41 protein-coding genes and 1 tRNA gene (1 of these 42 only partly in view) are annotated in these 57,671 nt (G+C 68.2%); 15 read left to right on the top strand and 27 right to left on the bottom strand.

All coding sequences use genetic code 11. The features are described from left to right. Nucleotides 1–1,077, bottom strand: the 5' portion of a protein-coding gene (locus NBG84_RS11350) for a 3-hydroxyacyl-CoA dehydrogenase (protein ID WP_250919362.1). Its footprint begins 450 nt before the window's first position; 1,077 of the gene's 1,527 nt are visible here — the first part of the coding sequence; its start codon is at nucleotides 1,075–1,077; its stop codon lies off the left edge, out of view. Between the two features lie 464 nt (nucleotides 1,078–1,541). Between NBG84_RS11350 and paaN the strand changes: the two genes are divergently transcribed. Further along, nucleotides 1,542–3,218 carry a phenylacetic acid degradation protein PaaN gene (gene paaN, locus NBG84_RS11345; RefSeq protein WP_250919227.1) on the top strand — a complete coding sequence of 559 codons (1,677 nt, stop codon included), beginning with the start codon at nucleotides 1,542–1,544 and terminating at the stop codon, nucleotides 3,216–3,218. 265 nt (nucleotides 3,219–3,483) lie between these two features. On the opposite strand, the gene NBG84_RS11340 is transcribed toward paaN, so the two are convergent. From NBG84_RS11340 to NBG84_RS11330, 3 genes are all read right to left on the bottom strand, one after another. Then, complete coding sequence (locus NBG84_RS11340) at nucleotides 3,484–4,248, bottom strand: TrmH family RNA methyltransferase (protein WP_250919226.1); 765 nt, start codon at nucleotides 4,246–4,248, stop codon at nucleotides 3,484–3,486. Between the two features lie 87 nt (nucleotides 4,249–4,335). Then, nucleotides 4,336–5,607, bottom strand: coding sequence for an HTTM domain-containing protein (locus NBG84_RS11335; RefSeq protein WP_250919225.1), 1,272 nt, complete (start codon nucleotides 5,605–5,607; stop codon nucleotides 4,336–4,338). After that, entirely contained in the window at nucleotides 5,604–6,431 is an 828-nt protein-coding gene (locus NBG84_RS11330; RefSeq protein WP_250919224.1) for a DUF5819 family protein, read from the bottom strand. The genes NBG84_RS11335 and NBG84_RS11330 overlap by 4 nt, the downstream gene beginning before the upstream one ends. A 679-nt stretch (nucleotides 6,432–7,110) precedes the next feature. On the opposite strand from NBG84_RS11330, the gene paaA reads away from it, so the two are divergent. Genes paaA through NBG84_RS11305 form a run of 5 tightly spaced genes read left to right on the top strand, consistent with a single transcriptional unit; the run spans nucleotide 7,111 to nucleotide 10,686 of the window. Beyond that, complete coding sequence (gene paaA / locus NBG84_RS11325; RefSeq protein WP_250919223.1) at nucleotides 7,111–8,142, top strand: 1,2-phenylacetyl-CoA epoxidase subunit PaaA; 1,032 nt, start codon at nucleotides 7,111–7,113, stop codon at nucleotides 8,140–8,142. After that, nucleotides 8,139–8,429 (top strand): 1,2-phenylacetyl-CoA epoxidase subunit PaaB, encoded by a 291-nt coding sequence (paaB, locus tag NBG84_RS11320; protein WP_250919222.1) that lies wholly within the window; start codon nucleotides 8,139–8,141, stop codon nucleotides 8,427–8,429. Before paaA ends, paaB begins: the two co-directional genes overlap by 4 nt. Continuing rightward, nucleotides 8,426–9,142, top strand: coding sequence for a 1,2-phenylacetyl-CoA epoxidase subunit PaaC (gene paaC / locus NBG84_RS11315; protein WP_250919221.1), 717 nt, complete (start codon nucleotides 8,426–8,428; stop codon nucleotides 9,140–9,142). The genes paaB and paaC overlap by 4 nt, the downstream gene beginning before the upstream one ends. After that, nucleotides 9,136–9,630: a 1,2-phenylacetyl-CoA epoxidase subunit PaaD gene (paaD, locus tag NBG84_RS11310; protein WP_250919220.1), complete on the top strand. Its 495-nt coding sequence runs from the start codon at nucleotides 9,136–9,138 to the stop codon at nucleotides 9,628–9,630. The genes paaC and paaD overlap by 7 nt, the downstream gene beginning before the upstream one ends. Further along, a complete protein-coding gene (locus tag NBG84_RS11305) occupies nucleotides 9,631–10,686 on the top strand; it encodes a 2Fe-2S iron-sulfur cluster-binding protein (RefSeq protein WP_250919219.1) in 1,056 nt (351 codons plus the stop codon). Nucleotides 10,687–11,251: 565 nt separating this feature from the next. Here the strand turns inward: NBG84_RS11305 and NBG84_RS11300 are convergent. The 6 genes from NBG84_RS11300 to NBG84_RS11275 all read right to left on the bottom strand — a co-directional run bounded on the left by NBG84_RS11300 (nucleotide 11,252) and on the right by NBG84_RS11275 (nucleotide 18,725). Then, nucleotides 11,252–11,596: a rhodanese-like domain-containing protein gene (locus NBG84_RS11300; RefSeq protein WP_250919218.1), complete on the bottom strand. Its 345-nt coding sequence runs from the start codon at nucleotides 11,594–11,596 to the stop codon at nucleotides 11,252–11,254. 82 nt (nucleotides 11,597–11,678) lie between these two features. Beyond that, the gene (locus NBG84_RS11295; RefSeq protein ID WP_250919217.1) at nucleotides 11,679–12,512 is read right to left on the bottom strand and encodes a hypothetical protein; all 834 of its coding nucleotides are present in this window, start codon (nucleotides 12,510–12,512) and stop codon (nucleotides 11,679–11,681) included. 847 nt (nucleotides 12,513–13,359) lie between these two features. After that, entirely contained in the window at nucleotides 13,360–14,877 is a 1,518-nt protein-coding gene (locus NBG84_RS11290; RefSeq protein WP_250919216.1) for a DUF2252 domain-containing protein, read from the bottom strand. A gap of 746 nt (nucleotides 14,878–15,623) precedes the next feature. After that, nucleotides 15,624–16,289 carry a response regulator transcription factor gene (locus NBG84_RS11285; protein ID WP_250919215.1) on the bottom strand — a complete coding sequence of 222 codons (666 nt, stop codon included), beginning with the start codon at nucleotides 16,287–16,289 and terminating at the stop codon, nucleotides 15,624–15,626. 142 nt (nucleotides 16,290–16,431) lie between these two features. After that, nucleotides 16,432–18,180 (bottom strand): sensor histidine kinase, encoded by a 1,749-nt coding sequence (locus NBG84_RS11280; RefSeq protein WP_308312042.1) that lies wholly within the window; start codon nucleotides 18,178–18,180, stop codon nucleotides 16,432–16,434. A gap of 458 nt (nucleotides 18,181–18,638) precedes the next feature. Then, nucleotides 18,639–18,725, bottom strand: a tRNA-Leu gene (locus NBG84_RS11275). A gap of 982 nt (nucleotides 18,726–19,707) precedes the next feature. Between NBG84_RS11275 and NBG84_RS11270 the strand changes: the two genes are divergently transcribed. The 6 genes from NBG84_RS11270 (at nucleotide 19,708) to pknB (ending at nucleotide 28,238) form a co-directional block, all read left to right on the top strand. Beyond that, nucleotides 19,708–20,550, top strand: a complete 843-nt coding sequence (locus NBG84_RS11270) for an FHA domain-containing protein (protein ID WP_250919214.1) — start codon at nucleotides 19,708–19,710, stop codon at nucleotides 20,548–20,550. A 10-nt stretch (nucleotides 20,551–20,560) separates the two neighbouring features. Continuing rightward, entirely contained in the window at nucleotides 20,561–21,073 is a 513-nt protein-coding gene (locus NBG84_RS11265) for an FHA domain-containing protein FhaB/FipA (RefSeq protein ID WP_250919213.1), read from the top strand. Between the two features lie 136 nt (nucleotides 21,074–21,209). Beyond that, nucleotides 21,210–22,736: a PP2C family protein-serine/threonine phosphatase gene (locus NBG84_RS11260; RefSeq protein ID WP_250919212.1), complete on the top strand. Its 1,527-nt coding sequence runs from the start codon at nucleotides 21,210–21,212 to the stop codon at nucleotides 22,734–22,736. Nucleotides 22,737–22,762: 26 nt separating this feature from the next. Continuing rightward, entirely contained in the window at nucleotides 22,763–24,172 is a 1,410-nt protein-coding gene (locus NBG84_RS11255; protein WP_250919211.1) for an FtsW/RodA/SpoVE family cell cycle protein, read from the top strand. Continuing rightward, a complete protein-coding gene (locus NBG84_RS11250) occupies nucleotides 24,169–25,623 on the top strand; it encodes a peptidoglycan D,D-transpeptidase FtsI family protein (RefSeq protein WP_250919210.1) in 1,455 nt (484 codons plus the stop codon). The genes NBG84_RS11255 and NBG84_RS11250 overlap by 4 nt, the downstream gene beginning before the upstream one ends. 611 nt (nucleotides 25,624–26,234) lie before the next feature. Then, nucleotides 26,235–28,238 carry a Stk1 family PASTA domain-containing Ser/Thr kinase gene (pknB, locus tag NBG84_RS11245; RefSeq protein WP_250919209.1) on the top strand — a complete coding sequence of 668 codons (2,004 nt, stop codon included), beginning with the start codon at nucleotides 26,235–26,237 and terminating at the stop codon, nucleotides 28,236–28,238. Between the two features lie 325 nt (nucleotides 28,239–28,563). Here pknB and NBG84_RS11240 read toward each other — a convergent pair whose 3' ends face one another. From NBG84_RS11240 to NBG84_RS11220, 5 genes are all read right to left on the bottom strand, one after another. After that, the gene (locus NBG84_RS11240; protein ID WP_250919208.1) at nucleotides 28,564–29,244 is read right to left on the bottom strand and encodes a class E sortase; all 681 of its coding nucleotides are present in this window, start codon (nucleotides 29,242–29,244) and stop codon (nucleotides 28,564–28,566) included. Nucleotides 29,245–29,284: 40 nt separating this feature from the next. After that, the gene (locus NBG84_RS11235; protein ID WP_285366635.1) at nucleotides 29,285–30,727 is read right to left on the bottom strand and encodes a class E sortase; all 1,443 of its coding nucleotides are present in this window, start codon (nucleotides 30,725–30,727) and stop codon (nucleotides 29,285–29,287) included. 32 nt (nucleotides 30,728–30,759) lie between these two features. Then, nucleotides 30,760–31,398, bottom strand: coding sequence for an aminodeoxychorismate/anthranilate synthase component II (locus tag NBG84_RS11230; protein ID WP_250919206.1), 639 nt, complete (start codon nucleotides 31,396–31,398; stop codon nucleotides 30,760–30,762). After that, entirely contained in the window at nucleotides 31,395–31,616 is a 222-nt protein-coding gene (locus NBG84_RS11225) for a hypothetical protein (protein WP_250919360.1), read from the bottom strand. The genes NBG84_RS11230 and NBG84_RS11225 overlap by 4 nt, the downstream gene beginning before the upstream one ends. Nucleotides 31,617–31,967: 351 nt before the next feature. Next, nucleotides 31,968–32,768, bottom strand: coding sequence for a DUF881 domain-containing protein (locus tag NBG84_RS11220; protein WP_425608615.1), 801 nt, complete (start codon nucleotides 32,766–32,768; stop codon nucleotides 31,968–31,970). A gap of 141 nt (nucleotides 32,769–32,909) precedes the next feature. Between NBG84_RS11220 and crgA the strand changes: the two genes are divergently transcribed. After that, the gene (crgA, locus tag NBG84_RS11215; protein ID WP_250919205.1) at nucleotides 32,910–33,167 is read left to right on the top strand and encodes a cell division protein CrgA; all 258 of its coding nucleotides are present in this window, start codon (nucleotides 32,910–32,912) and stop codon (nucleotides 33,165–33,167) included. Between the two features lie 501 nt (nucleotides 33,168–33,668). Here crgA and NBG84_RS11210 read toward each other — a convergent pair. Then, nucleotides 33,669–34,565, bottom strand: a complete 897-nt coding sequence (locus NBG84_RS11210; protein ID WP_250919204.1) for a rhomboid family intramembrane serine protease — start codon at nucleotides 34,563–34,565, stop codon at nucleotides 33,669–33,671. Between the two features lie 173 nt (nucleotides 34,566–34,738). Then, nucleotides 34,739–35,269, bottom strand: coding sequence for a peptidylprolyl isomerase (locus NBG84_RS11205; RefSeq protein ID WP_250919203.1), 531 nt, complete (start codon nucleotides 35,267–35,269; stop codon nucleotides 34,739–34,741). A 368-nt stretch (nucleotides 35,270–35,637) separates the two neighbouring features. Here NBG84_RS11205 and NBG84_RS11200 point away from each other — a divergent pair, with 368 nt between their 5' ends. Continuing rightward, nucleotides 35,638–36,327, top strand: a complete 690-nt coding sequence (locus NBG84_RS11200; protein WP_250919202.1) for a DUF5324 family protein — start codon at nucleotides 35,638–35,640, stop codon at nucleotides 36,325–36,327. Nucleotides 36,328–36,370: 43 nt separating this feature from the next. Here NBG84_RS11200 and NBG84_RS11195 read toward each other — a convergent pair whose 3' ends face one another. Next, on the bottom strand, nucleotides 36,371–37,333 hold the full coding sequence (locus NBG84_RS11195) for a DUF6344 domain-containing protein (RefSeq protein ID WP_250919201.1): 963 nt from the start codon (nucleotides 37,331–37,333) through the stop codon (nucleotides 36,371–36,373). Nucleotides 37,334–38,498: 1,165 nt separating this feature from the next. On the opposite strand from NBG84_RS11195, the gene NBG84_RS11190 reads away from it, so the two are divergent. Then, complete coding sequence (locus NBG84_RS11190) at nucleotides 38,499–40,388, top strand: protein-arginine deiminase domain-containing protein (RefSeq protein WP_250919200.1); 1,890 nt, start codon at nucleotides 38,499–38,501, stop codon at nucleotides 40,386–40,388. A 246-nt stretch (nucleotides 40,389–40,634) separates the two neighbouring features. Here the strand turns inward: NBG84_RS11190 and NBG84_RS11185 are convergent, their stop codons facing one another. The 9 genes from NBG84_RS11185 to NBG84_RS11145 form a co-directional block, all read right to left on the bottom strand. Further along, the gene (locus tag NBG84_RS11185) at nucleotides 40,635–41,618 is read right to left on the bottom strand and encodes an ABC transporter substrate-binding protein (protein WP_250919199.1); all 984 of its coding nucleotides are present in this window, start codon (nucleotides 41,616–41,618) and stop codon (nucleotides 40,635–40,637) included. Between the two features lie 123 nt (nucleotides 41,619–41,741). Continuing rightward, nucleotides 41,742–42,641, bottom strand: coding sequence for an ABC transporter ATP-binding protein (locus NBG84_RS11180; RefSeq protein WP_250919198.1), 900 nt, complete (start codon nucleotides 42,639–42,641; stop codon nucleotides 41,742–41,744). A gap of 3 nt (nucleotides 42,642–42,644) precedes the next feature. Beyond that, nucleotides 42,645–43,805, bottom strand: a complete 1,161-nt coding sequence (locus NBG84_RS11175) for a FecCD family ABC transporter permease (RefSeq protein WP_250919197.1) — start codon at nucleotides 43,803–43,805, stop codon at nucleotides 42,645–42,647. Then, the gene (locus NBG84_RS11170; protein ID WP_250919196.1) at nucleotides 43,802–44,878 is read right to left on the bottom strand and encodes a FecCD family ABC transporter permease; all 1,077 of its coding nucleotides are present in this window, start codon (nucleotides 44,876–44,878) and stop codon (nucleotides 43,802–43,804) included. Before NBG84_RS11170 ends, NBG84_RS11175 begins: the two co-directional genes overlap by 4 nt. Nucleotides 44,879–45,165: 287 nt before the next feature. After that, on the bottom strand, nucleotides 45,166–48,249 hold the full coding sequence (locus NBG84_RS11165) for a hypothetical protein (protein WP_250919195.1): 3,084 nt from the start codon (nucleotides 48,247–48,249) through the stop codon (nucleotides 45,166–45,168). After that, the gene (locus NBG84_RS11160; protein ID WP_250919194.1) at nucleotides 48,246–49,346 is read right to left on the bottom strand and encodes a hypothetical protein; all 1,101 of its coding nucleotides are present in this window, start codon (nucleotides 49,344–49,346) and stop codon (nucleotides 48,246–48,248) included. The genes NBG84_RS11165 and NBG84_RS11160 overlap by 4 nt, the downstream gene beginning before the upstream one ends. Next, a complete protein-coding gene (locus tag NBG84_RS11155; protein WP_250919193.1) occupies nucleotides 49,343–50,629 on the bottom strand; it encodes a protein kinase family protein in 1,287 nt (428 codons plus the stop codon). Before NBG84_RS11155 ends, NBG84_RS11160 begins: the two co-directional genes overlap by 4 nt. Continuing rightward, the gene (locus NBG84_RS11150; protein ID WP_250919192.1) at nucleotides 50,623–53,280 is read right to left on the bottom strand and encodes a hypothetical protein; all 2,658 of its coding nucleotides are present in this window, start codon (nucleotides 53,278–53,280) and stop codon (nucleotides 50,623–50,625) included. Before NBG84_RS11150 ends, NBG84_RS11155 begins: the two co-directional genes overlap by 7 nt. After that, nucleotides 53,277–57,593, bottom strand: coding sequence for a tubulin-like doman-containing protein (locus tag NBG84_RS11145; RefSeq protein WP_250919191.1), 4,317 nt, complete (start codon nucleotides 57,591–57,593; stop codon nucleotides 53,277–53,279). The genes NBG84_RS11150 and NBG84_RS11145 overlap by 4 nt, the downstream gene beginning before the upstream one ends. Between the last annotated feature and the right edge of the window lie 78 nt (nucleotides 57,594–57,671).

The raw sequence follows: 57,671 nt of genomic DNA, 5'->3' as shown, positions 1-57,671 counted from the left end.
GGCCGCGCGGTAGTCCAAGGCCAGATCGAAGTGCACGAGATCGGTGTACTCACCGGACGTCCAGCCGTTGGTCAGGGCCAGCCGGCCGCCCCCGGGCAGCACCAACTGGCTGCGTTCGTCCTCCGGTGCCGTGCGAAGGGTGATCTCAGACTCGGCGATCAGATCCAGGAGGGCCGCAGCCGCTCCCAGCCCGCCCTCGGCTATGACGTACGCGGGGGGCTCGGCGGGGGCGGCCGTATGGGGCTGGGGCGCGAGCGCGCCCTCCCCGTAGTCGTACCAACCGCGGCACGACTTACGGCCCAGAAGGCCGGCATCGACGAGCCGCCGCTGCGCCAGCGAGGGCGTGAACTTCGCGCTCCGGAAGTACGCGTCCCATACGGAGTGGGTGACCGCCGCGTTGACGTCGTGACCAATGAGATCCGTGAGCTCGAAGGGGCCCATCCGGAAGCCGCCCGCTTCGCGCAGTACGGCATCGATGGTGGCGGGATCGGCGACGCCTTCCTCATGGAGCGCGAAGCCCTCCGCGTAGAAGGGGCGCGCAATCCTGTTGACGATGAAGCCGGGGAGATCGGCGCAGCTCACCGGTGTCTTTCCCCAGGCCGCGACGGTGGCCAGCGCAGCGGCGGCCGACCTTCTGTCCGTGGCGAAGCCGCTGACGACCTCCACCAGGGGCAGCAGCGGTGCGGGGTTGAAGAAGTGGAGTCCCACGAAGCGTCCGGGGTTCCGGAGCGCGCCGGCGATGGCCGTGACGGAGAGCGATGAGGTGTTCGTGGCCAGCAGGCAGTCGTCGGCGACCACTTCCTCCAGCGCCCGGAACAGCTCCTGTTTGACGCTGAGTTCCTCGACCACCGCTTCGATCACCAGGCCGGCTTCGGAGAGCTCGACGAGATCGGTGGCCGGGCTCAGCCGAGCCAGGGCGGCATCGCGCTCGGTGGACGCCAGCCGACCCTTGGCGACCAGCCGATCAAGGCGCGCACCGATCGCCACGGCTGCTTCACCGGCCCGGTCGGGTGCGGTGTCATAGAGCCGTACGGGATGCCCTGCGGTGAGGGCGATCTGCGCGATGCCCTGGCCCATGGTCCCGGTGCCCACGACTGCGACGGTACGGCCGGGGTGCAGGGCGGTGCCTGGCGCGGCTCCGGCCTCTTCCGGACCGGGAAGGGGCGAGCCGCCCACCGGCCCCGCCGCGGACGGGGTTGCTTCGGCACCGGTTACGGGCGGGTGGCTGTCAGTGCCTGTTACGGGCGGGTGAGCGTCGATCTGTCCTCCTGGGGAAGTGGCCGCCGTGCTGGACGCGGCAGCCATCGCCATCCCACCGGGCACCGCCTGGGCTACGGCAGCGCTCGCCGCGGGCGGGCCGGGCACTCCACCGTCAGGGGCGTGCCCGTCAGGCTGGACGCTCTGCTCGATGGCGGTCATGGGAGTGATCCTCCCGGATGAGTTATCCACAGGTTTGGCAGGCCCCCTTGTCCCGACCGATCGTTCGGTTACTCTAACTCTGTCCTTCCGTTCCTGCCCAGCTCACGAGGAGTTGGTCCGTTATGCAACTGACCGAGACCCGACTGACCGAGAGCCACCGGGCCACGCTCGACCAGGCCCTCGAAGCAATCCGCACCCGCGCCTACTGGTCCCCGCACCCCGAGCACCCCAAGGCTTACGGGGAGAGCGCACCGGCGGAGGGGCTCGCGGCCTTCGAGGCGCTGCGCCGTACCCGCTTTGACCTGGACCAGCCGGGCACCGACGACTGGACGGGCGCCGAGGTCTCTCCCTACGGGCCTGAGCTGGCCATTGAGTACCCCCACCCCGATGTGGAGGTGCTGCTCCCGGCGATGCGCGCCGCCATGCCTGCCTGGCGGGCGGCCAGCCCGGAGATCCGGGCCCTGCTCTGTCTGGAGATCCTCTCCCGTATCAGCGCCCGGACCCATGAGTTCGCGCACGCGGTGATGCACACCAGCGGGCAGGCTTTCATGATGGCGTTCCAGGCAGGCGGACCCCATGCGCAGGACCGCGGCTTGGAAGCGGTGGCGTACGCCTTCGCGGAGCAGACCCGCACCCCTGATGCCATGGACTGGTCCAAGCCGCAGGGCAAGAGGGACCCCCTGGAACTGCGCAAGACCTTCACCGCGGCCGGGCGGGGCATCGCCCTACTGATCGGCTGCAACACCTTCCCCACGTGGAATGGCTATCCCGGGCTGTTCGCCTCCCTCGCCACCGGCAATCCAGTGCTGGTCAAGCCGCATCCGCGCGCGGTTCTCCCGCTCGCCCTGACCGTGCGGGTGGCCCGAGAGGTGCTCGCCGAGGCCGGGTTCGACCCGAACCTGGTCTGCCTCGCCGCCGAGCGGCCCGGAGAGGGCATCGCCAAGTCGCTGGCGACCCGCCCCGAAATCAAGATCATTGACTACACCGGCTCCAGCGCCTTCGGTGACTGGCTGGAGTCCAATGCCCGCCAGGCACAGGTCTATACGGAGAAGGCGGGGGTCAACACCGTCCTCATCGACTCCACGGACAACTACCAGGGGATGCTGTCCAATCTGGCCTTTTCGCTCTCCCTCTACAGCGGCCAGATGTGCACCACCCCGCAGAACCTCCTGATCCCCCGGGAGGGAATCGCCACGGATGTCGGGCCGAAGTCGTACGACGAGGTGGTGGGCGATCTCGCTGCCGCGGTAGGCGGTCTCCTCGGTGATGACTCCCGGGCGAATGCCCTGCTGGGCGCGCTGGTCAACGACGATGTGCGACGACGTCTGGAAGGCGCTGCCGAGTTGGGCGAGGTCGCGCTGGCCTCCCGCGAGATCACCCACCCGGAGTTCCCCGACGCCGTGGTGCGCACACCGGTGATGGTGAAGCTCGACGGCAGCAAGCCCGAGGCCGAGGCCGTCTATCTCTCCGAGTGCTTTGGGCCGGTGTCCTTCGCCGTGGCGGTGGACTCGACCGCCGATGGGGTGGAGCTGCTGCGTCGCACCATCCGTGACCAGGGTGCGATGACGGTGGGCGCCTACACCACCTCTCCGGAGGTGGAGCGTGCCATTGAGGATGTCTGCCTGGAGGAGTCGGCTCAGCTCTCGCTGAATCTGACCGGCGGGGTGTATGTGAACCAGACCGCCGCTTTCTCGGACTTCCATGGCTCAGGCGGCAATCCGGCGGCGAACGCGGCACTGTGCGACGGCGCATTCGTGGCCAACCGGTTCCGTGTGGTGGAGGTCCGCCGCCAAGCCTGACCATCGGGGCACTGGGCCGTTGTGTCGCTGCGCAACGGCCCAGTCGCTGAATACCACCGGCGCATCCGCGGTCGTCCCAGCGGAGTTCCGTCTCTTGGAGGCCCGAGGGGGCGCCATCGGGCCGACGGCTGTGACGCGGGCAACCATCGGGGGCCACGGTGGTGAACGGGCGTACCCGGTCCGATCGCAGTGGACTGCCGCCATCCCGGTCCAATGCACCACTTGCGGCAGGGCGAGGTCGGCGACTCCGAACAGGCCTTCTGGGTCAGTGTCCTGAAGTCTCGCTGTTGCCCCAGTGGAACAGCGCCATGGCCACACTGGTAGCCAGGTTGTAGCTGGAGACCTGGGGCCGCATGGGCAGTGCCAGAAGTCTGGTCGCCCGGTCACGAAGCTCGGGAGAGACGCCATGGCGTTCCGAACCGAACGCAATCAGCGCGTCATCGGGAATCGGCACGGATCGGATGTCATCGCCTTCGGGGTCGAGCACATAGAGCGGCCCTGGCGGCAGCTCGTCGAGGGGGAGTTGTTCCACGGCGGTGGCGTAGTGGAGTCCCGCACCCGCCCGTACGGCGTTGGGGTGCCAAGGGTCCATGTCCCCGGTGGTGACCACCCCTGTGGCACCGAAACCGGCGGCGAGACGCACGACGGCACCGACGTTCCCCAGGTTGCGGGGATTGTCGAGGACGATGACCGGTGCGGTACGGGGGAGGCGTCTGAGGCTCTCCACATTGGCGTCGCGTCCCGGCCTGTTCGCCAAGGCAGCAATCCGGGTGGGATGGACCCGGGGCACGAGTTCACGCAGCGCGTCCGCGGGCACCTCCAGCACCAGATCCCTGAGCCGATCGGTCACATCACCGGCCAGATCCCGCGCAAGCGCTAGGACGGCGTCCTTGTCGCTGGCGACCGCAATGCGTGGCTCGGCGCCAAAGCGAAGGGCGTGCTTCAGCGCATGGAACCCATCGAGCAGCACCGCATCCGGTCTGGCCTCCTGCCAGCGCCGTACCGCATCCCTGGTCTGGTCGTCGCTCATCGCCCCAGGTTACGGGGGCCGGTGCGGCCGTTCCTTCGATGCCCCGCGCCCCATGGCGACCGGCGTCCGAGGGCAGCAGGCAGCCACTCATCCCACCAGGGTGGGCGGGTGCTCTTGGGGCTCCTTCTGTTGTTGGGGCGGTCGCTTGCCGAACCGCGAGCTCAGCCGATACCGCCCGTGAGCCGCCCTCGCGCCGAGCCAGACCAGGAAGGCGGTGGGCAAGAAGACCGCGTCGGCGGCGATCATCGCCAACGAGAAGAACGGCAGCCCGAGCAGGACGGCGATGGCTGCGTGCTCCAGCATCATCACCGCCAGCAGAACGTTCTTCACCCGTCGGTTGAAGAGGGTGAAGGGGAACGCCACCTGCACGATGACCGTGCCATAGGTCAGCACCATCACCATCACGCCCCCGGAAGCCAGCAGATCGGAGAGTGCGGGCCATGGGGTGAAGTAGTCGAGCTTGAGCGGGTAGTAGAGCGCCGTACCGTCCTGCCAGCGGGATCCCTGGATCTTGTACCAGCCGGCGGTGGCGTAGATCAGACAGACCTCCGCCATGACCACCAGAAGTGCGGCGTTGTGGAGAAGGTTGGCAATGGCGTCCAGCAGAATGCGCGGCTCGCCGTTCCGCCCGTAGCGACCGACCAGCCACCACATGGCTTGTGCCGCCCATATCGCCCAGAGCAACAGCAGAACATGCCATCCGGTCTGGTTCAGCATGCTCCCGATCAGCAGAAGGAAGCCGAGGACCGACCAGAGCAGGGGCCCGGCGCTGCTGGACGTCGACGCCCCAAGGGGGGCCTTCGCCGCACGATCCGCCTGTTGCTCGGCCGTCCGTTGTTCAGTCGCCTGTTGCTCGGCCGTCTGTCGTGCGGCCTTCTGTCGTGCGGCCGTCTGTCGTGCGTCCAGGGACCAGACCTGGCCGCAGCGGGTGAAAACGAGATAGATAGCAATGAGATGGATGGCATTGTCCCCACCGTCTCCGATGAAGATGGAGCGATTCTGCAGCGAGAGGACCCCGACCATGAAGAGCACGGACATGGTGCGGGTTCGCCAGCCGAGCAGAAACAGGGCGCTGGCGAGCACCGAGGCTCCGTAGACGAATTCAAACCACAGTCTGGTGTCCGACCACATAAGTACCGTGAAGGCATCGTTCACCGAGAGGAGCTGACGCCCCATGTCCCAGCTCCACGGCCCCTCGGGGCCATACATCTCATGGCGGTTGGGCAGCTCACGGAGAAGGAAGAGCAACCAGGTGGCCGCGAATCCGATGCGTACGACGGCGCTCTGGTAGGGCCCCAGAGCGGTCGATGACACCTTCTGTACGGCGGCGGCGATCCGGCCGCCGGGGGTGCCGTTCATCCGCCCGCCTCCGTACGTTCGGTGCGGCCGTCCCGGGCCTTGGCCCTGCTCAAGCGATCCTCCGCGGTGATCGTCCACCACGGCAACTCGCGATACACAGGGCGGGTGTCGGTCTGTTCCTCGCTCCACTCCGGGGCGTCGACCAGGACGGTGGAGGATCTGAAGCGGATGCGTTCCACGGACCCGCCGGGGTCACGGGCATCGAACCGCAGCATCGCGATGCGTCTCAGATAGCTCTCGGAGAGCTGGCCTCGTAGCCCCGTCGCACGATTCTGGTCGTCGTGGGAGTTGACGTAGAGGTCCCAGGCACGGCGCAGCTCATTCTGTTGAACATGGCTGGGCAGCAGATTCCCGCGAATCGCGTCCCTGTCCTGAGCGGTCAGATCGATCCAGTCGGTGACCTTCCGCTCCCCCTCGGCCGTTCTGACCTCGGCTTTCACCTGAACCGCTACGTTCTGCTGCAGCGGATTGGGCGCAAAGAGCTTCCAGTTCTGCTCAAACTCCGGGTAGATCCAGGCGTCCACGGCCTTCCCGTACTGCTTGGTCACCGTGTTGGAGGGGGCGACATGGAGAAACACCATGGCCACATGGGTGGAGGCGAGTAGGGCGACCAAAGCGAGGGCGGCACCGAGGACTGCCTGGTACGGGCGCGAAAGCCCGGCGATGCCTCGTTCACCGGTCTCCGAGACGGGGGCGGTCTCGGCCCGTTGGCCGGGGATATGGATGACTGCTGGGTCCGGAAGCGGCGAACTGGGCCAGGGAGGGCGCCCGGTGGCGGGAACGGAGCCGGATATGGAGGTGTCCTGAGGAGGGGGTGGCGCCATCGCCACCGAGGCGAGGGGAACGGAGGGGGCATCGCCGCTGCGCTCGGACGTTCCCGCGCCCCCCGCACCGGAACCCTCTGCGGCTCCACCCCAGCCACCGGCGCCACCCGCCGTTTCTGAGGTGCTTTCGGAGTCTCTGGTGCCACGCGTTTCTTTGGTGGTACCTCTGGTGTCTTTGGTGGTACCTCTGGTGCCACCTGCCTCTTTGGCATCCCCGGTCCGCCCGGCGCCTTCGGCTCCTCTGCTGCCGCTGGATATCCGCGCCGCAGACACAGCCGCCAACGGAGCACCGTGAACGTCCGCACCGGGCGGACCGCCGAACCGCTCTGGCTCCCCGACCGATTTCCCCACTGTTCCCGCGGGGGCTCGGTCCGTGCCGTCAGGGCAGGGGCCCGGCATCGGTCCGGATGTGGTGCCGACCGTGTCGGCAGGGCCCACCGAATTACGTTTGTGCTGTTCAGGAGGCTCCTGGGCGGCCTCATCACGGCGATCGGTCAGCTGCTCGGGCCCTTGATCATCGGCGCCGTCAGCGCCATCTGCGCCCTCGCTGTCGTACGAGTTCATCCCGCCCCGATCCCGCGTCGGCCCACCCTCGGTTATCCACAGGGTTGACACCCTAAGGGGCAGCGACTCACCATTGAAGTCAATGAACCGAACGATCGGTCGGTAGGGGGTTCGGATGACCGCAGTGACCACGGATGCGGCTGACGGCTATGAGGCGGTTTTTGACGCGGCCGTCGCCGCCGACGAGCGCATTGAGCCGCGGGACTGGATGCCCGATGCCTATCGGGCGACGCTGATCCGCCAGATGGCGCAGCACGCCCACTCCGAGATCATCGGCATGCAGCCCGAGGCCAACTGGATCACCCGGGCACCCTCACTACGGCGCAAGGCGATCCTCATCGCCAAGGTCCAGGATGAGGCGGGCCACGGGCTGTATCTGTACAGCGCCGCCGAGACCCTGGGCGTCAGCCGGGACGAGCTGCTCGACAAGCTCCACTCCGGCCGTCAGCGCTATTCGTCGATCTTCAACTATCCGACGCTCACCTGGGCTGATGTCGGGGCGATCGGATGGCTGGTCGACGGCGCGGCGATCACCAACCAGGTGCCGCTCTGCCGCTGCTCCTACGGCCCCTACGCCCGCGCCATGGTCCGCGTCTGCAAGGAGGAGTCCTTTCACCAACGCCAGGGGTACGAGCTGCTGCTCGCCCTCTCCCGGGGCACCCCCGCCCAGCATGAGATGGCCCAGGACGCGGTGAACCGCTGGTGGTGGCCATCGCTCATGATGTTCGGCCCCCCAGACGACGAGTCCGCCCATTCGGCGCAATCCATGGCCTGGAAGATCAAGCGCCATTCAAACGACGAGCTGCGCCAGCGCTTCGTGGACATATGTGTGCCCCAGGCCGAGGCCCTTGGACTGGCCCTGCCCGACCCCGATCTGCGGTGGAACGAGCAGCGAGGTCACCATGACTTCGGCGCGATCGACTGGTCGGAGTTCCAGGCCGTCCTCAAAGGGAACGGGCCGTGCAACGAACAGCGGCTCGCCCAGCGCCGGCAGGCGCACGAGGAGGGTGCCTGGGTCCGCGAGGCTGCCACGGCCTACGCGGAAAAGCACCGGCACCAACCCGCCGCGCCCGATCACCCGGAGGCGGCCCAGGACCAGCGGAGCCATGTGGATCGGCCCACCGAGCTCCAGGAGGCGACGGCATGAGCAGTTCGACCGACTGGCCGATGTGGGAAGTATTCGTCCGCTCCCGCCGAGGGCTCTCCCACACCCACGCGGGCAGTCTGCACGCACCGGATGCGGAAATGGCCCTGCGCAATGCCCGCGACCTCTACACCCGGCGCAACGAGGGCGTATCCCTCTGGGTGGTGCCCTCCACCGCGATAACCGCCTCCTCTCCGGACGAGAAGGACCCGTTCTTCGAATCGGCCGCCGACAAGCCGTACCGCCACCCGACCTTCTATGAGATCCCGGACGGGGTGAAGCACCTGTGACCACCACGGCGAACGCCGCGGCACTCGCCCTCGGCGATGACGCGCTGGTGCTCTCGCACCGGCTGGGGGAGTGGGCCGGGCACGCACCCGTCCTGGAAGAGGACGTGGCACTGGCGAACATCGCGCTCGACCTGCTCGGACAGGCCAGGGTGCTGCTGTCCCTCGTCGGAGATGAGGACGAACTCGCCTATCTCCGTGAGGAGCGCGCCTTTCGCAATCTCCAACTCGTCGAGCAACCGAACGGCGACTTCGCGCACACCATCGCGCGCCAGCTCTACTTCTCCGTATGGCAGCGGCTGCTCTATGGGCAACTAGCCTCTGCTGAGGGTGCATTGACGGGTATAGCGGCGAAAGCCGTCAAGGAGGTGGAATACCACCAGGACCACGCCGAGCAGTGGACGCTACGCCTCGGCGACGGAACGACGGAGAGCCATCAGCGGATGCAGCGTGCGGTCGATGCTCTGTGGCGGTTCACCGGTGAGCTCTTTCAGCCCGTCGAAGGCCTGGACATCGACTGGCAGGCCCTGGAAGCGGCCTGGTTGACGTCCCTGACGGCGACACTGGAGCGGGCGACCCTGACCGTGCCGGTGGGGCCACGGGCGGGCGGTTGGGCCGCGGGAGCGGGACGGCAGGGACTGCACACCGAGTCTTTCGGTCGCATGCTCGCCGAGATGCAGCATCTCCACCGCAGCCATCCGGGGGCGTCATGGTGACCGACACCCGGCTGGAAGCCGAACTACGCGCTCTGGCGGGCTCGGTGCCCGACCCCGAGCTTCCGGTGGTGACGCTCGAAGAGCTGGGGGTGCTCCGCGGAGTCCAGGTCACCGGACCCGGCAGGGTCGTCGTCGAACTGACCCCCACCTACACCGGCTGCCCGGCGATCGAGGCGATGACCTCGGACATCGAGCAGGTGCTCCATGAGCACGGCGTGGCCGAGGTGTCCGTGGTCCGTGTTCTCTCCCCGGCCTGGTCAACCGACGACATCAGCGCCGAAGGACGGCGCAAGCTGGCCGAGTTCGGCATAGCACCGCCACGGCACCGTTCTCCGGGCGAGCCGGTCCCGCTCACCCTGTCCGTACGCTGCCCGCGCTGCGGATCGACCGACACCGAATTGCTCAGCCGGTTCTCCTCCACCGCCTGCAAGGCGCTGCGACGCTGTGTGAGTTGCCGAGAGCCCTTCGACCACTTCAAGGAGTTGTAGATGTTCCATCCGCTCCGCGTAAGTGCGATCGAACCGCTCACGGATGACTCAGTGGCGGTGACCTTCGAGGTCCCACCCGAGCTCTCCGAGACCTTCCGCCACACCCCGGGCCAACATCTCGCACTGCGCCGCGAGATCCAGGGCGAAGAGATCCGTCGTACCTATTCGATCTGCTCCCCGGCGCCCGCGGCAGGCGCTGCGCCTGCACTACGCGTGGGCATCCGGATGGTGGACGGCGGCGAGTTCTCCACCTACGCCCTCAAGGAGTTGACGGTCGGCGACACCGTGGAGGTCATGCCGCCGATGGGTCGCTTCCGCCTGGCTCCGCGGCCCGGATACTTCGCGGCCGTCGTCGGTGGCAGTGGGATCACTCCGGTGCTCTCCATGGCGGCGACCGTGCTGGCCAGGGAACCCCAGGCCAAGTTCTGTCTGATCCGCAGCGATCGCACGGTCGCTTCAACGATGTTCCTCGATGAGGTAGCAGACCTCAAGGATCGCTTCGCGCAACGCTTCCAGTTGGTCACGACCCTTTCGCGCGAGGAGCAGCAGTCAGGGCTGCCATCCGGGCGGCTGGATCAAGACCGGCTCGCTTCGCTCCTGCCGGCTCTGCTTCCCGTGGCTGATGTGGACGGTTGGTTCCTGTGCGGACCGTTCGGGCTGGTCATGAGTGCTGAACGGGCCTTGCGCGGGCTCGGTGTCGAACGCGGCCGTATCCATCAGGAGATCTTCCATGTGGACGACGGTTCTTCCCCTGCCCCGGTGTCAGCCATGGCGCCGGCGCATGCCTCGCTGACGGCGACTCTCGACGGCCGATCGGGCACCTGGCCGGTGAAAGAGGGGGACTCACTGCTGGAAACGGTGCTGCGCAGCCGGTCAGATGCGCCCTATGCCTGCAAGGGCGGGGTCTGCGGCACCTGTAGGGCGTTTCTGGTCTCGGGCGAGGTACGGATGGACCGCAACTTCGCCCTGGAGCCGGAGGAGACGGAAGCCGGCTATGTGCTGGCCTGTCAGTCGCATCCAGCAACCCCAGAGGTAGAACTCGACTTCGACCGCTGACGCCCCCACCGCCTAGCGCCCAGCGCTCGGCATTCGTCAACCCGCACCGGCACCCGCTCCATCGCCGCTGCCGCCCTGGGGCACCGTGGCAGATTCATTCGCCAAGGCCACTAGCGGTACGGCCCCGCAAGGGGCCGGCCGGCTGATCCAGCCTGCCCTGCGGTCGACATCCGCTCCCTCTCGGCCGGGTTCAGCCACCAGTTTCCGGACCGGCGGCTTCCGGACCCTCGGGCGAGACGATCTTGCCGTGGTAGGCGTGCTCATGTCGGGGGCGTCCCGGGTAGCACCTCGCACCGGGCTGAGCAGGCACGATGGGCAAGGGGTCGGACTCGCGGAGAGCCTTCGAGCGGGCCCGCCTCGCCCGTTCGCAGTGGCTCCGTCTCCACCGGGATCAGCGGACCGCCTGAGAGACGGCGGGGCAGGTTCGGCCGGTGTTTCAGACAACTGCCCAGCCGACACCAGAACGCGGAAGTCACCGAGGTCGATCGTCCGCCGTACGGAAAGTGGATCAGCGGAAACCTGGACCATCGGAATCATGGTGCTGACAGTTCAACGGCTCAGAGGCTCAGAGGACGAACGCCTCAGCGTTGTTGTCAGCAACCATCGGGCGACCCGCGCCCTCCCAAGCGAGCATTCCACCGTCGATGTTCACCGCGTCAATCCCCTGCTGCACGAGGTACTGGGTGACCTGTGCGGAACGACCCCCGACCCGGCACATCACATAGGCGCGGCGACCATCCGCAACTGCCTCGGTCACCTCACCGAAGCGGGCTACGAAGTCGCTCATCGGCAGATGAAGTGCCCCGTCTACATGTCCGGCCGCCCACTCGTCGGCCTCCCGGACATCCAGCACCAGGCCGTCGGACGGCACCGCCGCGGCATCCACCGAGGGGAGCGGGGCGAAATTCATGGTCAAGCCTTCTCTCGTCAGGTACACAGCGGGATGTGCGCGCTGCACGGGCCGCCAACCAGATGGCAACCCCGCAAGAAAACTACTGCACCAACCGGGACAGTTCCTTCTCCCGCTCGGCGACCTGCGCGAGCAACTGCTCGGCGATCTCCTCCAGCAGCCGGTCGGGGTCATCGGGAGCCAATCGGAGCATTCCACCGATCGCGCCCTCCTCCAGCTCCTTGGCGACAGCGGTAAGGAGTTCTTTACGTCGGGACAGCCACTCCAGCCGGGCGTACAGTTCCTCGGCCTCGCTGGGCTGCTCCTCAGCGGGGACGGGTCCGGCGTCCCACTCTTCGGACAGCGCCCGCAACGCCTCGGCGTCGCCCAACGCGTAGGCAGCGTTGACTCGGGTGATGAACTCCTCCCTGCGCTCCCTCTCCGATTCGTCCTGTGCCAGATCCGGGTGGGCCTTACGGGCCAGCTCGCGGTAGCGCTTGCGCGCCTCTTCACTCGGCCGTACCCGCTTCGGCGCCTGTACGGGCTGGTCATTGAGCATCGCCGCCGCCTCGGGCGGCAGGCCGTCGGAATCCATCCAGCCGTGGAAGAGCTCCTCCACCCCGGGCATCGGCATCACCCTGGCCCGGGCTTCCCGAGCCTTGTGCAGGTCTTCCGGGTCACCTGTGCGAGCGGCCTGGGCCTCGGCGATCAGCGCGTCCAGCTCATCCAGCCGCGTGTACATCGGGCCCAGTCTCTGGTGGTGCAGCCGAGAGAAGTTCTCGATCTCCACCCGGAACGTCTCCAGCGCGATCTCAAACTCGATCAGCGCCTGTTCTGCTGCGCGCACCGCCTTCTCCAGCCGATCCTCCGGCCGGGGTTGTGGGTCCTGCACTTCGTCGTTCCGGGACGTCTGCCCCCCGGAGGCATCCTGGGTCACCCACCCAGCCTATGGCCTCCCGTTTCGGATCTTGCAGGGTTGTGCCCTTTGGCCCTTGGCCAGAGGGCGTGTACCCGCACGTTCCTCCGGTCGCGGGGAGGTGTCTTCTGTCGTCAACGGCACCAGGGGAAGGGCACCCGTGCCCACCCGCAGGGAGAAGAATCAACTCAAGCGGGTCCTTGCGGCTCTCCACGATCGCCACACACCCCGTCCGCTCCACCGCCCGGCCCTACTGCGCCTGCGACTCCAGGAATCACCGGTCCGAGAATCACTGGTCTGAGAATCACCGGTTCCAAGAAGCGCCACTCCATGAATCACCCAGTCCGAGATTCGGGAATCGCCGGTCCAAGCTCGACACCCTGCCCCGGCCTTGCTCCGCCCCTCATCGAGAATTCCCGTTCGCGATGCTCCGGGACCGGCAGGGCACCACCACTCCCGCGTGCTCCCAGAGGACCTCAGCCACCGGGGCGCCCCTTCCCAGGACTCCGTACACGCGTCGCGTATACGCCTCGTGGGGACCACAAAGCGCCGGCCGGCGCACCGCTTGGCCCCGCTGCTAGGCCTGGGCCTTCATCCACCCGCCGTGGAGGAGCAGCCACCGATCACCAGCCAGGGCCCGGCGGCTCAGCTCCTCAGCACTCACACCAACCGTGGTGCCGTGCTGGAGACATCACTCCGCCGTGGAGTGCGCATTCCACGGCGACCTCCTCGCGCAGATCGTGAAGTGACAGGGCGACCCCTGGAAACCGTCTGCCGGTCGCGGCCCCTTCAGCGAGCGAAGATCGAGGATGACGCTGTCACGGGCCCGGTGTCAGCGTCCGCCGCCCCTTCAGCCCCGCCAGCCCTGTCAGACCCCCAGTTCGGCGGCTATTCGGCCGCTCTTGATGGCCGTGAGCAGGTCCGCGTGATCCGCTTCTGTGCGGTCCGCGTAGACCACCGCGAAACGGGCCAGCGCCTCGTCCAGCTCCTCACTCTTGCCGCAGTAGCCGGCGATCAGCCGCGGGTCCGCACAGTGCGCGTGTGCCCGAGCCAGGAGTGCCCCTGTCATTCGCCCGTAGTCATCGAGCTGCGCGGGTGTGAGTGCCGCAGGGTCGACGCTTCCCTTGCGGTTCCTGAACTGCCGTACCTGGAAGGGACGCCCGTCGACCGTTGTCCAGCCGAGCAGATTGTCGCTGACGACCTGCATCCGCTTCTGACCGCAGACGACCCTGCGGCCCTCGTGGTCCACCTCAGGCACCGGGAAGCCGGCCTCAGCGAGGTACGGAAGCAGCACTGAGGGCCGGGCCTCCTTCACCTGGAGCACCAGCGCATCCCCTAGGTGGTCCAGCAGCAGCACCACATAGGAGCGGGTGCCGACACTGCCGGTACCGACCACTCGAAATGCCACATCGTGAATCTCATAGCGGGCGAGCAACGGGAGGCGGTCCTCAGAGAGCGTGCTCAGATAGCCCTCCAAGGAGGACGCCACGGCCGCTGCTTCGGCATCGGAGACCCGGCGCAGCACCGGGGGCGCGTCCACAAAGCGTCGAGCCTCACCCGCGCGGTCGGTGACCACTTCGGTCGCCTTGGCCGCGAACCGCGCACTGGTGTTGTTGCGGGCCTTCTCCGAGACTCGCTCCAGGGTCCCCAGCAGATCGCGCGCGTCCGCGTGGGAGACGAGCTCCTCGTCCGCGATCGCGTTCCAGGCGTCCAGAGCGGGGAGCTTCGCCAGCAGTCGCATGGTGCGCCGATAGGCGCCCATGGCGTCGTATGCCGCCGCGCGGCATACGGACTCATCCGCTCCCGCGACCCGGCCGGCGAGCACCAGAGAGGTGGCGAGCCGCTTGATGTCCCACTCCCAGGGGCCTATGGCCGTCTCGTCGAAGTCGTTGAGATCGATGACCAGACCGCCCCGCGCGTCCCCGTAGAGTCCGAAGTTCGCGGCATGGGCGTCACCACAGAGCTGGGCGGCAACGCCGGTGACAGGCGTACCGAGCAGATCGTGGGCCATTAGTCCGGCCGCGCCACGGAGAAACGCGAAGGGAGAGGCGGCCATCCTCCCCACCCGTATCGGCGTGAGCTCGGGGACCCGCCCCTGGCTGGACTCCTCCACGGCTTGCACCGCATCGGGTCGACCCACCGCAAGCACCAATGAGTCATGTGACGCCCTCGGAACCCGGCTCCGCAGCGCCTTGCCCTCCTGCTTCGGCGAGAGCGGAGCCGCCTCCACAGCTGCCCCGTCCTCGGCCGGCACCACGCCCGTGCGCCGCAGGAAGCCCGGAACCACAGGAATGCGCCCATCGCCCACCACGGCCACACCATCCGCTGCGGTCGCACCCTCGGTGGAGTCCGTCCGCTTCCCAGCCGCGGCCTTAGCACTGCTCATATCGCGCGATCCCCCTATGTCGTCACACCTTCAACATCAACCGAACTGACCGTACCCCCGCCCCCCAACCGACGTCTCCCCCTGTGGATAACCCTTGACAGGTCCCTTTCACCCGGACGGTGGCCAGGCCATGGCGATCGAAACTCCGCACCCGGAGGCACGGCTCCACCTCTGGAATACCGACCCGCATCCGTGCCAGGAGCCGCCCAGGGGGCTGTGGTCTGGTGGCTCCCCAAGCTGCCGTACTCGGCTTCGGCGGCAAGGGCATCGTGATCGCGCGGGAGGGCCCATCAAGGATGGAAGGTCCACTCAGCGTTTCACGTGAAACAAGACAACGCCTCCGCGCCTGCCATGCCTGCCATGCCTGCCATGCCTGCCACCACACAACAACGCACCGCAGTGAGCGGACCTCCGGCCGCGTACCTCGACCCAGGGAATTGGTGGTGGTCGCCCCTGCCAGCCCAGCGACCCCACACCCACGGCCCCTGCCAGCCCAGACCTCGCCGCGCACATGGCCGCACCAACCCGAAGCCCACCCCAGCGGCCCACCCCATCCACCACTCCCACGGCCCCCACACCACCCGGACCGCACCACCCGGACCGCACAGCGCAGGACAGCGCGGCCCCAGCCGGAGGGCGCAGCGCTGATGAAGCGAGCATGGGGCTGATGAAGCGAGCATGGGTCAGGGGCGGAGTTCGGACCCGATCAAGTCCGCCGGCTCAGTCATCTCGACCATCACAGCGGATCAGTTGCCGAGCCCCGCGTCCCGTGCCAGCAGAGCCGCCTGAACCCGGTTGTCGCACTCCAGCTTCGCCAGAATCCGACTCACATAGGTCTTCACGGTGGCTTCGCTCATATGGAGCCGCTTCCCCGCTTCCGCGTTGGAGAGTCCCTCCCCCAGCAGCAAGAGCACATCCCGCTCCCGAACGCTCAGCCCGGCCACCCGCGCGCGAGCCTGCTCGTTGCGGGCCGCGGCCCGTCCCGAGGCCAGTTGGTCCACCACATGCCGGGTCGCTCCCGGGGAGAGATAGGCGTCTCCCGCCGCGGCAGCCCGTACCGCTCCGATCAGCTCGGCGGGTGCGGTGTCCTTCAGCAGGAACCCCGCGCCACCGGACTCCAGGGCCCGCAGTACGTTCTCCCGCTCGCCGAACGTCGTGAGGATGATGACGCGAGTCGCCGGAACCGCCCGCCGGAGTTCGCCCATGGCGGTGAGGCCGTCCATCACCGGCATCTGGATGTCGAGAAGCACCACATCGGCGTTGTGTGATCGCGCGAGGTCCACCGCCTCCCGCCCGTTCGACGCCTCGGCGACGACCTCGATCTCACGGTCCGAGGTGAGGATCATCCGGATTCCAGCTCGGATGAGCGGTTCATCGTCGGCGATGACCACCCGAATCGGCGCCCCCGTCATATCCCACCCTCACACTCTCCACCGCTACGGCGCTCATGCCCCGCAAGACCGAACCGGCTGATCCAGAGCCCCCGCGCCGCAGTGCGCTGGAGAGCCCCGCTGACTCCAGTAGGGCCACCGGGGCTCCACGGTAGACCGTCGCCTACCCGCCGATGTCATACGCCTTCTTCTCGATCAGCTTGCCGTCCTTGAAGCAGAACCGGAAAACCGGCTCCGATTCAATGCTGCCGCCTACCTCCGAAGACCTCAGCACCAGACAGCGGGAACCTTCAGGCTCCCTGGGCCCCTTGCCTGCGAGCCCCAGGGTGGCGACGGTGTCACCGCTCGGCAGCTGGTCACGCACTGCTTCCTCGTCGTCCCCGAGCTTGGCCTGCTCATACTCGGAGGGGTTGATCATTCCCTCGTTCATCGTGTTCGCCAGGAAGAACACCCCCACCGCGGCGGCGATCACCAAAAGCAGCAGCGCCACCAGGGATATCCCGCACCCCAGTCCGATCCCGCCGGCCCGGCCCCGACTGAGCACCGTTCCGTCCCGGCCGCTCATCAACGGAGCCTTTGTCTGAACACTCCAGTCCATGACCGGGAACCCGTCCCCGCCGACGGGCTTCGGTGCCTGCTGGTGGAAGTCGTCCTCCACCGCGACGAAAGGCGTGGCTTCCACCACCCCGTACGGCAGCACCCCCGCGACCCGAAAACCCCCGCCGTCGACCGACCCCGCGTGCACCATCCCGCCGACCAGCCGGGCCCGCTCCCGCAGTCCGGTCAGCCCCTGACCGCCGCTGACCGCATCGCCGACGCCCTTGGTCGCGGCCGTGCTGACGATCTCCACCACAAGCGAGTCCGGCTCGTATCTGAGCTCAACCGTGATGGGGGCGCCGGACGCGTGCTTGAAGGCGTTGGTCAGGGACTCCTGAACGATGCGGTACGCCGCGTGGTCGGCCGCGGCGGCAAGGGGCCGAGGGGTGCCCCTGCTCCGTAGCGTCACGGTGTTCCCGGCAGCTCGCGCCGCTTCCACCAGCCCCTCGATCCCTGCGGTGCCCCGTGCGGCACGGCTCGGATCGTCCACCAGGGCGGTTGGAGCCTCGACGCCGTCCCGCAGAATCCCTACGACCTCACGCAGCTCATGCATGGCGGCCACCGAGGCCGTCCGCAGCACCCCGACGCCTTCGCGCTGTCGGGCGGTCAGCTCTGGATCCACCTCCAGGGCCCCCGCGTGCACGGAGATCAACGCCAGCTGATGCCCCAGGCTGTCGTGCATGTCCTGGGCAATTCGCTGCCGCTCCAGCAGCCGCGCCTGACCCGCCACCATCTGGCGCTCCCACAGCAGCTGCGCGTTGCGTTCCTGCAAGGCGTGCAGCAGGGTCCGCCGCTGGCTCCAATAGCGGCTGGCCAGCCCGGGCACGACCGCGGCTGCGAAGAAGTAGAGCGTGGTCAGGAGCGCCAGCGTCAGGGGCATCTGCTCCTTCCAGGCATCCAGCACAGAGATGCTGACGAACAGGACGTAGGCGATCGTGAAGGCCGCAAGTGCCCTTCCCGCACCCACGATCCGACGCCCGGCCGACCAGGCCACCAGCACCAGCAGCGGGGAGAAGCCGGCCACCAGGCCGGCAGTCGCACCCGTGACGATCAGTACGAGGGTGGGCAGTCGGCGCCGCAGCAGCGTGAGCGCGGCAGCCCCGGCGGCGGTGACAGCGACAAGCAGCGCCTTGGTCCCCACCAGGTCCTTGATCCCGGCCGTGACCAGGGCGACCACCAGCGCCAGCACCAACTCAGCGGCAGTGCGCCGGCGCGTTACCGCCAGGGCGCCTCGCCGGGAAGCCTGTAGATCGGGCGCGACAAGCCAGATCCAGCCCGCTCTCAGCGCCACCAAAACCCTCCCGAAGACAGTCACCTCGGCACCATAGACACCAGGGCCGGTGCTTCTCGGCCGACTTTCGTCCCCTTCCGGATAGACGAACGTCGCCCGCTCCCGCTGCTCTTGGACACGCCCTTGGCTACCGAGGCCCAGAACGCGTCCAGCACGGCACTACCTGGTTCTGATCTTGGTCTGGTCAGTTCTGTCCGGCGCTCCACCCCAGCGGTCCCCCAGGGTCCCCCACCGCAGTGCCCGCACAAGCGCGATCGGCCCTTGAGTGGGCGGAGCCCTCACCCCGGAGAACGAGCGGCAACAAGAGACCCATCGGTGACATCAGCCACTTCCAGGGCTCCGCACATACAGCCCGCCCGGCAACCGAGCGGACGCGAGGAAGGGCAGCGCCACAAGCCTGCCGAATCAACCGCCGCAAACAACGAGAAACGGGCCTCACCAGGACTTTCGTCACTGTTGAAGACCCGTTCATCGGTTCTTACTGGTGCGCGAGGGGGGAGTTGAACCCCCACGCCCTTTCGGGCACTGGAACCTGAATCCAGCGCGTCTGCCTATTCCGCCACCCGCGCATTGGGTGCTGTCGTTTGGATCTTCACCGGCCTGGTGTGTCCCCTGGCGACATCGAGAAGATTAGCACGCTGGACCGGGTGGATTCACATCCGTTTGTTTGGCCTTTCCGACCGGGGAACACGCACAGACAGGCCGGAGAACACGCAAGGTCAGGGCGGGACAGCACAGACAGCTCCCCAGGGCAACCCCATGCGGCAGGGGAGTGCGCACCATGGGCGAGCGGTCGCAGAGAGCACCAGAAAGCAGGGGAGACAAGCGGAGGAAGCGGGCACAAGACGAGCAGGGGCCTGTCAGCCCGGGCCCGATCCGCAGACGGCGACGAGAGGCAGGGACATACAGCGGACAGCAGTGACCCCACACGACACATCAAGACCGTGCGCCACCCGCAACTCAAAGGTTCTGCGGGCCAGACCTCGCCCCTCGCCTCCATCCACGCAACCGCAGCGTCCCGGTTCACACAAGCACGGCACAACCACGGCACAAAGAGGGAACAAGCTGCCGGGAGCAGACGGGGTACGGAGCGGGAGAAGGGGCGCCGACAGGACCGGAGAAGCCGGAGGGGTCCATGAACCGGAAGGCCGACGGACCGGGCGCGAGGAGGGAACGAACCGGGCCCGGGCCGATATCCAGAGCAGCCGGCAGCAGTTGACGGCTCGGCGGCGAGAGCCTCTCCGTCGGCTCTGACCAGGCCTTCGACGAGCGAGAAGACAGATGAGGGCGGCGGGTCAGCAGGAAACGTATCGAGTGTCAGACCGGGGAGCGACCATGGGAGGGAGCAAGCAGTACCGACGCCGGCGGAGGTCGGCCCCCGCTCCTCCTCGCCGCACCCGGGGTGCGGGACACTGTCATAGAGCCGCCTCTACGATCCGTGTGAGAGGTGACACTCATCGACGGTGCAGACAAGGGGAACCAGCCGATTTCCCGACGCGTGGATACGATCAGTAAGCAGTATCAGGACGGCAGCAATGGAGGAGGTGCCCGATGGGAGTCCTGAAGCGTTTTGAGCAGCGACTCGAAGGCATGGTCAACGGCACCTTCGCCAAGGTGTTCAAGTCCGAGGTTCAGCCTGTCGAGATCGCCGGCGCCCTCCAGCGCGAGTGCGACAACAACGCGACGATCTGGAACCGTGAGCGGACTGTCGTCCCCAATGACTTCATCGTCGAGCTCAGCACGCCTGACTTCGACCGGCTGAGCCCGTACTCCGGCCAGCTCGGCGACGAGCTCGCGGGCCTGGTGCGCGACTACGCCAAGCAGCAGCGCTACACCTTCATGGGCCCCATCAAGGTCCACCTGGAGAAGGCCGAAGACCTCGACACCGGTCTCTACCGCGTGCGCAGCCGTACCCTCGCGTCGAGCACTTCCCAGACACCCGGACCCGGCCCGGAGCCGGATGGCCACGGCTATCCGCCCCGTGCCGTCGGCAGTGCGCCCAGCGGAGCGCCTCCGATGCCGGACTCACCGCCTCCGGGAGGCCGTCCCAGCCCTACGCCGATCGGAGACCGTCGCCCGCCGAGTGGTCCCGGTCTGGCACCGGCAGGTGGTCAGACAAGGCGGTGGATCGAGATCAACGGCACTCGCCACCAGATCTCGCGCTCCACGCTCGTACTGGGTCGTAGCACCGACGCCGATGTGCGGATCGACGACCCTGGCGTATCGCGCCGTCACTGCGAGATCCGGACCGGAACGCCCCCGACGATTCAGGATCTCGGGTCCACCAACGGCATCGTGGTAGACGGACAGCACACTACGCGCGCTACGCTCCGCGACGGCTCGCGGATCGTCGTGGGCAGCACCACAATCGTTTACCGGCAAGCCGAAGGGTGAAGCGGGGGCAATGTCAGAGCTGACCCTTACGGTCATGCGGCTAGGTTTTCTAGCTGTTCTGTGGCTGTTTGTAATTGTGGCCGTCCAGGTCATTCGTAGCGACCTGTTCGGCACGCGGGTCACCCAGCGCGGTTCACGCCGCAATGCGGACGCGCGCCCTCAACAGGCGCGCCAAACCGCCGCGCCGCCGCAGCAGCGGCAGCAGCCGAGTAGTCGGCAGCGGCGCGGGGCACCGACCAAGCTGGTTGTATCCGAGGGCACCCTCACTGGCACTACGGTGGCGCTCCAGGGTCAGACGATCTCCCTGGGACGGGCCCACGATTCAACGATCGTGCTGGACGACGACTATGCGTCCAGCAGGCATGCCAGGATCTACCCGGACCGTGACGGCCAATGGATCGTCGAGGATCTTGGTTCCACCAATGGCACCTACCTCGATCGGACCCGGCTCACCACTCCGACGCCGATTCCGCTGGGCGCGCCGATCCGCATCGGCAAGACCGTCATCGAGCTGCGGAAGTAGTAGGACATATGACAGCGCGCGAGCGGAGCGAGCGAGCCGCCGCGGTCCCGAAAGCGGACCAGGACCGGCTCCCGACCGGAGGGTGGGCAGTGTGGCGCGAGACCGGCTGTACCCCGAGCCGACGGGCGAGGTGCGCATGAGTCTGTCTCTGCGCTTCGCCGCCGGATCGCACAAGGGCATGATCCGGGAGGGCAACGAGGACTCCGGCTACGCCGGTCCCCGGTTGCTGGCGATCGCCGATGGCATGGGCGGTCAGGCCGCGGGCGAGGTTGCCTCGTCGGAGGTGATCTCCACCCTTGTCACGCTCGACGACGATGTCCCGGGCTCCGACCTTCTGACCTCGCTGGGCATGGCCGTTCAGCGAGCCAATGACCAGCTGCGGCTGATGGTCGAGGAAGACCCCCAACTCGAAGGCATGGGCACCACGCTGACGGCCCTGCTGTGGACGGGCCAGCGGCTGGGTCTCGTCCATGTCGGCGACTCCCGCGCCTATTTGCTGCGCGATGGGTTGCTGACCCAGATCACCCAGGACCACACCTGGGTGCAGCGGCTGGTCGACGAGGGCCGGATCACCGAGGAAGAGGCCACCACCCATCCGCAGCGCTCGCTGCTGATGCGCGCCCTGGGCAGTGGCGATCATGTGGAGCCCGATCTCTCGATCCGCGAGGTTCGTGCGGGTGACCGCTATCTGATCTGCTCCGACGGCCTGTCAGGCGTGGTCTCCCACCAGACGATGGAGGAGACCCTCGCCAGCTACCAGGGCCCGCAGGAGACGATCCAGAACCTGATTCAGCTCGCTCTGCGCGGCGGTGGCCCCGACAACATCACCTGCATCGTCGCGGACGTCCTCGACACCGACTCCAACGACACCCTGGCCGGTCAGCTCAGTGACACCCCGGTGGTCGTCGGAGCGGTCGCCGAAGTCCAGCTCCAGCTGAACGACGGTGGAGCGATGCAGACCCCGGCCGGTCGTGCGGCAGGTCTGGGACGTCCCGTACCGCCGCAGCAGAACGGCGGGTTCGGGCCGCCCGGCAGCGGTGACGGGGGATACGGCGGCAGGCCGCCGGAAGGCTCCTATGACGCCTACACCGATGACGACTTCGACAAGCCTCACCGCGGGCGCTCCTGGTTGAAGAGATCGTTCTTCATCACGCTGGCGCTGGCGGTGGTCGGCGGTGGTCTGTACGGCGGTTACCGCTGGACGCAGACCCAGTATTACGTCGGCACCAAGAACGAGCATGTGGCGCTGTACCAGGGCATCAGTCAGGATCTGGCCTGGGTTTCGCTCTCCAAGGTGAAGAAGAACCACCCCGAGATCGAACTCAAGTACCTCCCGCCCTATCAGCGCAAGCAGGTCGAGGCCACGATCACCCAGAAGAGTCTCGGCAAGGCGCGCAGCAAGATCGGTGAACTCGCCGCACAGGCCTCCGCTTGCAAGAAGGAGGAGCAGCGCCGCGACGCGGCCGAGCGGGTGAGCGCGGCACCGCCCGGTGAGGGTGAGGCAGGCGGCGCCGCCGGTATCCCCGCCGCTGCGCAGAACGCCGAGCAGAACGCCGACCAGACGACCATCAGTAAGCCGTCCACGGCCTCTCCGTCTCCCTCGCCGGGCCCCACCCTGTCGGAGGACGAGCAGAAGCTGGCCTCGAACTGCGGGAAGCAGTAACTCAGCCGTAGGGGGCCCTCTCCACCATGAGCGTTGTGACCAATACCACCACGATCGGCGCGATCGACGCACCGAGTCGCCGCAACACCGAGTTGATGCTGCTCGGCTTCGCGGTCGCCGTCCCGGTGCTCGCGTACATCAATGTGGGGCTCGCCCTCGACGGCAAGCTGCCCACCGGCGTCCTCGGCTATGGACTGGGGCTCGGCCTGCTGGCAGCCGTGGCGCACCTGGTGGTACGGAAGTTCGCGAAGTACGCCGACCCGCTACTGCTGCCGCTCGCCGTGCTGCTCAACGGCCTGGGCCTGGTGATGATCTGGCGGCTGGACCAGTCACCGCGATTGATCCAGCGCGCGGAGCGGGCGTTTGGCGCCTTCACGCCCGACGCTCCGAAGCAGATGCTGTACTCCGCGATCGGCATCGCGCTGTTCGTGGGCGTACTGCTGCTGCTGAAGGATCACCGCATCCTTCAGCGCTACACCTATATCTCCATGGCCCTGGCGCTGATTCTGCTGATGCTGCCCATGTTCTTCCCCGCCCGCAACGGCGCGAAGATCTGGATCAGCCTCGGTCCCATCAACATCCAGCCCGGCGAGTTCGCGAAGATCATCATCGCGATCTTCTTCTCCGGCTATCTGATGGTGAAGCGCGATGCGCTGGCGCTCGCCAGTCGTCGGGTGATGGGTCTCTACCTACCCCGTGGTCGTGATCTGGGTCCGATCCTCGTGGTCTGGGCGATGTCCATCCTGATCCTGGTCTTCGAGACGGACCTCGGCACGTCGCTGCTGTTCTTCGGCCTCTTCGTGATCATGCTGTACGTCGCCACCGAGCGAACCAGCTGGATCGTCTTCGGCCTGCTGATGTCAGCGGCCGGCGCGGTCGGTGTCGCCACCTTTGAGCGACATGTTCAGCAACGAGTCGACTTCTGGCTGAATCCATTCGCCGATGAGACCTGGGCACAGAGCGAGCAGATCGGACAGGCGCTGATGTCCTTCGGTGCCGGCGGCACCCTGGGCACGGGCCTTGGACAGGGCAACTCCGACCTGATCATGTTCGCCGCCAACTCCGACTTCATCCTCTCCAGCTTCGGCGAGGAGCTCGGCCTGGCCGGGATGATGGCGTTCTTGATGATCTACGGATTGATCGTGGAGCGGGGGGTGCGTACGGCGCTCGCCGCCCGCGACCCCTTCGGCAAGCTGCTGGCGATCGGACTCTCCGGAGCCTTCGCCATCCAGGTCTTCGTGGTTGCCGGTGGTGTGATGGGGCTGATCCCGCTGACCGGTATGACGATGCCGTTCGTCGCGGCCGGTGGTTCATCGGTGATCGCCAACTGGGCACTGATCGCCATTCTGATCCGTATCAGCGATACCGCCCGGCGCCCCGCACCCGCTCCCGCCCCGTCCCCCGATGCCGAGATGACCCAGGTGGTCCGACCGTGAACAAACCCCTGCGCCGGATCGCCATCTTCTGTGGACTGCTGATCCTCGCCCTGCTCGTACGCACCAACTGGCTCCAGTTCGTCGAGGCGGAGGAACTCAACACCCACGACCGCAACCGCCGGGTCCTCATCGAGCGGTACGCCAGCGAGCGCGGCAACATCATCGTCGACGGCAAGCCCATCACCGGCTCCGCGAAGACCGATGACACCGACTTCGCGTTCAAGCGGACCTATGTCAACGGCCCCATGTGGGCCCCGGTGACCGGGTACGCCTCGCAGGCTTTCGGAGCCAACCAGATCGAGAACCTTGAGGACGGCATCCTCACCGGAAACTCGGATCAGCTCTTCTTCGACCGCACCATGGGCATGTTCACGGGTGACAAGAAGAAGGGCGGCAATGTCGTCACCACCCTCAGCGGAGCCGCTCAGCAGGCCGCCTTCAAGGGCCTCGGTTCCAAGAAGGGCGCGGTAGCGGCCATCGAGCCGAAGACCGGGAAGATTCTCGCGCTCGCCTCCACTCCGTCGTACGACCCCTCGTCCTTCGCCGGCTACGGCGCGTCGGACGAGAAGATGTGGAACGCGCTGGAGAAGGACAAGGACAAGCCGAAGCTCAACCGGGCACTGCGAGAGGTCTACCCGCCCGGCTCGACGTTCAAGGTGGTCACCGCCGCCGCCGCGCTGGAGCACGGCGTGGTCAAGGACATCGACGCGGATACGGACACCCCCGAGCCGTGGAAGATCCCGCTCTCCACCCAGCCGATGAAGAACCATGCCTCAGGCTGCGAGAACGCCAGCCTCAACCAGGCCATGAAGGTCTCCTGCAACTCGGTCTTCGCCAAGCTCGGCGATGAGGTGTCGCGGGACAAGATGGTGGAGACGGCCGGCAAGTTCGGCTTCAACACCGAGCAGTTCATCCCGGTGCGCACATCGGTGGCCGCCTATGACAAGACGATGGACCGTGGCGGGAACGCGCTGTCCTCCATCGGCCAGTACAACACCACCGCCACCCCGCTCCAGATGGCCATGGTCACCGCGGCGATCGCCAATGACGGCAAGCTGATGAAGCCGTACATGATCGACCAGCTGGAGGCGCCGAACCTCGATGTGATCGAGAAGACCGAGCCGCAGGAGATGAGCCGTCCCGTCTCCCAGGAGAACGCACAGCTGCTCCAGAAGATGATGGAGAACGTCGTCGACAACGGCACCGGCGGCAACGCCAAGATCAGCGGGGTCAAGGTCGGCGGCAAGACCGGTACGGCCGAGAACGGCTTCAACAACAAGGGCACGCCCTACGCCTGGTTCATCTCGTACGCCAAGACGGGCGACGGCTCCCCGGTGGCGGTCGCGGTCGTCGTCGAGGACAGCGAGGCGCGCGGCGGCGACATCTCCGGTGGCGGTCTGGCGGCGCCGATCGCCAAGGCGGTCATGAAGGCGGTCCTGGACAAGAAATGAGCATGAGCGGTTCAGGGGTGCCGGCGAAATCGACCGCCGACCGAGGCCCATCGGACGGCGACCGGGCTCCACGGCACCCCTGACTCCACGGCACCCCTGACACCATGGCGCCCCGCCGCACTCGCGTTCCCGCCGACCGATCCGCCCTCCCTCAGCGTCGGACTCGTGATCCAGCGTCGGACCCACCAGTGGTCCCGAGGACCGCGAGAAGCCATATCCCGCTGACTGTTCCGTGTGGTACGTCACAGCCCCAGCCCGTCCGCGGGGTCATTTCGACCCGCGCTGGAGGGCAGCGTTCCGGGTGGGTGTCGGCCGACGGTTCTCAGACGTTCCCCCTCTGTCGCGTCATCGTGCGGCGCGGATGGGGAAAGGCGGTCCGTCATCATTATTCCTGGCAGTCCGCCTGATAAAGCCGCTTTCGATTACCGAGGCCGACATGGTCCCGGGGTGCACCCGGTATCCGGAGGTCGGCGCTGGTAAGGCGCCCGCAGAGGGATTCGGAACTCGTATACCGGTCGGATATCGGCTGCCCTTGAGGGCCGGGTTGCGTCCGACGCGACGGGTACCGTATGCCAGGCAGCCACAACTGGTTCAGGGAGAGGTTCACCGCTATGGAAGAGCCGCGTCGCCTCGGCGGCCGGTACGAGCTGGGCTCGGTGCTCGGCCGTGGTGGCATGGCCGAGGTCTACCTCGCCCACGACACCCGGCTCGGCCGCACCGTCGCTGTGAAGACGCTGCGGGCGGACCTCGCCCGCGATCCGTCTTTCCAGGCCCGGTTCCGCCGCGAGGCCCAGTCGGCCGCCTCGCTCAACCACCCGGCGATCGTCGCGGTCTATGACACCGGCGAGGACTACGTCGACGGGGTCTCCATCCCCTACATCGTGATGGAGTACGTCGACGGTTCCACACTCAGGGAGCTGCTGCACTCCGGACGCAAACTGCTGCCCGAGCGCACGCTGGAGATGACGATCGGCATCCTCCAGGCGCTGGAGTACTCCCACCGCAACAACATCGTGCACCGGGACATCAAACCGGCGAACGTCATGCTGACGCGCACCGGTCAGGTCAAGGTGATGGACTTCGGCATCGCGCGCGCCATGGGCGACGCCGGGATGACGATGACCCAGACATCGGCCGTGATCGGCACCGCGCAGTACCTGTCCCCCGAGCAGGCCAAGGGCGAGCAGGTCGACGCCCGCTCCGACCTCTACTCCACCGGCTGCCTGCTCTATGAGCTGCTGACCGTGCGACCGCCGTTCATCGGCGACTCACCGGTGGCGGTGGCGTATCAGCATGTACGCGAAGAGCCGCAGACACCCAGTTCCTTTGACGCCGAGATCACGCCCGAAATGGACGCGATCGTACTGAAGGCACTGGTCAAGGACCCGGACTACCGCTATCAGTCAGCCGACGAGATGCGTGCGGACATCGAGGCGTGCCTCGATGGCCAACCGGTCGCGGCCACGGCTTCCATCGGCGCGGTGGGCTACGCCGCCTACGGCGCGGACGCCCAGGCCACCACGGCCATGCGCCAGGCGGACCCGGCCGCCCAGACCTCGATGCTTCCGCCGATGAATCCGGACGGCGGAGGCTACGACGGCTATGACGATCGCCGGGGCGATCGTCGCCGGCAGCAGAAGAAGTCCAACACCTCGACGATCCTTCTGGTCGTGGCGGGCATCCTGGTGCTGATCGGCGCGGTGCTGATCGGTCGGTCCCTCTTCGACGACGAGAAGAAGTCAACGGACATCTCAGTCCCGATCCTGGTCGGGAAGACGGTGGAGGAAGCACAGGGGCTGGCGACCAACGCGCGCGTCGAGATCGCCCAATCCGGTTCGCAGCGCTGCGACCAGCCCAAGGACACCATTTGCAGCCAGACCCCGGCCAGCGGGCGGATGCAGCAGGGCGAGACCGTCCAGTACGTGCTGTCGGAGGGCGCACCCAAGATCGAGGTGCCCGATGTCACCGAGAAGTCGCAGGAGAGTGCCGAAGAGGCACTCGCCCGCAAGGGCTTCGAGGTCGATGTGAAGCGGGTCGAGTCGTCGGACAAGCCGCCGGGCACGGTCATCAAGCAGGACCCCGAGGCCAACAGCATGGCCGAGCAGAAGTCGACGGTCACCATCACGATCGCCAAGCGCGAGCAGGTGAACGTACCCCCGCTGGTCGGAAACCAGCTGGCGAGCGCGCGGCAGCAGCTCACCACGTTGAAGTTCCAGATCCGTGAGGAGTTCGTGGACTCCGACAAGCCCAAGGACGAGATCCTTGAGCAGAACCCGCCCGGTGGTAGCAAGGCGGACGCCAACAGCACGGTGACGATCAAGATCTCCAAGGGCCCCCAGCAGCAGAGCACCCCGGTGCCCAACCTGTTCGGTCAGACGCTCGCGCAGGCGAAGGTCATCCTGCAACAGGCGGGATTCCAGCTCGGCAATGTGGAGGGCTCTGATGAGGACACCGCGCTCGTCGTCAGCCAGGACCCGGGGAGCGGCGCTCAGGGCACTGCCAATCAGCAGGTGAACCTGAAGACCGCAGGAGGCGGCGGCGAGGGGAACAACGGCGGCGGCGGGGACGGCGCCATAGAGGGCCTGCTCGGCGGTGGCTTTGGACGCGGTGACTAGGCCTCGCCCGAAGCCCCCTCTGCTGGCCCCTCCCCGCCCTGATCGTCGCTGATCACCGGCGGAGCGGGCTTGAGTCGGAGCGGAGCCCCCGGAGCCCTGGAAGGGTGCCGGGGGCTCCGCTCTGTGCTGAGGGGCTCTCCTGGGAGGGACGAAGGCCTAGCGCGACAGTGGACTCCGCTGGGCCGAGGGCACGACAGTGGCTTTCGCTGGGCCGAGGGCACGATGAGCGCGGGGGACGTGGGAGCACATCCCCGTCGGATGGCGTGCGAGGAAAACGGTCCGCCACGAGCGCCCAGCGGGCGGAGTCAGCCGCCCGCGGATCGTTTCAGCGCAGCTCAGCGGGGCGAGTGCGGTCCTTGTCGACCTTGTCCTCCCGCACCAGCTCGCCCCAGACGATGTAGCGGAAGTCCGAGGTGAAGACGGGCGTGCAGGTGGTCAGCGTGATGTAGCGGCCCGGCTTGGTCTTTCCGGATTCCTTGGGCACGGGCTGGAGCACATCCACATTGAACTTGGATGTCTTCGGCAGCGTCTTGTAGACCTTGTAGACGTACCAGCTGTCCCGGGTCTCGAAGACGATCGGGTCGCCCACCTTCATCTTGTGGATGTTGTGGAACTTCGCTCCATGACCGTCGCGGTGGGCGGCGAGGGTGAAGTTGCCCTTGGCATCCGCGGGCAGGGCGGACTTGATCGGCTTGGTGTAGTAGCCGGCGGTGCCGTCGTTCAAGTGCTTGGCATCGGTGCCCTTCTTCACCAGCACCTCGCCGTTCTTCATGGCGGGCACATGGAGGAAGCCGATACCGCCCTTGACGTCGAGATCGCCAGGCCCACGGTTGTCCGCCCAGTTGTCGCGTATCTCATTGCCCTGGCGGGAGGACTCACGCTCGGCCAGGACATTGGTCCACCAGAGCGAGTAGACGACGAACAGCCCGAGCACCACGCCCGCGGTGATCAGCAGCTCGCCGAAGACACTGACGATGCCGGCGATCCGGCTACGCGCACGTGACACTGCTTCTCTTCCCGTCTGGCCGACTGGACAACTGGAGTCCCTAGCCTACGAGCGCGTCCGGCTTGCCCTTACTGCGAGGTCGTTCCTCGACCATCTTGCCCCATACGATCATTCGGAAGGTACTCGTGAACTCCGGGGTACATGTGGTGAGCGTGATGTAGCGACCGGGTTCGGAGAAACCGGAACCGGGCGGCACCGAATCGATGACGCTGACATTGGACGGTGGAGTCTGGTCCAGGATGCTCGCCATCTCATAGGTGTAGTACGTGTCTTGTGTCTCCACCACGATGGGATCGCCCGGTTTCAAGCGATTGATGTAGCGGAACGGCTCGCCATGGGTGTTGCGATGGCCCGCGACCGCGAAGTTGCCCGTACGGTCCGACGGCATCGCGGTCTTGAGCTTGCCCTCGCTGTAGTGACCGACCATTCCGCGGTCGAGGACCTTCTCCTTGTTGATACCGGCGGCCACCGGGACGACCACGTCCAACTTCGGGATGTACATGATGGCGAAGCCCTCGCCCGGGCGGAAGGCATCCGGCTTGCGACCGGCGGCCCAGGCGTCCTGGATCTTGCTTGTCTCGCGGTCGACTTCCTGCCCGGCGCGGATGTTGGTCCACCAGAGCTGATAGGTGACGAACAGCAGCATCAGCACACCGAAGGTGATGAAGAGCTCTCCGATGGCTCGGCTGGCGACCACGGCGGGGCTTTCCTTCGCCTCCCGGGCGGCACGCCGAGCCTCAACGCGCGTCAACGGTCGACCGGCAGGACCCGGTCCCGGGCCACTCCCCGACGCCCCTTCGCCCCCCGGAGGCGGACCTGAGCGTCTGCGCCCGCGCCCCTTGGCCGCTCTTCTACGCTCGGCCCGTCCAGGCCCGGGAGGCCGCTCGGGCCCGCGATCCGGAGCGGCGGACTCCCAAAGAGCGGCGGATGGTTGGGAGGCGTTCGCGCCACCGAACTCCGTGATGAGCGGCATAGGGGCCGTTACCGGGTCGAACCGTTCCGATATCGGCCGGGAGCCCGCCGGCTGGCCGAAAGAGTGTGTGTCGCCCACCCGTTCATAGGGCTCTGCGCGCCTCTGGCCATGCCGTCCGCGGCCGCTCCCCTGCCTGGGCTCATCCCAGGACCCCTGCCCCGGTCCAGGCCCGGACATCGGCCTGGAGCCCCGCGTACCCGGCTGGGACGGAACTCCCCCGGGCGTCGGCCCGGGGCCGCGCCCCCGCTCCCGCCCGACGGTCCCTCCTGGCCCGGGTGCTGTTCCCGGTTGCTGTCCAGGACCGGGCCCCGGGCCCGAACCCGGTGATCGCCGTGGCTCAGGGCGGGGGGACCAACCCTGTTGCTGATAGTTCTCGGTGTAGGCCCGCGCGCCGGGGGAGGCATCTCCCGGGAGTCCGCCATGAGCCGTCCGGCCGCGCCCACCCTGCTCGGGCTCAACAGCCGACTGCTCCCGTAGCCATGGCGCTGCGGGAGGGTCCGGGTCCGCCAGGGGGTCGTACTCCTCCCCGGGGCGCCGGGTGGTCACGCCAGGGCCTTGCCCACCACTGGCGCGAGGCCTACCGAACGGCCGACCGCTCCGATGTCACCGCACTGCTCCAGCCAGTTCGCGAGCATCAGATGACCATGCTCGGTCAGCACCGACTCGGGGTGGAACTGCACCCCCTCGACGGGCAACTCACGGTGGCGCAGCCCCATGATGATGCCGTCGGCGGTACGCGCGGTGACCTCCAACTCGGCGGGCAGCGCGGCCGGCTCCGCGGCGAGTGAGTGGTAGCGGGTCGCGATGAAGGGCGAGGGCAGACCGGCGAAGACGCCCTTGCCACCATGGGTGACCAGCGATGTCTTTCCGTGCAACAGCTCCGGTGCGCGATCCACCACGCCTCCGTACGCCACGGCCATGGACTGCATCCCGAGGCAGACTCCAAAGACCGGCACCCCGGTGGCCGCGCAGTGGCGCACCATCTCGATACAGACGCCGGCCTGCTCGGGAGCGCCGGGGCCGGGAGACAGCAGTACACCGTCGAAGCCGTCCTGGGCGTGGGCGAGCTCGACCTCGTCGTTCCGTACGACCTCGCACTCGGCGCCGAGTTGGTAGAGGTACTGGACGAGGTTGAAGACAAAGCTGTCGTAGTTGTCGACCACCAGGACGCGTGCGCTCACCGGACCGCTCCTTCTGCTGCCGCTCTCCCTGTCGTTGCGGCGTCGCCCGCTCCCGCGCCCGCTCCGTCGACCGTCACATCGTTGAACGGAAGCAGTGGCTCCGCCCACGGAAAGACGTACTGGAACAGCACGTAGACGACCATCAGGACGAGCATGAGCGAGAGAACTGCCCGCAGCCACGCATTGCCCGGCAGATGCCGCCAGATCCAGCCGTACATGCCGTCCCTTTCCATTCGGTACCGCTCCAGACTAAAGGGCGGCAGGGTCCAGCGGGTCAGCTGCGTAAAGCTTCCGGTTTGCCGTCCGTCACAGCCGGGCGGCAGCCGGCCGCGCAGGGGCGATCAAACGGTGGCCGCGGCTCGCCCGTCACGAGGACCGACCCACGGCCCGACTAGGCGAAATCTGGCACTTTCGGTAGGTAATCGACCCATTCGTTACCTATCGAGATCGCTAGAGCGTCCTTCTGGCCAACCCGGTGAACGAAAAAGATCGTTCGATCCCGAGAACCGCCGATCCTGAGAACCGCCTGAGTCTCGGGTCTCGGCCGAGAGGTCTTGCGGGAGCACCTGCTAGCCGGCCGGCTTCGCGTAGTGGAGATCCACCGCGCCCGAGTAGCCGGGGAGAGTCACCGCCTTGCGCTCGTCCACCTTCCAGCCGAGACCGTACGCCTTCACATAGAGCTGGTAGTTCTGGAGCGCGGAAGACGTGTCGAGCGCCTTCCTGAGCCGGTCCTGATCACCGACTGCCGTGATCTTGTACGGCGGGGAGTAGACCCGCCCCTGGAGGATCAGGGTGTTGCCCACACAGCGCACCGCGCTGGTGGAGATCAGTCGCTGGTCCATGACCTGGATGCCCTTGGCGCCGCCCTGCCAGAGGGCGTTCACCACGGCCTGGAGGTCCTGCTGGTGGATGACCAGGTCATTGGCCTGCGGCTCGGGATAGCCGGGGGCGGCCTGGGCACCGGGCGGGGCGTCATTGAGGGTGACGGTCAGCGCGCTGCCACCGACCTTCTTGGTTCCGGCCGCCCCCTCCAGGGCGCCGAGCCGTTTGTCCTCGGCGTCGGTGAGGTCGTGCTGGCGCTCGGCGAGGGAGTCCACGTCCTCGCGCAGCGCGGCCGTGGACTCATCGAGATCGCCGTTTCGGGCGCTGCGCTCCCGGATGAGGTCGGAGAGCTTCAGCAGTGAGTCATCGGTCCGCAGATTGGTGCCCTTGGCGGTGTTGAAGCTGGTCACGAAGATCACACCGGCGAGGGCGAAGACGGCAGCGGTCAGCACTCGGCCCGTGCGCCGTTTCAGGGCGCGGACCGTCTCTGGGCCATGACCAGGCTGGCTGTCTTCCGGCCCGTGCCGGGAGTCGGCAGAATTGCTCAACGTACCCTTATCTCCTCAGGCGCCGCGGAAGCACTACGCTAACGGACGCCCGGGGGAGGGCAGTGGTCCCCGTCGCTCCAGCCCCGGCACCAGCCACAGTTCCCTGCGCGGTCACGCAGCGCATCGACAGGAGAGTCCCTCGTGCCGAAGTCACGTATCCGCAAGAAGTCGGAATCCACGCCGCCTACGGCGACGAAGCAGGCCACCAGCATCAAGCTGACCAACCGCAGTTGGGTGGCTCCAGTGATGCTGGCGCTCTTCCTGATCGGCCTCGCTTGGATCGTCCTTTTCTATGTGACCGAGAGCAAGCTGCCGATCGAGTCCCTCAGGAACTGGAACATCGTCGTGGGCTTCGGCTTCATCGCCGCGGGCTTCGGTGTCTCCACCCAGTGGAAGTAGCTCCACAGCGGACCGCGTCCTGAGGCGCACCCCAGCGCGAGCGGGGCTGGCTTGCCAGCGCCCGCGCATTTCTGCGTGCTCTGCTTCGTGGAGCGGACGCGTTGGTCGGCCCCGGGTGGCTGGTCGAGACGGCTGGCCTACCCGGGTCACCCAACGTGCCGTTCGGCATGTCCCGGCGGTTTGGACGCCGCCGGTCTAGCGGGCTCCCCCGAGCCAGGACGGGCCCGGCGGTGGCGCTGCGCGATCAGCCTCGTAGGGCCTGATGGCCCTGCTCGTCAAGCTCTGCCCCAAGGTTATCCACAGAGTTGTCCACAGTGGGGAAAAGGTCAGACGATCTGTGGATAACCTTCAAGAGGTTGACGCCGGTGTGACTGCTTAGGTCATCCTGGTGATGCGGCGGGCCCCTTGTCCCTGCTGGGGAAACACGACTCCGTGACAAGCCGCACACATGTACCCCACACCTCGCGCGAGATCCGGCACCCGCTGTGGACAACCGATCGATCAGGTGAGTGAAACGGTCCTGCCGACGACGGTGGCCAGGATCAACAGCAGCACCGCCGCACAGGTCGCCAGCTGGACCAGAGTCCGTCGATCCCGTGGCGCGTACACCAGCCCGAGGGTGATCAGAGCTCCGGCGACCAGTCCACCGATATGACCTTCCCAAGAGATGTCCGGCCGGGTGAAGGTCAGCACCAGGCTCACCGCGAGGATGATCAGGACCGGCCGCATATCGATGTTCGTACGCCGTGCCAGCACCGCGAAGGCACCCATCAGACCGAAGATGGCGCCGGAGGCACCGAGGGACGGCTGATTCGGCGCCGCCAGGAGATAGGCGAGCGCACTACCGCCGAGGCCGGAGAGTAGATAGACGGCGATAAAGCGGCTACGGCCGAGGGCGGGCTCCACGATCCTGCCGAGGAACCAGAGGCCGAGCATGTTGAAGAGGATGTGCGGCAACTCCTGGTGCAGGAAGACCGCGGTGACCAGTCGGTACCACTGGCCGTGCGCCACCCCGACGATCTCGCTCAGCTGCGGACTGTAGGCGTATCCGATCAGCTCGGTCTCGGCGAGGAAGCGCTCGCCCAGCGCCAGCACCATCACGAAGACGGCGACGTTGATTCCGATGAGGATCTTGGTGACCAGGAAGGAGTCATCGGTGATGCTGCCGCCCGCTATCGTGCGCGGCCGATTGGCGTCCGGGGCATGGCCGGTACCGGAACCGGTGCGTACGCATTCGGGACACTGGAAGCCGACCGACGCGCTGATCATGCATTCCGTGCAGATCGGCCGCTCGCACCGGGTGCAGCTGATGCCGGTGTCACGGTCGGGGTGCCGGTAGCACTTGGGCAGGCTCGGCGCGTCCTGTGGCCCCTGCGGACTGCCTGGCGCTTGGTCCATGAGATCCCTCAATCCTCCCGACGCAACACACCGCCCCGTCCATCCAGACGGATGGACGGGGCGAATTTGTTCCCCTGCTCGCCGAGGAACGTGCCCGCGTCGGGCCCTGTGCTTCTCCCTACGGGCGCCCCGGCGCTGTTCCGCGGTCCTTGGCGGACGCGCGGGACCGCCGCCTAGCCGCGCGTCTCGATGACAACCGACTCGATCACTACGGGATTGAGCGGCTGGTCCGTGCGCGGGTTGGTCTGGAGGGACGCGATGGCGTCCACGACCTTCTTGCCGGCGTCGTTGGAGACCTCGCCGAAGATGGTGTGCTTGCGGGTCAGCCAGGAAGTGGCCGACACGGTGATGAAGAACTGGGAGCCGTTGGTACCCGGACCCGCGTTGGCCATGGCCAGCAGATACGGCTTGTCAAAGCCCAGCTCGGGGTGGAACTCATCGGCGAACTCATAGCCCGGACCACCGGTGCCGTTGCCCAGCGGGTCCCCGCCCTGGATCATGAAGCCCTCGATGACCCGGTGGAAGACCGTGCCGTCGTAGAGGCGGTCCTTGGACTTCTTGCCGGTCGAGGGGTTGGTCCACTCGCGCTCGCCACTCGCCAGCTCGACGAAGTTCTTCACCGTCTTGGGCGCGTGGTTCGGCAGGAGCCGGATCTCAATGTCGCCGTGGTTGGTCTTGAGGGTGGCGAAAAGCTGCTCGGCCACGGTCCTGCCTTCCGTAAGACTGCTCTGTACGGCTCCGATCCTCGCACGGAACGGGAGCGCAGACGGAAACCCTGCGGCACCGGTCGCCCAGGGGGCGCAAAACCACCGGGAATCTGGGCAGTACCCGTACCCGGCACGGTCGATTGCGATCACTCAGCGTCGCCGATCGCCGTCACTCGACGTGGTCAGCCAGGACCGCTCGGTGCGGTCGGCGCGCAGCGGGCGACGGTGGCGGATTGACCCGGATGCCCGCCCCACATGCCGGGATGGCAGTCAACAGGCATGATTTTCGAACAGGCGGAAAGGCGAGAAATGCCGCGCTGGGGATCGCCCCAGGGCTAGGAACGCCACCGAGGAGGAGGATTCCCGTGACCCGCATGGACAGCGTGCGCGCCGCGACCGATTCGGCGAAGGAGAGCGTGCTGCACGCCGCGGAAGTGGTGGCGCCATACGCCGGAACGGCCAAGGACCAGGCCGCGCTCTACGCACACGAGACTCGTGCACGGATCGCACCCAAGGTCAACAAGGCCGCGAAGCAGGCCCGCTACCAGGCCCGTACTCAATACGACACCTTTGTGGCACCGCATGTGCCGCCGAAGGTGGACGAGGCTGCGCACCGAGCCGCACTCCAGACCCGGAAAGCCGCTCGTCAAGCGGCGGATTACACCAAGCCGCGCGTGGAACACGCGGTTGCAGCCGCTGGTCCCGTACGGGACGAAGCTGCGTCTCGCTCCGCTGCCGCACTGGCAGCGCTGCGTGGTCAGGTAACCGCGAAGGAAGTTCAGAAGCTCATCAAGAAGCACCAACGGCGTTCCAAGGCCGCACGGTTCGGCAAGGGTCTGGCCATCGTCGGTGCGGTGGCCGGCGGTGCCTTCGCCCTCTGGAAGTGGTGGGACCGGCAGGCCAATCCCGACTGGCTGGTGGAGCCGCCCGCCGCCACCGAGGTCTCGGAGCGCAATCCGCTGGCCGCCGTCGACGGCAGCCCGGAGGCTCTGGACCCTGAGGTGCAGGCGAAGCAGGACGAAGCGGAGGCCGCGGACGGGGACGAACGCCGCTGACCGCCGTATGAGGAGCCGGGAGGGTTGCTGGTCTCCCGGCACCTCATGCCGCGTTGAGTGTCTGTGATGCGCCCGGGTAGTCGTCGTCGGCATCCGAATCGAGCGCAAGAGCGCGGTATTGGTCCAGGTCAAGGACCCGCCCGTGATCCGGGCCCACGGCACAGCCCTGACTCTGATCGAGAACCCCGTCCACCCCGTCAACGCCGACACCGAAATCGACATCGGCACCAGCGCCTTCACCGTGCGGGACCAGAGCGCGATGACGATCCACGCCGGCCGCCGTACCGTCCTGGCCTTGGTCGAGGGACCCCCGCTGGTCGAGAGCTCCGTCGGTATCGTCGGCATCCCCGCACCGGTGCTCCTCAGTGGGCACTCCCTGCGGCGAGTGGGGAACGCTCAAGCCAACGGGAACGATCTGGACCACGGGTGCCACCGGCGCCTCGGACAGTGCGCCGTCCCTCGGTCCCCCGGAAGCGCTGTGATCACCTTCGACGGCGGGGGCCCCGGCCGAGGGGGAGGCATCCATGCCGGTGCTCGCTGATGAGTGAGTGGTACGAGTGTCAGTGGTGGAGCTCTTGGCGCCACCGGTTTCGACGGCGGGCTGAGCAGCGCTGCCACGGCCGAGCCAGCGGGCCCTGCTGGAGCCGGCCGCAGATCCGGGCCGAGCGCCGGCGATCGCGGTGGCGATCGGGTCCGCGTCAAGGATGGGCAGCTTGCGCACCGACGGGGACGAGCCATGCGCTTCCGCGCTGATGCGCTGCTTGATGGTGGGCGGGAGCGACCTCTCGCGCACCGCCGGCCGCCAGCGCCTGCTCTGTGCCGGCACCACCGCCCGCGCGCCGTCTCCCTTGCGCTCCTGCTGGGGCAGGGCGGGCAGTTCCGGCGTCTGGGCGATGGGCTGGGCGGCTGCCGAGGATGCGGCACTCGTCAGCCCGATCGAGGCGAGCAGTGCGAAGAATGCCGTGATGAAGCTGGTCCACAGATCTCTGACCTTGATGGCGGCCATGATCCCTCACTTCCCCATTGTTCGTGTTGGGCGATCTACATACCTTTCTCATGATGTGTATGCGGCTCAAGTTGCGAAGGACCGACGCAGCCGCTACGCAGTTCTTCTGATGAACACCACCCGGTCGGCTCAATCGGAGCCTTGCGGACGGGGCACAGCAGCGTTGATGACGGGTCATCAGCGGTACGGAGCTGCCCGCTCCGGACACGGAGGGTAGGCATCTCGGGAGCCGCTCTCGGCCAGGGGGCAGCGGTACGCCGCTCCCCTTCGGTTGGTCAGCCTCGGTTCGTCAGGTGGGTTGTCAGGAGGAGTCGCGAAGCGGCGGCAAAGGGCGAGGAGCCTTGTGAGCGGGGTGTTCGGCGCTGTGGTGGGTGGGTACCACTGCCCGCCGTCACCGGAAGCCCGGGTCCGGGCCCCGGGTCGCCCAGGAGTAGCGGGACCCGCCCGGGGCTGTTTGCACCCCGGGGCGCCGCCCAGGCTTCCGCCGCCGCGGTGATCACGGTCGGTTACCGCTCGCCGGTGCCACGGAACGTCGCCGGGCGCAACCGGAGTGATCACACCCGGCTCGCCGCCCTGACCGCTGGAATCGATCGCCAAGGGGACCCCACTGGCTCCACGGTGCCTCCGAACGGCTGAACGCCATCATTTTCACGGCCATCTCCACGGCCATCTCCATGACCGATTCCCTGGCCGATTCCCTGGCCTCGACCGAGCCCGGCCGTGCGGGTGTCGGCGCGTCAAAGGCGCGTGCGTAAGAGGCACGTGCGTAAGAGGCACGTGCGTAAGAGGCACGTGCGTAAGAGGCACGTGCGTAAGAGGCACGTGCGTAAGAGGCACGTGCGTAAGAGGCACGTGCGTAAGAGGCACGTGCGTAAGAGGCACGTACGTAGCTGTCGTCGCACGCCCGTCAGGGGTTGCGGAACAGCCCTTACCGGCGGACAAATGCGGCCGCGTCATTCTCAGGGTGCGATTTCACTCACTCTTCCGAGGTAGCCAGGCTCATTCCCCGGTCGCACCCCCTACGCGTTATTAAGTCAATTCTCAGAAATTGAGACAGCTATCAGGAAAGCGTCAACCCGCCCAGCCGCTCAACCCTCTTACCCCTCGAAAGGCAAACGATCGAGGAGGGACCACCTTGGGTATCCAGGGCTGGAGAAACGCCGCTATGGCCACCGGTATAGCCGGAATCCTCATTGGCACGGGAGGTGTACAGGCCATTGCGGCACCATCCGCCGCACCGAAAACGGATTTGCGAGCGGATATCAACCGGGACGGCAAGGTCGATGTCACCGGAGAAACCGATACATCGGGTGAGGACAGCTGGACGCGCCTTCGCGGTGCGGTGGTCCTGCCCAATATCGATGACGATGCCAAGCGCTGCCCGACCCGCAGCAGCACGGGCAAGCCGCTCACCGACGCCCAACTCGCCGCCTGTCATGACGCCGCCGACACCGTACTGAACGGGGCGAGTGACGCCGCGGACCTGGCGCGGCTGAGGACCGTTCCCGCCCCGGGGGTCTCGGGTCAGGCAACCGGCAGCGTCACGATCGTGGGCAAGGGCAAGGCCCGGCTGTTCATCAACCGTGGCGGCAAGTGGAAGCACTTCGCCGCAGCCGATCGGCTCACCGCAGCCGAGCTGCGTTCCGGTGTGGAGTTCGGCATCGAGGCCACCGATGTGGTGCGGGACGCCAAGCTGTGGGACGGCCGGGTCCAGGTCCGGCTGAGCGTCACCGATGGTGGAACCACCGTCTCGGACGACGTACTCCTGAAGACGGCACCCGTACTGACTCACCACCATCGGCAGAAGGCCCAGGAGGTCCTGGTCACCAAGCTGGGCAAGGACGTCACCTATCCGGAGCTGGTGGCGGAGCAGCACAAGTTCGTCCGGGACCTGGAGCGCGAGGTCAAGGCGGCTGGCATCACCAAGCCGGTGAAGAAGTTCACCAAGTACGGCGACCCGTGGGCACAGGACTTCGTTGAACCCGGCTATGTCAGCATGACGGGACCGGGTGGCAGGACCCAGGCGATGCGGGTGCTGATCCGCTCCGCCCAGCTCGACCGGAGCGCCGGCCGGGAGCTGTTCGAGAGGCTGCGCGGCAAGGATGTCGGCGTGGTGCAGGTCGCGGGCGCGCTGGACAGCGAGGAGTGGACGCTCAACTCCATGGGCAACCTGGAGACGATTCCGCCCTACGCCCACCGGGGCAAGGAGTATCCGGCGGGCCGGATCATCATGGGTCACCGGCCCGACTACAAGTCACTGCCGGCGAAGTCGATGCGGACCTTCCTCGCTTCGCAGGGGATGCAGTCCCCGCTGCTGCTCGACACGGCCTGGCTCGGGGTCGGACACGTCGATGAGTTCGTGCAGTTCCTGCCCGCGAAGACCGCGCGCGGCTGGCGGATCGGGATCGCCGACCCGCAGGGGGGTCTCGGCCTGCTGAAGAAGGCCAAGGCTGAGGGCCACGGAAGCAAGAAGATGTTCTCCGTGCCGGGGAAGTTCGGGATGCCCGCGCCTGCGGAGACCATTGAGCAGGTGCTCGCCAGCCAGGCCTTCCAGGCGGACAACAAGCTGGCCACCGAGCGGATCGAGGCCAATCTACGGCTGCTGAAGGCCGAGACGGGGATCACCGACGCCGAGGTGGTTCGGGTGCCCGGCCTCTACTACCGCGGCTCGCTGAGCGGCCCGGCGGCAACCGGCCAGAAGCTCCAGCGGCTCGGCGGCGACTACTTCGGCAAGTTCAAGATGGGCCAGCGGGGCAAGCAGCCGTTCGCCCAGGGCAAGGCGGCTCCGGCCGTCTGGCAGAACGGCGCCTATGTGCCGGGCGCGGTCAATGGTGTGGTGTTGAGCGACTCGCGCTATCTGTCGGCCAAGCAGTGGGGCCCGGTCATCGACGGCAAGGACGTCTTCGGTACGGCGGTGAGCTCTGCGTACGCCAAGGCGGGCTTCACCACCGTGTACATCGACGACTGGTACACGTACCACGCGGGCTCCGGTGAGGTGCACTGCGGCACCAATACGCTGCGGGACATGTCTCGGGCGTGGTGGAAGCGTTCCTGATCGCGCGGGTGTCGCCGACCCTGGATGGCGACCGTCAGCCGGCACGGCGATCCCGACCGCGACCCCGACCGCGATCCTGACCGCGCTCCTGACCGAATGACGATTCTCTGATCGCGGCCGCGGCCCCCACGCGCTCGATGGCGTGGGGGCCGCGGCACAGCGTCCGCCCATGGTCGCGGCCCCACGCAGTAACGATTCTCTTCGGCGGTGGGGTTCAGCGGTCCAAGGGAGGGGCGATTCGGCGCGTCACTTGGTCAGGGCAGCCTGGAGCTCATCGAGGATCTTGTCCGCTCCGGAGTATCCGATGCCCTGGATCCACAGCTCGTCCTGAACCGGGAAGACCTTTCCGCCCTTCACCGCCGCGAGGTTCTTCCACAGCGGTCCGCCCAGTACCTCGGTCGCCTTGGCCTTCTTGGGGTCACCGATGGTGGAGTGGAAGATGACATCGGCATCCGCCATATCGATCTTCTCGGGGCTCACATTGAGCATAAAGCCGTCCTCCGCCTGATCGGTGACGGCGGGACGGCCCAGACCGACATCGGTGAGGAGCGTGCCGATGTAGTTCTCCTTGCCGTAAATACGGATATCCGCGCCCTCAACAAAACGCACGATATTGACCTTGGTGGCGGCGGCCTTGTCCTTACCGCCCAAAGCCTTGGTGACCTCGGCGATATGCGCGGTGTACTCCGCCACCGTCTTCTTGGCCTCGGCGTCCTTGTTGAGCGCGCTCGCGTGGGTAAGGAAGTTCTCCTTCCACGGGAGGCCGGTGCTCTCGGTCAGCACGGTCGGGGCGATCGCCTTCAGCTCGGCGTACTTGTCGCCATGGCGGAGCTTGCTGCTGAGGATGAGATCGGGCTTCAGCGCCGCGACGGCCTCCAGGTTGGGGGCCGTCATCTCCCCGACCAGCTTGACGTCCTTCAGCTTGTCGGCCGGCAGATGCGCGGGAAATCCGGAGGCCGAGTCGGTACGGGTGGCCCCCACGGGCTTCACCCCGAGCGTGATCACGGAGTCCAGTTCGGCGGTGTCCAGGACAACGACCCGCTGCGGCTCGGCCGACACCTGCACATCGCCCATGACGGTCTTGACGGTACGGGTCTTCTGCGCGGCCGAGCCCTTCTCCTCGGCCTTGTCCGAGTCCGTCTCGGAGCCACAGGCGGTGAGGGCCAGGGTGCCCGCGACGGCGGCCGCCAGGGCAGCGGCGCGACGGCGCCGGGTGGGGTTGCTGATCATGAGAGGACCTTGCTCCTGATTCGGATACGGAGGGTGTGGATACAGGGGGTACGGATACGGAGGGTTCAGAAGGGTCAGCGGGTGGGGAGTCCGAGCAGGAGTCCCAGGGGTGAAGCGGGTCGGTCAGCGTCGGGGATCGGGAGCCTTGGCAGGGTCGGAGCGTGCGCCTCGGGCCCGCGGTGCGCCCGGCACCACCAGCGGGGAACCGGTCACCGGGTCCGGGACCACCACCGCCTCAAGGCCGAAGACCTCGCGTACGAGATCGGCGGTCACCACCGTCGCGGGCGGCCCCTCAGCGACGATCCGGCCCGCCTTCATGGCCACCAGATGGTCCGCGTAACGGGCGGCCTGGTTGAGATCGTGGAGTACGGCGACAACCGTGCGCCCCCGCTCGTCATTGAGCTGGCGCACCAGATCCAGCACTTCCACCTGGTGCGCGATGTCCAGGAAGGTGGTCGGCTCGTCGAGCAGCAGCAGTTCCGTCTCCTGTGCCAGGGCCATCGCGACCCAGACCCGTTGGCGCTGACCGCCGGAGAGTTCATCCACCGGTCGATCGGCGAGAGCGGTGACATCGGTTCGGGCCATCGCGTCCGTGACCGCCCGTTCGTCCTCCTCGGACCACTGCTGCCACCAGTGCTGATGCGGCTGCCGGCCCCGGGACACCAGATCCGCGACCGTGATCGAATCCGGGGCGACGGGTGTCTGGGGGAGCAGCCCGATCGACTGGGCGACCGTCTTGGTGGGGATGCGGGACAGCTCCCGACCGTCCAGGAGAACGGCGCCGCCCGCGGGCTTCATCAACCGTCCCAGCGCACGCAGGGTCGTGGACTTCCCACAGGCGTTGGGGCCGACGATCACGGTGACCTGTCCATCGGGGATGGTGAGGTCCAACCCCTCGACGACCGTGCGATCGTCGTAGGCGAGCGTCAGGTCTCGGGTGACCAGCCTGCTGGCACGATCTCCCCGACCATCGGCGGCCAGATCGCGGGCGGTCGCTGACGCTGTGGTTCCGGTGGTGTTCATGCCTTATGCCCTCCCCGCTGCGGTACGCCCGCGGACGATCAGCCAGATCAGATACGGCGCGCCGACCGCGGCCGTGAGCACTCCCACCGGAAGTTCCGTGGGAGCGAAGGCCCGACGCGACAGCAGATCCGCCAGGACCACCACGAACGCACCCACCAGCGCTGAACACAGCAGCGGGATCTGTGCGGTACGGGTCAACCGGCGAGCGGTCTGTGGAGCCAGCAGCGCCACGAAGTCCACCGGCCCTGCCGCACCCGTCGCCACCGAGGCCAGCACCACTCCGACACCGACCAGACCCAGGCGTACCCGTCCCAGCCGTACGCCGAGCGCGGTCGACGTCCCGTCGTCGAGGGATACGGTCCGCTGCGCCCGGGCCGCCCAGAGAACGGCGGGGATCAGGGCGAGCAGCACCCAGCCCAGTGGCTCCACCTCTTCCCAGCCCCGGCCGTTGAGGGAACCGGTCATCCAGATCTGGGCCTGCTGGGCGACATGCTGATCGCCTTTGGTGAGCACCAAGTGGGTGATCGAGCGCAGGGCCACGGCGAAGCCGATGCCGATGAGGACGAAGCGGGTGGCGTTGAGACCACCGCGCCAGGCGAAGAGGTACACCAGGACCGCCGCCACCAGTCCGCCCAGGACGGAGAAGTAGGGCAGCACGGCGTACGAGGTGATCCCGAAGGTCAGCCCGATGACGGTGACCGCGGTCGCGCCCTGGCTGATACCGATGATGTCGGGGCTGGCGAGCGGGTTGCGGGCCACGGTCTGGATGAGTGCGCCCGCAACGCCGAACGCGGCGCCCACCAGGAGTCCGACCACGAGTCGGGGCAGCCGCAGCGTGCCGACGACCAGTTCATCGGGGGAGGGGTGACCCAGCAGCACCCGTATGACCTCGGCCGGTGCGACCGTGCTCTCCCCCAGCGAGAGATACGCCACCGAGACCGCGATGAGCAGCAGCGTGAGGAAGGCCGCGACGACGGCCGAGCGGCGGTGCAGCAGAAAGGAGGCGTGTCGTCCGCAGCGGATGAGGGTGTAACCGGGCGGGCGGACACCGCGCTGCTGAGGGCGCTGCCCGGGCTGTGGGTGTCGCTCACTTCGGGGAGGCTGCCCGCCCGGTTGGTCGCCGGTGGGTGGGTGTTGGGGGGAGGTGGCGGCGGAGGTGCTCATGCGGGCACCTCCTTGCGCCGGACCAGGGCGACCAGGAACGGCACTCCGATCAGGGCGGTCATCACTCCGGCGGGTATCTCACCCGGTGGAAAAACGATCCTGCCGACCACATCGGCTCCCAGCAGCATCACGGGACCGATCAACGCGCCGAGCAACATCACCCGGCCATGGGCGGAACCGACGAGTCGACGAGCCATATGGGGCACGGCAAGGCCGATGAAGGCAAGCGGTCCGGCGACCGCGACGGCCGCGCCGGCCAGCAGGGTCGCCCCGGCGCCGCCGACGATCCGGACGGCGGCCACATTGCGACCGAGCCCCTTGGCCATGTCCTCACCCAGGGCCAGCGCGTCCAGTCCGCGGGCCACGGAGATCGCCAGCACCGCGCCCAGCAGCAGGAACGGCCAGATGCGGGTGACCACTTCGGCGTCCCGACCGGCGATGGCACCGACCTGCCAGAAGCGGAACTCATCCAAGGTGGCCGATCGGGTGGCCAGTACGCCCGTGGTCACCGAAGCCAACAGGGCGCTGATGGCGGCACCCGCCAGTGCGAGCTTCACCGGGGTGGCACCGCCGCGGCTGCTGTGGGCGACGGCGTACACGGCCACGGTCGCGAGTGCGGCACCGATCAGGGCGAACCAGATGTAGCCGAGCAGGGAGTGGATGCCGGCGAACGCGATGGCGAGGACAACACCCGCGGAAGCGCCCTGACTGATACCGAGAATGCCCGGGTCGGCGATCGGGTTGCGGGTCAACCCCTGTAGGACCGTGCCGGAGAGGGCAAGCGCGGCGCCGACCATCAGACCGATCAGGGTCCGGGGGACACGGAGATCCCGGACGACCTCACCGTCTTCCCCTCCACCACCGTGGAACACCGCGTCAAAGACCACCGACGGGGCGATCTGTCGGGCACCGATGGCGAGGCTCAGCAGCACGGCGACGGCAAGGGCGCACACCGCCGCGAGCACCACCGCGGCCGTCGCCGCACGGCGACGCGCCGGGCGGGGCGACGCCTTGGGGGACGGGCCTGCACCGGTCGGTGGGACGCCGACGGGTAGCGGTACTGCGGCTGGCATGTGGCACTCAATCGGCGGTCGGTGCGGCAAGTCCGGAGTCGAATCCACAACCTACGATTCGGCCACCTTTGAGTCCGCAAAGCTTAGTTAGGCTTACCTAACCATAGACGCCTCTTTTTTGGCCACTAGAACAAAAGCCGCACTCTCGACATCAAAATTGCATAACACAGCTAGTTCCCCTCCCTCCCTGGGCAGGGAGGGCCCAAGGCGCTGCCCAGGGCCCAGTTGGGAGCAGAAGACACCCGTGACCACCCCTTCTTCCCGCCTTGCCACCCGCACGTGACGCATCAGTTGGACGGCGCTTCATCGGGCGGTCTGGGGAGACGTTCGTGCAGGCCACGCGCGAGTTCCCGCCAGACGAGATTGGGCAGTGCGGGAAGGGCGTCGGACGGTGCGTAGATGAGGAGCGTCTCGATGAACGCCTCACTGAGATCGCTCGGAGAAGAGGCGAGGTGACGCAGCACCCATCCCACCCGCTCCGCCAACCTCTCGCTGGCGAGGGTCTTCTGCAAGGCGCAGAAAAGCCAACAGGCAACCTTGATCACCCGGTCCACGTGCGGCGGATCCCAAAGAGCCTGGCCCAAGGGGCCGATGCGCAACAGAAAACTTCGGTCGAGCAGCAGTTCACCGAGGGATTCGAGTTCGTCTTCCAGGCGCGGAACAGAGGCCAGTGTTTCAAGAACCAGGTTCTGAGCCTCGTACGACAAGGGCGTGTGGAGCACGGACAGCAGGTCCACATCGCTGAGCCGCTCCAGATCCTGTCGCACCTTCCTCTTGAGATCCTCCGCGGCATGGTCCCCGCCCGTCGCACAGTTGAGGTCGGTCACCACCTGGCGCAACTGCGCGTGGTCGACATTGACGCGGGTGCGACGTTTACCCCTTTTCCGTGGAAACGGATTGGAAAGGCCGAGTAGCGGACCCGGATCCACATGGAGCTGTTGGCTGTAGTGGCTCGGCGCCGGGCCGCTCGGCGGCGGAGGGGACTTCGGCTTCGGCGGCACGGCTCGGGGCTGTTCGTTGGAGCCGCTGGCCGGATCGTAGGTATTCGGGGGAGCGGTGGAGGACCCGGGGCGCTCGGGATTCACGGCGAGGTCAAAGCCCGAACCCGACGGGGGTGCTGGGAGGGATGTGGTGGGCGACGACGGGTTCGGTGCGTACTGACGGAAGTCGGCCTGCTGAGCTGGGGCATACGAAGGATGCTGGGCGTCGGTGGTCATCGAAGACGAAGCGGAGTTGGTGGTGTGGTGCCGATCGAGCGCGCTCGAAGCGGGTGCGGAGCCGCCCGCCAGCGAATCGGCGGCCCGGCCGGGCGAACCCGGGGCGCTCGCCGAGACGGAACCGGAGGAAGGGTAACCGGCAGTATCAGCGCCCCTCGACGTCAGACCGGTTGAAGCCGAGCGGGCTGACGCCGAGTCCCCAGAGACATACCCCGTGGATGCCAAGTCCCCAGAGACATACCCCGTGGATGCCGAGTCCCCGGAGACATACCCCGTGGACGTAGATTCACCTTGCGCAGGCCCCGCTTGCCCGGGCCCTTGTTGCGCCGCCCCCGTCGCCGGCACCTTCCTGGCGGACTCGGGTCCGAGAGGTGCCCCTCCTGTAGCAGTACCTCCCGTAGCAGTCCGTGCCGTAGCTGTCTGCGCCGTTGGTGTACGTCCGGAAGCTGCCCAGCCTGAAGCCGTGGATCCGGAAGTCGTGAATCCGGAAGCGCCCGGCCCACCAACCGGAGACCCGTCAACCGCAAACCCGTCAACCGGGGGCCCACCAGCCGCGGCGGACGCAGACACCGATCCCGAAGACGCGGGGTTCGAGGGGGCGGATGCCGAAGGGACGTCGGGCCTCGGCGCGCCCTGCCCGGCTACCGGCGCGGCGGCGGATCGGCGCGCGGGCGCATCGTGCGCGGGAGCGCCGGACCTGTTGGTCTGCCCTGCGACGGCTTCGGGCTCAGAGGACCGGGAGCCGGTGGGCGGGTGGGCGTCGGTGCCCGGCTGCACGCCTGATCCAGCTGATCCAGCTGATCCGGCCCACGCTGCCGCTGTCGTCCCCGTAGAAGACACCGCGGAGCCCGCTCCCGGCTCGCCACCACCCGACCACGCGGGGCCCAGGGAGTGTTCAGCCGCACCCGAACCCACCATCGGCGAGTCCCCCCGCCCGGACGCGGTGGCGTGGTGCCCCCGCGAGGTGGCAGAGCCGTCGTGGGAAGCACCATGGGCGGCCGGGGCACTCCGCCCCGGACCCGGGGCCCGGCCCCGCCCGGCGTCCCGGTCGTCCGGCCTGCCCCCGTGGGTTGCGCCCGCCGCGACGGACGGCGACCCGCCCGGGGCCGGGCCCTCCGGCCCTTGTTCCCGGCCGGGCGTCCGAGCGGCACGCTGCTGGGGTGGGGCCGAAGCCCGGTTCGCTGGGGCGCCGGACGAAAGACCTCGCAGGGCGCGGTCGATCGCCTCGTACCGTTCCGTCTCGTCCTCGATGCCGGCGAGCGGACCCATGAGCTGTTCCAGCGGGCGCCGATACTGCGAGCGCCCCTTGCCGGCTCCGGAGCCTCTCGCAGCGGTCTCGATGTAGTCGAGATAGTGGCGAACGAGCCGCTCGGCGAGTACCGCCGCGTGGTCGGAGCCCGGTTCGATCAGATCGATGCGGCGCAGCCGGACATCCTCCTCGTGGGAGGCACGCCAACTGGGAACGAAGGTCACCCGCAGCGGATGCGAGTCCACCGTGTCGTACGAGGCATAGGTCCAGCCCTCCCCGCCGAGGGTCCCCCCGAACACCTCACAGAGTCCGCGCAAGACCACCAGGGCCGGGTCGGGCACCTCGGTCAGGTCGTCGGACCTGGTGTCATCGAGTCCACGGTTGTGCGCTGATATCCGGCCCCCGGGGGTGCGCAGCAGTTGGGCGACCAGGCATTGCAGCGGTCGGGCGAGCGAGGACACGGCCGCGTCCAGTCGCGGAATGGCGTGGTTGGCCATCGCGTTGAGCACTTCGTAGGGGATGGACGGCAGCGGGCCGGACGCCTGGGTCCAGTTGCCCTCTCCCCAGGGCGAGGCCCCAAGGCCCAGACAGAAGCTCGCCGTGAGCAGCTTCGTGGGGCTGATCAGGGCGTGGCAGACCGTGCTGCCGCGCCCTTGGGCATCCGCCTTGGGGCTGCGCCGAACCAGCACCGCCCGGTCGTTCCAGATCGTCCGGACGATGCTGCGTCGATCACCTCGGCGCACCCGCAGGATGGGGCCGAGTTGTTCCGCCATCGCCCGGGCGTCCCGCTCTCCACAGGACTGGGCGACCGCGGTGAGACCGGCGCTGGAGCCGGCCCGGTTGCCCGCCCAGCGGAAAACCACCTGGTGGATCATGGCGTCGGCGCTGTCGTGCGGCTTGTTCACATCCCCACCGCTCCCGGCCCGTCGCCGCCCGCGTCGCCCAGCACTCCGCACATGGACAGGACCGACACCAGCGGTTCCAACACCCGCCGCGCACGGGTGCCATGGGGAAAGCTGTCCTTGTGGCCATGGCTGCCGGTGGCGGAGGCGAAGTGCAAGGTGCAGCGCAGCACTCCGTCGAACGGCTGCACCCAGGCGGCTCCGCAGTGGTGCCGGAGGAAGGCGTAGGCGTCGCGGCTCTCCGCACGGAACCGCCCGGCGGACAACCGGGCGGGCGGCGGCTCGGCGAGCCAGCGGTCAACCGGGGGTTCAAAGCGCAGCAGATCGGACTTGTTGATCACTACGGCGGCGGCAACACCGTGGTAGGGCCCGCTGCGCGGCAGTCGATCGAGGACGGTCTGAAAAGCCGGGTCACCGCCGGAGGTAAGCCCCAGTTCACCACGTAGCGGGTCAAGGTGGGGCAGTGCGACGGCTCGTAGCGGGTCGACCACGAAGATCAGCGCATCCACGCCGAGCATAAAGCGGAGCATGGCGTCGGTGCGGCGCAGGTCTTCGCCGCTGAGGTCGAAGAACGCCACCGGGCGGGTGTTGCCGTCCGGTCCGCTCAGCAGCAGGGCCGCCACGAAGGAGGCGAACGACTCGGGCGGGGTGTGCTCCAGCATCCGTCCCGAGCGCAGCCGGCTGACGTGTTCCTCGATGAAGAACCGGTGGTCCTGCGGGTTGACGGACTGCCAGGTGATTCCGTACCGCTCCAGCCCGCCGTCGGTGATCTCGGCGATCATCTGGGTGAGCAGATGGGTCTTGCCGGTCGCGGAGTCGCCGACCATGGCGACCGTCAGCGGGTCGCCATGGGTGAGATAGGGCGCGGGAATGTAGTGCGGGGGCACCCCGTCGGTGTTGCGGCAGCGCTGGTAGGCCGAGCGCAGGGTGTCGGCCCGCCGTAGGGGGCTGGTCTGGGTGGACAGGTCGAGGGGTTCGTACTGCTCCCGGTCATTGCGCACGGACAGGTGCCGCTCGTCGAAGACGATGGGCTCCAGGCAGTAGGGGCAGAGGGTCTCCCGGGCGGGGGCGTGACCCGGGGGTGGTGCGGAGGTCGTCATCGGTGCTGGTCTCCTCGGGAGCCACGGCCGGGGCCGTCAGGGGTGGTGCTGCCGCCGACGTGCCAGTCGTCCTGTTGTCTGCGGGCGGAGCGCCGACCCTTGGAGTCGGTGGGCCCGGGCGGGTAGTCCGGCGGGGCAGGACCGGTGCCCGTGTTGCGGCCGGCTCGTACCAGGGAGGCGTGCTTGCGCCCCATCGCCGCGTCGAAATCGCGACGGTAGGGCTCCAGCGGGTCGGGGAGCGCGGTGTTGAGCGCCTGGGTGTCGGCGCCGGGCATCAGCCGGTCGAGCAGTGCCGCGGCGGACGGGCGACCCGTGGCCAGGGGGGCGAAGACCGGGGTGAGGGTCTGGGCGAGGGAGCGGTGTCGGGCCAGATCGGGGGACGGGCCGTCGGCGCTGCCGGGTCGGCCGGTGACGATCTGGTGGAGCACCTGCCCCACGCTCCACAGCGCATCTCGCGCATCGGTCTCCCCCACTCCCGTGCGCTGCTCGGGCGAGGCGAAGGGCGGCACTCCGCAGGGGGTACGCGGTCGTCCGATCCGTGTGATGGAACCGAGGTCCCACAGCTGTGCGCCCTGTCCGTCCCAGCGCACGGCGGCCGGCACGATGCCCTGGTGCACCAGGCCCACGACCTCCATCAGCCGGACGGCAAGCACCAGATCGCGTTCGATGATCCGCTGGTCGCCGGTGGAAACCCCCTGGTTGAGCGCGGATACGGGTCGGCCACGGGGTGCGGCGTACAGAATGAACGGTTCGGGCGCGTTCATGTCATAGCCCACGGGCACCGGGAAGAGGCCCCTGAAGCGGGTCCCGCCGTAGCCGCAGTGGAGGGCCAGCGCGGCGGCCGTCTCCGCCTCCAGCAGGCTGTAGGCGATGTGGTTGCCGCTCTCCGAAGCGGGCAGCCGCACCTGGACGCCCTTCCACTCCTCGCTCTGCACCGGCCGGGCGAGTACCGGCGGGCGCACCAGCCGAGGCCGATCCGGACCGAGTTGGACGTGCAGGGTGTGGTGGACGCCCTGCGGGGTGACGAACGGCAGCTCATGGCGGGCCCGCGAGCCAGCACCCTGACCGCGCGAGCCGCCCTGGCCGTCCTGGCCCGAGCCGTTTCCTGGGGGCTCGGAGTAGACGTTCCCAGAACCACCGAAGAGCCGCTCCCCCGGTTCCTTACCGGTGTCATGGGCGCGTACGGAGTCAACCCCCGGCACCCGCTCCTGTGCGAAGGGGGCGCGATGGCCGGTTCCCATGGCCTCGCCGTGATACGCCCCGGACTGCTGGTCATTCACCATGACGAGCCCCCTCGATATCGCTCTTCCGGCTGGTCCTGGGCGACTTCATCGGCCCTTGTCCACACCGTCTGCACTGTCCCCGACCGCAGCGGGGTGAGTTCGAGGACACCCACGAAACGGCCGGAAGACATCCACACCGCGTCATCGAGCGCCGCCTCCCCGTCGCCACCGAGCCGCCCCGAACGATCGGACTCCAGTACCGGCCGAACGGCGGCGGGGGCGAACCTCAGCAGCCGTGCGGCGGTGGGGTCCCGGCTGAGCAAGGCCAGTTGGGCCGGTGAGCACAGGGGCCGAAGCCGCCGCCCGGCGGACTCCGGAACCAGCGCCTCCCACACCCGGTGCGGGCCGACCCCCAGCAGCGCCATCGAATCGCCACGACTCCGGTCACGGCGGGCGAACACCGGCGCGGGCAGCACGCCGTTGCGGTGCAGTTGGCGATGGACCGCGTCGATACCCCGTCGCACGGCCTCATCGGCGGTGGCCGGGTGGCCGTTCGCGGCGGCGGGCACACCGTGGTCGACAGCGCCCCAGTGGCGGCGCAGTGCGTCGGCGGTCGCGTCCGCGAGATCGCCGAGCAGGGTTCGTTCCAGTTCCGGACCGCCCTCGCCGCCGCCTTGGTCGAGCCAGGGCGGTGAGCAGCCGTCGGCATACGCGGCCCCCTCCTCATGGGTCGGGAAGGCGCCGCTGGGTGCCGCGTTCCGGCGTTGGCCGGGCACACCGCTGGTCGCGGCTTCGGACGGGTCGCCGGGCCAGGGCTCATCGGGCCACGCGTCGTCACCGTCCCAGCCCTGGAGGTCCCAGCCCTCCGCGCCCCAACGGTCTTCGGTGCCCGGCGCACCGGTCTCGCCCCACTCGTCCTGAGCGCTCGGATCCTGCGACGCTCCCACGGCGCCGAGTCGAACGGCCGAGCGCAGCGCGCCCGCCAGGGCTCGGGCACCATCAGCGGTACGGGTCCGCTCGGCGGCGGCCCACCACTGCTGGCGCACGATGTCGACGACCAGCCGGTCCACGCTCTCCAGCCCCTCGCCGATCCGCTCGACGCAGGTGCCCTCCCACCAGTCGTCCACGGCCCGCGCCCACCGTACGGCGATCAGCAGCACCGACCACAGGGTGGCCAGCAACAGGGTGGTGAAGCCCAACCAGGAGGGTGGCTGGACGGTGTGGCCGAGTGCCCAGCCGCCCGCCGTACCGAGGGCGGCGGCGGTCGACTGGGCGAAGGCGGCCGTCGCCACAGGCCCACCGCGGGAGCGATTGGGCCGAGCCCGGACGGCCAGTAGCTGCCCGCCGAAGAGGATCGCCAGCGGGAACAGGGTCAGCACAGTGCCGGGCCAGGGCCAGATCGAGCCCAGTAGTGACAGCACGGCCACCGAGGCGACCGAACCCGGTCGGGCACGGGCCAGGCGGAAGGCGTTCGCGACCGTGACCGCGGCCGCCTCCGGGCTGGGCTGCTCCAACTCCGCGATCTTGCCGTCCGCGGGCAGTGGAGCGATCTGCTCGGAGAGCGCGGTGAGCCGTTCGGCGACCGTGTGGAGATCGAGCCCGTCGTCCAACATGCCCAGCGCGAACCGGTTGACCTCCTCCTCGACCTGGTCGGTCGTGCCCTGACCTCCATAGCGCTGACCCGCGCCCGCGCGGCCACGGCCGTCTTCGGCCGGCGGTACGGCGATACCCACCTCGGCCAGGATCGCCTGGGCGTCACCGGGCGGGATGCTGGGCGCCGCGCTGTCCCGCAGCGCTCGGGCCACCAGACTCCGGTATCCGCGCAACTGCTGGGCCGAATCCTCGATCGCCTGCGCCAGTTGCCGCGCCGAGCGCCGCCCCACGAGGATTCCGACGGGACGAGCCAGCTCGGAATGGAACTGCCTGGCCCGCAGTAAGGCCTCCGCACAGGCACGGTGCAGCCGTTCGGCGGTGCCACCGTGGACATGGATGCGATCCAGTGCGGGACGGGGCCCCTCGCCGGCGAGTTCGGCCAGCCGGGCGGGCAGGTTCTGCGCCCGCAACGGGGGGACGGCGGTGCCCGGCTCACCGGTGAAGCGGGTGAGCGCGCCGAGCCAGGCCCGCTCCAACGCGGGCGCGGCGAGATCGTGCTCCAGCGCGCGTAGCGCCGGAGCCGCCGTGGCCGAGGGGCAGCGCTGGAGGGAGCCGAGGACGCGGTCGAACAGTTCGCGCTTGCGCAGCAGATCGACCAGGATGCCGAGCGCGGCGGCCCGTGCGGTGTCGGACGCACCACCGCCCGGGCCCGTGGTGTCACCGGCGAGCGGGTCGGCGGTCCACAACACCCCCACCGCCGTGGAGCGCAGGGCGGACACCAGCCGGAGCCTGCTGGCCGGCGGGTTCTGCGGATCGGCCTCCCGCGGAGGCTCGCCATCCGGCTGCTGTCCCTCAGGAGGTGTCTCCAACTCACCGACGGCCAGGCACAGCACCTGGATCGTGCCGAGGGTGGGATATCCCATGACGAGTTCATAGGCCTCGGCGTGGGTGGTCAGCCCCTCGGGGGTGTCCACCAGGAGGAAGCGCAGATTCTGCTCCGGGACCGCAGCGCCCTCCTGGCGCCACTGCCCGGCCACCAGGTCCCGCAACCGAACCTGGTCGAGGGGGCGTTCCCGCTCCGAACGGAAGTCGAGCACGACAACGACGGACCCGCTCACTCGGGGTCTCCGTCCCAGACGCCACGGCCCTTGCCGTCGGTGTCCCGGTCGCCGTCCCACTCCGCTTCACCATCGCTGTCGGCGAGCCCCCAGGGGACGGGCGACTCACCACCGGGCCAGCCGGACTCCTGCGGGGGCACATCCGGATAGGGGGCGTACTGCGGTTCGGGGGTGGCCTGGTCGGGGATGAACGCGGCGGATGCGACCCGCCCGGCGGTGGGTGCGGTCGGCGCGGTCACCGGGCCATCGTCGACGCCGGCGCGGGGAGCGGACCGGTCGCTGCCCGCCCGGGGCGCTCGGGGTGGCTCGGCGGCATCGGCCCGCTGCCCAGGGGGATGCTCGGCCCGTCCCGGGGCGGGCCCGGGGCGCTGCGCGCTCTGAGTGGGCTCGGTGGGTGGCCGACCATGTCCGGCCCGCGGTGGAACGGGCCAACTCTGGTCGGGACCGTGCTGCTGGCCCCCGGTGTGCGGGGCGGCACCGTCATCGAACCTCTCCGACTCGTGCCGCCGGGTCACCCGCTCGGATTCGTGACGTCCGCCCGGTCCCTCCTGGCCCCTGTCCGAGGTCGCCCCAGTTCGGTGGTACCCCTGGTCGGCTCCCTCTGGTCCTTGCCCTCCCGGCGCGGATTCCGTACGCCGATACGCTCCTGGAGCCGCCTGATCAAAGCCGCGGTCCGCACCGGGCTCGTCATCGGGCCAGGTCCTGGGCCTGCCGACCGCTGGGCCGGGTGCGGACGGGGGACGGCCAGCGGTGCCTGAGGACGGGCGCGGCCCCTGACGGTCCTGGCCCTGGCGCGGCACATCGGCACCGTACCGCCGGCTGTCATAGGGGTCGCCCGACGGCTGGACATACCGATCACCGTCGGATGGGCCGCCCTGGCGGGGATCACCGTAGGGTTCGGCGCGATCCTCGTAACCGCGGTCAGCCGGCTCGTCATAGCGCCGATTGCCGCCAACGTCTCCACGGCCTCCCGGCTCCGCGTACCGGTCACCGCGCGAGGGGTCCCCAGGGCGGTCACCACTCGGTCGGCCGCCCTGATACTGCTGCCCGTTGGTCCGGGCGTCGGGCTCCGAGGTCCAGCCCTGGTCCCAGCTCTCCTCCCGGCCACGGCCCCGACCCGGTTCGGGGCGGGCCCCGGGGCCATCGGCGCGGCGGACCGGGGTGTGGTGATCGCGTACCCACTCCTCCAGCAGACGCAGATTGGGCTGCACCGGATTCTTGCCCTCGGGGAAGGGCACCTCCAGCGCCCCGGCCAAGGTCTCCTCCCAGAACTGGCGCCGTGGGCGCACCCATTCGGCGACCCGGTCCCCGTACTGGTGCTCACGCTCATCGAGCAGTCGCAGTTGACGCGGCGCGATCTCATTGACGAATCGCCGGTAGAGCTCCGAGGGCTTACTGCCCGATGTCGTCAGATCGCGCGGGAGGACCCTCATCAACTCCCGGCAGTAGTCCTCCACGATGGACCCGTCGCCATCCCCGTCACCGTCGCTCAGCAGCGCCCAGCGCTCATAGGCCCGCAGCAGGCTCGCCCAACTGGAGATCTCATCGTGGTGCTCGTCGAGCTGCAACGTCATGGCCGGCACATCGCCACCCAACCGAGCGTGCAGCCGGATGCGGACCTTGCTGGGCGACGCCGGATCGCCGAGGCAGTCGACCTGCCCGTTCCACATGGCACAGAGCAGCCGGTGCAGGATGTGCTCCCGGTCCTCTTCGGTGCTGGCCAGCCAGTCGTCCTGATAGCCGAGGCGCTGCCGCCACCGGAGCAGGTCGTCATCGCGCTGGTCGTCCTGTGCGCGGGCCCACTGGCGCAGCACCCCGCGGGCCTCGGGCACCTCGGTCACACTCATCTCGCTGCGGAAGAGCACCACCGTGATCGTGTCCGAGTCCACGCTGCGGCACTCGATCGTGCGCTGGCTGTCGCGCGGCAGGTGCAGCGCCCGCTTGAGATAGGTCTCGGCCGCATCCTTGCTGTGTGCCTGCGGATAGGTGATGAGCACCTTGAGCGGACCGCTGCCCTCCGGCGTGAATCCGGCCGGCAGCAGACCGGCGACCTTGAACTGGAACTGCCGCAAGGCGCCGGAACTGACCTGCTCCGTCGCCTTGACGTCGCCGGCGGCCGCCGAGAGCAGCGTGCCCAGGCTCGGCATCAAGGGCCGGGACTGCTGCTGGCGCCCGCTCTCCGCGAAGAGCTTCTGGACCCGCTCCTTCAGTACGCCCTTGATGGCGGCGACGGCTGCGGCCGGGTTGCGGCGACCGTCCGAGAACGTGGCCTGCCAGCGTTCACTGCTCACGAGCGTGAGCAGCAGCGTGGTCTCGTCATCGGTTCCGCGCAGGATCTCGCTCTCGATCAGACGCTCCATCAGATCTTCGTAGAAGTCGCCGAGGCTGGCCTGCGGGGGGAGGAAGTAGGAGACACCGGTGCGATCGTCGTAGAGCTCCTTGACCTTTGCCGCGTCCGTGCTGCGTTCCTCCTCGACGGCCTTGCGGAATGCGTCCATGAGTTGGCCGAGGTCATGCTGAAGATCGTTGGCGGCGGGCCGCCAGCGAGGCTCCTGCTCGTTCCAGGCGTGATGCCAGACGGCCCGGGCACTCAGCTCGTACCAGCGGTTCTGGTCCTGGAGAACGGCGGCCACTTCGTCATCGGCCCAGCGGGGGCGGGAAAGACCGCCGACCCGGCCGCGGATGCGCGGCACGATGGGCGGCTGGACGGCACCGCTCTCCAGTCCCGCGGGTGCCTGGCGGCGGTTCTCCAGTACGCCGAGGAAACCGAGGACCGCCACCGGGTCCTGGTCCTCCGGAAGCCCCTTGACGACCCCTTCGAGCTGGAACAGATCGATATCGCGCAGCATCCGCTCGGCGGCGGCCCGTGGGTCGAAGGACTCGGCGAGGCCGATCATCTTGCGGCCGACCCGGCGTTCGAGGTCCTTGAGCTGCCGCCGCATCGCCTCCAACCGTTCCCGCAGGGCCTGTTCGATATCGCTGCTGCCCTTGGGCACCGTCGACGGCTCCGGTACGGGAATGGCCTCCCGCCGCCAGAGGTCGCCCAGACCCGAGGCCTCGAACATCTGACGCACCAGCGGAGCGTTCTCCGTGTTGCGGGGCAGCCGGCGATCGAGCAGCCGGGGCACCGCCCGGGCGAGCATCCGCGCGGAGACCAGCTCGGCGAGCTCATCGAGCGGGGCGGTCATCGAGGCGACCAGGCTGGTGGAGACCCCCCGATGGCCGATGCCACTGGCGGCCCGGGTACGCCGGGTGACACCCCGGTTGATGAAGTTGGCGGCGAACGTCTGATAGTCGTCATCCGCGTGGACGGGACCCTCACGCAGTTCGGTGCCGATCAGCGACATCACCAGCGAGACCATGGAACGCCGCAGGTCATCGGGCCGGATTCCGGCGGTGAGACTGAAGAGGAACGCGGTCGGTACGGTGCCGTTGTCCAGCCGGATCGGGTGCATCTCGGGGTAGCGGATGCGCAGGGCGTTCAGCTGCTCGGTCGCCCCGAGATCGGACTCGGCGTCCGGCACGTTCTGCCGGTCGACCAGCCGGAACAGGTCCACCACGGCCCGGGCCGCGTTCAACTTGGCGGCGCGCCCACCGCCGTTCCCCTCGGGGAAGGCCGAGGGCATCACGACCAGCGGATAGATCCGGGCGCCGGTGAAGTTCTTGTCCTTGAACGTCTGGCCGATGAGGTGGAGATAGTCCAGGAAGATGCCGGTCCCGGTGCCACCGGCCACGGAGAAGGCGACAAAGACATCGCAGCCGCTGATCGGGCCGCCCTCCAGCTCCTCCAGCTCACTGCCGGACCGGCTGATGATGTCGATCGCGTCGCGCAGCGGCTCCACCACCGGCCCGGTGCCGTTGCGCAGGGTGCCGAAGAGCGCGGCCCGGCCGACCGTGGGCCACTGACCCGCGCCATTGCGCAGCGGCACGACCTTGGGTTCGCCCTCACGCGGCGGCAGCCAGTCGGAGACCTCGTCGCGGAGTACGGCGCGCAACATCCGGGTCACGTCAGGAGAGCTGGTGTAGCTGGCGGGCAGCAGATCGTGGGTGGCGCGTGCGGTACGGGCGTAGGCGTCGCGCGTGGTGCGGTCGGCGCTCATATGGGGCAGCCGGGCGAGCTCGGACTCGCTGTAGTCGGCGTAGACGAACTGGAGGCAGTCGGGCAGCTGATGGCGCTTGCGCTGACTTCCCGTGGTGAGCGCGTTCCCGTCAGGTCCGCACAGTTCGGCGCGCAACCGCCGTTCCAGTTCGGCGCCGACGAGTCCGCCGGTGCCGCCCAGGCCGACGAACAGCATCGGCTGGAAGATCCTCATGATTTCTTCTCTCCGCGAGGGCCGGAGCACCCGGCCGGTTGTGGGTGAGGGATTGAGCGGTGCGTACGCGCGTGGGGG

Origin of the sequence: Streptomyces albipurpureus (assembly GCF_023701525.1) — a bacterium.
Classification (GTDB): domain Bacteria; phylum Actinomycetota; class Actinomycetes; order Streptomycetales; family Streptomycetaceae; genus Streptomyces; species Streptomyces albipurpureus.
Note: the sequence above shows the minus strand (reverse complement) of the source record. Positions and strands in the feature narration are given on the sequence as shown.

Coding starts and splice junctions, on each gene's coding strand:
- paaA (WP_250919223.1), top strand. CDS start 7,111: ATGACCGCAGTGACCACGGATGCGGCTGACGGCTATGAGGCGGTTTTT.
- NBG84_RS11160 (WP_250919194.1), bottom strand. CDS start 49,346: ATGACGACCTCCGCACCACCCCCGGGTCACGCCCCCGCCCGGGAGACC.
- NBG84_RS11255 (WP_250919211.1), top strand. CDS start 22,763: ATGAGCGTTGTGACCAATACCACCACGATCGGCGCGATCGACGCACCG.
- NBG84_RS11190 (WP_250919200.1), top strand. CDS start 38,499: ATGGCCACCGGTATAGCCGGAATCCTCATTGGCACGGGAGGTGTACAG.
- NBG84_RS11340 (WP_250919226.1), bottom strand. CDS start 4,248: ATGAGCGACGACCAGACCAGGGATGCGGTACGGCGCTGGCAGGAGGCC.
- NBG84_RS11145 (WP_250919191.1), bottom strand. CDS start 57,593: ATGAGGATCTTCCAGCCGATGCTGTTCGTCGGCCTGGGCGGCACCGGC.
- NBG84_RS11180 (WP_250919198.1), bottom strand. CDS start 42,641: ATGAACACCACCGGAACCACAGCGTCAGCGACCGCCCGCGATCTGGCC.
- NBG84_RS11285 (WP_250919215.1), bottom strand. CDS start 16,289: ATGACGGGGGCGCCGATTCGGGTGGTCATCGCCGACGATGAACCGCTC.
- NBG84_RS11195 (WP_250919201.1), bottom strand. CDS start 37,333: ATGGCCGCCATCAAGGTCAGAGATCTGTGGACCAGCTTCATCACGGCA.
- paaB (WP_250919222.1), top strand. CDS start 8,139: ATGAGCAGTTCGACCGACTGGCCGATGTGGGAAGTATTCGTCCGCTCC.
- pknB (WP_250919209.1), top strand. CDS start 26,235: ATGGAAGAGCCGCGTCGCCTCGGCGGCCGGTACGAGCTGGGCTCGGTG.
- NBG84_RS11330 (WP_250919224.1), bottom strand. CDS start 6,431: ATGGCGCCACCCCCTCCTCAGGACACCTCCATATCCGGCTCCGTTCCC.
- NBG84_RS11290 (WP_250919216.1), bottom strand. CDS start 14,877: ATGAGCAGTGCTAAGGCCGCGGCTGGGAAGCGGACGGACTCCACCGAG.
- NBG84_RS11170 (WP_250919196.1), bottom strand. CDS start 44,878: ATGCCAGCCGCAGTACCGCTACCCGTCGGCGTCCCACCGACCGGTGCA.
- NBG84_RS11270 (WP_250919214.1), top strand. CDS start 19,708: ATGGGAGTCCTGAAGCGTTTTGAGCAGCGACTCGAAGGCATGGTCAAC.
- NBG84_RS11225 (WP_250919360.1), bottom strand. CDS start 31,616: ATGTACGGCTGGATCTGGCGGCATCTGCCGGGCAATGCGTGGCTGCGG.
- NBG84_RS11175 (WP_250919197.1), bottom strand. CDS start 43,805: ATGAGCACCTCCGCCGCCACCTCCCCCCAACACCCACCCACCGGCGAC.
- paaN (WP_250919227.1), top strand. CDS start 1,542: ATGCAACTGACCGAGACCCGACTGACCGAGAGCCACCGGGCCACGCTC.
- NBG84_RS11185 (WP_250919199.1), bottom strand. CDS start 41,618: ATGATCAGCAACCCCACCCGGCGCCGTCGCGCCGCTGCCCTGGCGGCC.
- NBG84_RS11155 (WP_250919193.1), bottom strand. CDS start 50,629: ATGGTGAATGACCAGCAGTCCGGGGCGTATCACGGCGAGGCCATGGGA.
- NBG84_RS11305 (WP_250919219.1), top strand. CDS start 9,631: ATGTTCCATCCGCTCCGCGTAAGTGCGATCGAACCGCTCACGGATGAC.
- NBG84_RS11265 (WP_250919213.1), top strand. CDS start 20,561: ATGTCAGAGCTGACCCTTACGGTCATGCGGCTAGGTTTTCTAGCTGTT.
- NBG84_RS11210 (WP_250919204.1), bottom strand. CDS start 34,565: ATGGACCAAGCGCCAGGCAGTCCGCAGGGGCCACAGGACGCGCCGAGC.
- NBG84_RS11260 (WP_250919212.1), top strand. CDS start 21,210: ATGAGTCTGTCTCTGCGCTTCGCCGCCGGATCGCACAAGGGCATGATC.
- NBG84_RS11335 (WP_250919225.1), bottom strand. CDS start 5,607: ATGAACGGCACCCCCGGCGGCCGGATCGCCGCCGCCGTACAGAAGGTG.
- paaD (WP_250919220.1), top strand. CDS start 9,136: ATGGTGACCGACACCCGGCTGGAAGCCGAACTACGCGCTCTGGCGGGC.
- NBG84_RS11300 (WP_250919218.1), bottom strand. CDS start 11,596: ATGAATTTCGCCCCGCTCCCCTCGGTGGATGCCGCGGCGGTGCCGTCC.